The sequence below is a fragment of the Mesorhizobium sp. WSM4840 genome (assembly GCF_055811755.1).
Map to the genome: position 1 here is coordinate 1 of NZ_JBVVQD010000012.1, position 57,671 is coordinate 57,671.

A 57,671-nucleotide genomic window follows, 5' to 3' on the forward strand; every position below is an offset into this window, starting at 1 on the left:
CCCCCCCCCCCCCCCCCCCCCCCCCCCCCCCCCCCCCCCCCCCCCCCCCCCCCCCCCCCCCCCCCCCCCCCCCACACAACCCCCCCCCCCCCCCCCCCCCCCCCCCCCCCCCCCCCCCCCCGCTTCAGGTGAAGCCGATGAAATCGTCGGGCGCGGCGCGGCCCATTTCTTCTTCCCAGTGGCGGCGGCAGAGCGAGACATAGACATCCTTGCCGATCGCCACCTGTTCGCCCTGTCTCGCCACCTTGCCGTCCGCGCCGAGGCGCACGACCATCGTCGCCTTGCGGCCACAGCGGCAGATGGTGCGCACCTCGCGCAGATCGTCTGCTATCGCCAGAAGCGCGCGCGAGCCGGAAAACAGCTTGCCCTGGAAATCCGTGCGCAGGCCGTAGCACATCACCGGGATGTTCAGCCGGTCGGCAATGCGGGCGAGCTGCCACGCCTGCTCCTCCTCGAGAAACTGCGCCTCGTCGACGAAGACGCAATGCACGGTCGTGTGGTCGTGATGCTCGGCGACCCGGGCGAACAGGTCGTCGCCGTCGCGGAACATCTCAGCCTCCGTCTCCAGGCCGATGCGCGACGAGATCAGCCCGGTATCGCCCATGCGGTAGTGGCCGGCGACGAACAGCATCGTCGTCATGCCGCGCTCGCGGTAATTGTACGAGGCCTGCAGCAGCATCGTCGTCTTGCCGGCATTCATTGTCGCGTAGTGGAAGTACAGCTTGGCCATGCCGCCCTTTTAAGCCGAGTTGTCCCGGCGCGGGGAGGGGGCGTCCTCACATTCCACCAGAAAAGCGGCGAACGTGTCGCTGATCGGCCAGCCCGCGCCGTTGGTCGCGATTGTCTTATCGCTTGAAACCGCACCAGAATGGTGTTTGGCTGACGAAACAAGGCGGAGACAAAACCGCAACTTCGCTTCGCCGATAGATCACAATGGGAGAATACATGATGTCGCGTATGAAACTATTCGCCGCCGGCTTCGGTCTGGCGGCATTTCTTTCCGCGGGCGGCGCATTCGCCGCCGAGCCGGAAAGCTGCAAGCCGGTGCGTTTTGCCGATGTCGGCTGGACCGACATCACCGCCACCACCGCTACGGCCAGCGTCATCCTCGAAGCGCTCGGCTACGAACCCGACGTGCAGGTGCTGTCGGTTCCGGTCACCTACACCTCGCTGAAGAACAAGGACGTCGACGTCTTCCTCGGCAATTGGATGCCGACCATGGAAGCCGACATAAAGCCCTATCTCGAAGACAAGTCGGTCGAGACGATCGTGACCAACCTCGAAGGCGCAAAGTATACGCTCGCCGTGCCGCAGCACACCTATGACGCCGGTCTCAAGGATTTCGCTGATATCGCCAAGTTCAAGGACAAGCTCGACAACAAGATTTACGGCATCGAAGCCGGCAATGACGGCAACCGCCTGATCCTCGACATGATCGCCGCCGACAAGTTCGGCCTGAAGGATTTCGAGCTCGTCGAAAGCTCGGAGGCCGGCATGCTGTCGGCGGTGCAGAAGGCGGCGGCATCGGGCGAAGACGTGGTCTTCCTCGGCTGGGAGCCGCATCCGATGAACGCCAACATCAAGATGGCCTATCTGTCGGGCGGCGACGAGGTGTTCGGCCCGAATTTCGGCGGCGCGACCGTCGCCACCAATGTCCGGGCCGGCTACACCACTGAATGCCCGAACGTCGGCGCGCTGCTCAAGAACATGGTGTTCTCGCTCAAGATGGAAAACGAGATCATGGGTGCGATCCTCAATGACGGCGCCGACCCGAGGGCCGCGGCTACCGAATGGCTCAAGGCCAATCCGGACGCGATGACGCCATGGCTCGCCGGTGTGACGACGTTCGACGGCGGCGACGCCGCGGCCGCCGTGAAAACCGCGCTGGGTTCGTAGCAGACTTACACCCTCCCCCTTGCGGGGAGGCGCGGCACGCGCCGCGGTGGGGTGGTGCAGAACGGAGCATAACCGTGACCACCCGCTCCGCTGCGCTGCGCGGTTCGACCCACCCCGCCAGGGGGAGGGTGAAGAAGAAATGAGGGGACATTTGCCATGGATCCGGTTTCGCAACTGATTTCGAGCTTCAAGATCCCGATCGGGCGGTGGGGCAAGACCTTCTTCGACTTCCTGACCACCAATTTCGAGTGGTTTTTCGACAGTATCGCCGACGGGCTCACCGTCGTTCTCGACGGGCTGGTCGATCTTTTGCTGCTCGTCCCGCCGGTTCTCCTGGTTGCCGCCATAGCCGGGCTTGCCTGGTACCTGCAGAAATCATGGAAGCTGGCGCTTGCCGTCGCGCTCGGCCTCCTGTTCATCGTCAACCAGGATCTCTGGCAGGAAACCGTCGAGACGCTGGTGTTGGTCGTGGGCGCCGCTGCGGCCTCCATGGCCATCGGCGTGCCGATCGGCATCTGGGCGGCGCATAACGAGCGTGGCTACCGCTATCTCCAGCCAATCCTCGACCTTATGCAGACTATGCCGACCTTCGTCTACCTGATCCCGGTGCTCATTCTCTTCGGCCTCGGCATCGCTCCCGGCCTCATCGTCACCGTCATCTTCGCCGCTCCTGCGCCGATCCGCCTGACGCATCTCGGCATAACCTCGGTGCCGAAACCGATGATCGAGGCCGGCGAAGCCTTCGGCGCGACAAAACGCCAGCTCCTGTGGAAGGTAGAGCTGCCGGCGGCGCTGCCGACCATCATGGCGGGGCTGACGCAGTGCATCATGCTTTGCCTCTCCATGGTCGTGATCGCTGCGCTCATCGGCGCCAACGGCCTCGGCAAGCCGGTGGTGCGCGCGCTGAACTCGGTCAACATCCCGCTCGGGCTCGAAGCCGGCCTCGCCATCGTCGTGCTCGCCATCATCCTCGACCGCATCAGCCGCATCGGCACGGGAGCCGCCAAATGAGCGCTGCGGTCGATTTCAAGAATGTCGACATCGTCTTCGGCACGGCGCGCAAGGAAGCGCTGGCGCTCGTAGATAGGGGTGCGACGCGTCAGGAAATCCTGGAGAAGACCGGCGCCGTGCTCGGCTGCGCCGGCGCCAATTTGACCGTCAACGAGGGCGAGATTTCCGTCCTGATGGGCCTTTCCGGCTCCGGCAAATCGACGCTGCTCCGCGCCGTCAACTTGCTCAACGTGCCGGCGCGCGGCAACGTCATGGTCAAGGACGGCGACCGCATGATCGATGTCGCGGCCTGCGACGCCGCCACGCTGCGCCACATCCGACAGACGCGGGTCGCCATGGTGTTCCAGCAGTTCGGCCTTCTGCCCTGGCGCACCGTCGCGGAAAATGTCGGCTTCGGCCTAGAGCTTTCCGGCGTGCCCGAAGCCGAGCGCAAGGCGCGCGTCGAGCGCCAGTTGAAGCTCGTCGGCCTCGACCAGTGGGCGTCGAAATACGCCCACGAGCTTTCCGGCGGCATGCAGCAGCGCGTCGGGCTGGCGCGTGCGTTTGCCACCGAAGCGCCGATCCTGCTGATGGACGAGCCGTTCTCGGCGCTCGACCCGCTGATCCGGACCAAGCTGCAGGACGAATTGCTGCAGCTTCAGGCCGAGTTGAAGAAGACCATCATCTTCGTCAGCCACGATCTCGAGGAGGCGCTGAAGATCGGCAGCCACATCACAATCATGGAAGGCGGGCGCATCGTGCAGACCGGCGCGCCGGAAGACATCGTGCTGCGCCCCGCCAACGACTATGTCCGCGACTTCATCGCCAATGTGAATCCGCTCTCGGTGCTGACCGCCTGGAACGTGATGCGCGACCGCCGCGATCTCGACCACGGCGAGGACGGCTGGGTGTGGCTCGACCGCCGCAAGACGACGCGTTTCAAGATCGACGAGCACGGGCTGGTGGCGGCGGCCGAGCGCGACGGCAAGCCGGCGTTCTGGGTGTCGTGCGCCGATGTCGAGGCGCAGCCGGAGGAGACGACGCAGGTATTCTGGGCCAATCCCGGCACCTCGCTGAAGACGGTGATGCTGGCCATGCACCGCTCGCAGACCGCACCGGTGGCGCTGTTCGACGACCAGTCGCGCTTCGTCGGCGCCATCGGCGTCAGGGATGTGCTGAGTGCGGTGTTGCGGCGGTAGTTTTTTCTAAACGAAACGGCCCGTATCGTTTCTGCGCGGCTTGGCGGCGGTCCCACATAGGCACGGACTTGTGAACGGCCGCGCCCGCCGGGAAGGCGGTTTGCGGGCGGTCCAAAAATGGACGATCGCTTTTGGCTATGCCAGAATAAACGCGAAATTCTTGCGCACAATTGCCGGTTCCGATGCCTGAGATCGTCACCAAACCCCGCACCAAAACGAAGCCGCAGATCGAACGGCCGAAGCTCTACAAGGTCATCCTCCTCAATGACGATTTCACGCCGCGCGAGTTCGTGGTGACGGTGCTCAAGGGCGAATTCAAGCTGAGCGAAGACCAGGCGCGGCGGGTGATGATCACCGCGCACCAGCGCGGCGTCTGCGTCGTCGCCGTCTTCACCAGGGACGTCGCCGAGACCAAGGCGACACGGGCGACTGATGCCGGCAAGGCCAAGGGCTACCCGCTGATGTTCACGACGGAACCGGAGGAGTAGGGCAGCGCTACCGCCCCTCGCGGTACCACATCGAGCCCAATGCCAGAAGTAGCAGGCCGAGGCCGAGGAACCCGCCGAACAGCGGCACGCGCGAGACGGCCTTCAGCACGCTGTCGTCGGTGGTGCGCAGGCCGATCCAGTCGTTGCCGGCCGCCGCGCCCGAGGAGCGAACCGGGACGACCGAGGGCAGCGTCACGCCGCCGGTGAGATTGCCAAGGGTCGATGATTGCGCCAGCCGGCGCACGCTGCCGCCGGTGGCCTCGACCGGCGCTTTCAGCCGGTTCTCGGTGGAGACGACGTCGGTGAATTCCGGCGCATTGACCGGGCCGACATGGGCAAGCGCCTTCAGGTCGCCATTGCCGACCTGGTAGAGGCCGATCTCGCTGGTTTCGATGCTGCCCAGGAAGACGCCGGGTTCGGCTCTCTCTAGCTTGACGGTCATCGCCTTGCCGGACGGGGTGATGATCTGCGCCGGGCCGGGATCGTCGCTCATCGTCTGGCGGCGGATTTCCAGCATCATGCCGCGGCCGTCGGCGGTCAGCCGCTCCTCCTCGAGTTCGGGCTCCTTCATCAGCCAGTGGGCGATGCGGCGATAGAGCTGGACATGCGGGCCGCCACCCTCGAAGCCGCGCGCCCACAACCAGCCCTGGTCGGACAAGAACATGCCGACGCGGCCTTCGCCTTTGCGGTCGAGCAGGAGCAGCGGTCGGTTGTCCGCCCCCTTCATCACCGCCTCGCCCTCAGGGTTCTCGACGCCGATGGTGCGGAACCAGCGGCTCCAGTGCGGCGGCTCGGTGGCGGAGCCGTCGAGCCCGCGCGTCACCGGATGGCGCTGGCCGAGCTCGGTGAGGCGCGGATAGAAGGCCTTGTCGACGACTTCGCCGGTCGGCATCGCCGGCAGCGCCGAGATCAAAGGCGTGCGGGCGATAGAGCTTTCGCCGGCATATTCGGGCCCTGCCGCGATCAGCAGCGCGCCGCCCTTTTCGACATATTCGGCGATGTAGTCGTAGTAGAGGATCGGCAGCACGTCGCGATGCTGATAGCGGTCGAAGATGATCAGGTCGAAATCCTTGATCTTCTCGACGAACAGCTCGCGCGTCGGGAAGGCGATCAGCGACAGTTCGTTGATCGGCGTGCCGTCCTGCTTTTCCGGCGGCCGCAGAATGGTGAAGTGGACCAGATCGACCGAGGCGTCGGATTTCAGAAGGTTGCGCCAGGTGCGCTCACCGGCATGCGGCTCACCGGAAACAAGCAGCACGCGCAAATTCTCGCGGATGCCGTCGATCAGCGCGATGGCGCGGTTGTTGGTGTCGGTGAGTTCGTCGGGCTCGGGGTCGATGGCGAGTTCGACGATGTTGCGGCCGGCGCCGGGAATGGTCACCTGCAGCGGCATGGCCTGGCCGATGGTGGCGCGCTCGACCGAAACCTGCTCCCCATTGACCGACACGCGCACGTCGACCGAGCCGGCCTCGTTGTTGGTGCCGATGACGCGATAGGTCATTTCGAGCGGCTTGCCGACCAGACCGAAGCGCGGCGCATTCTCGAAGCGGATGCGGCGATCCTTTTCCTGGTCGTTGCCGGTGATCAGCGCGTGCAGCGGGGCGTTGAAGTCGGGCGTGCCGCCGGGGGCGTCATGCACCTCGCCATCGGTGATCATGATGGCGCCGCCGATGCGCGAAGGCGGCACGTCGCGGAAAGCGCTTTCAAGCGCGCCGAAAAGCCGCGTCTCGGTGCGCTCCTCGGCGGCTTCCGACTTGCCGGCCTCGACGACGCGGACGTCGAACTGCTTGAAGCGGCCAAGACGCTGCTGAAGCCCGGCCAGCGCCTCGTCTGTCTGCTTGGTGCGCTCGCCAATGTCCTGGCTCTGGCTGCGGTCGACGACGACGGCGACGACGCTTTTCAGCGCCTCACGCTCTTCGTCGAGCAACACCGGGTTGAGCAGGGCCGCACCCAGCGCCAGCAGGGCGGCAAAACGGAAGACCGCGCCGCGCTGGCGAAACCAAAAACCGACCAATGCCAGCAGCAACAGCGGCGCCAGCACCAGGCCAAGCAGCGGCCAGGAGATGAGCGGTTCGAAGGCGAGCGACAAGTTCATGGCTTACTGCCCCAGCCGTTCGAGCAGCACCGGCACATGCACCTGATCGGATTTGTAGTTGCCGGTCAGCATGTACATCATGATGTTGACGCCGGCGCGCAGCGCATAAATGCGCTGCATCGGGTCCGACGGCACGGTCGGCAAAAGCGGGTCGCCATTCTCGTCGACCGCCCAGGCGCCGGCGAAATCATTGGCGGTGATCATGATCGGCGAGACGCCGTCGCCGGTGCGTACCGGGCGGTTCTCGGTGTTGCTGGCTTCGAGCGACGCCGCGACCCAGAGCGGTCCGCCGGCGAAGCGTCCGGGAAACTCAGGCAGGATGTAGAAGGATTTGGTCAGCACATGGTCCGACGGCACCGGCTCCAGCGCCGGCACGTTGAGGTTGCCGAGGATGTCGCGCAGCCGCTCCGTCGCCGGGCTGGCCGAATCCGCGCCGATGCCGGTGGCGAACTGGTCGCGCGTGTCGAACAGCACCGTGCCGCCCTGCTGCATATAGGCGTCGACGCGGGCGATCGCGGCCTGGCTCGGCATCGGCGCGGCAGGATCGATCGGCCAGTAGATCAGCGGATAGAAGGCAAGCTGGTCCTTCGAGATATCGACGCTGGCCGGCGCCCCCGGCTCGAGCGCGGTCTTCTCGATCAGGAAGCGGGTCAGGCCCTCCAGCCCGGCTTGGCTGATCGAATCGACACTCCGTTCGCCGGTCTGCACATAGGCGATCCGGGTCTTCGAAATGTCCTCGATCGCCCGTTCGTCGCCAGGTTTGGCATCGTCGGCGCGGGCGATGTCGGTGTGGCCGACCAGGGCGCCGAGCGCAATCAGCAGGGCGGCGGTGGTCGCAGCAGCCGTGCCGGCGCGGCGTGGCCGGCGCGAGAACAGGCCGCCCATCCAGAACACGGCCAGCGTGTCGAGCACCATCAGCAAGAGAGCTGCCGCAACCAGCGGGCCCTTCAAATTGTGCGATTCGTCGAAGGCGTACTGGATGGTGGTGACCGGCACGGTGATCTGAGGACGGACCAGCGGTGCGAAGCTGCTTTCGGCATTGAGCAGATTGTGGGCGAGGACGCCGGTTTCGGAGCCGTACAGGCCGGGCGGGTTGTCGAACGTCACCGGCAGCGGGCCGGCACCCGGCACCAGCGGCCGTGCATCCGGGGTCGGCGGCACAAGCGTGCCGTCGGCTGATATCATGCGGTAGGGCGCCAGCGAGGCGGCTGCGGCTTCGGCATTGGCGACCGCCGCGCCCTGGTTGCGCGACAATTGCACGATGCGCCGCAGCATCTCGACGAAGCTGCCGGAGATCGGCAGGTTCGACCAGGTCGCCTCCGGCGTGACATGGAACAGGACGAGCGTGCCCTTGCCCTTCTTCATCCCGGTCACCAGCGGCGTGCCGTCGGCAAGCGTGGCCCAGGTGCGCTCGACGATATCGGGCGTCGGCTCGGCCAGCACCTGCCTGGTGACGGTGACCTCGGCGGGCGGAGCGAGGTCGGCGAAGGGACCGGTCTTCGTGAAATCGGTGACCGGCTGCGGCGTCGTCCACGACAGCGCGCCGCCGAGCGAGCGCTCGCCGGTGCGCAGCCTGACCGGCAGCAGGTCGTCGTCATTGCCGGCGGCGACCAGCCGCGAGCCGGCGAACCGCACCAGCGTGCCGCCATTGTCGACCCAGTCGACCAGCCTTTGCCGCACCTGCTGCGGAATGGTGCCGACATCGGCCATGACGATCATTGCCGGCTTCTGGTCGAGGAGTTGCGGGATGGCATCGGCAAGGTCGGCGCTCGACGGCTCAGTCAGATCGGCGAAGGGCTGCAGCGCGCGGCGGATATAGTACAGCGGCGACAAAAGCGGCTGCGCCTGGTCGGCCTCGGCCTGCGACAGCAGCCCGACGCGGCGGCGCTTGGAATTCTCGTCGAGCACGCGGACGGCGCCGGCCTGCCGTTGGCCGTCGAGCGCGATCGAGGCGAAGTCGTTGCGCAGTTCGAACGGCACCGCCATCGTGCCGGTGGCGGTGGATTCGCCCGGTGAGAAGGTCAGCGTGGCGTCGGCGATACGGCGGCCCTTGTCGTCGAAGGCGCCGGCGGTCACCTGAGCCGGCGCCGGATCGCCCGGCGCGCGGATGGCGGTCAGCTCGAAGCCGTCCACCTGGTTGTCGGCGCCGGTCAGGCCGATCAGGCCAGGCCGGTCGGAGGCGGCCCAGACGACACGGGCGGCGTTTTTCGACAAAAGCGTGTTGAAGGCGGCCTCGTCGCCTTCCGCCGCCAGACCGTCGGCGAGCACGGCAACGCTGGCGCCCGGCAAGGTCTCCAGGGTTGCCGCGACGCGAGCGTAGACGGCAGGGCGGTCGGTCGGGATCGGCCGCGGCTTTGCCGCGCGCAGCCGGTCGAGCGCGGTGGCGGCGTCGAAGGGACCGATCTCGGCATTCGGCTTCTCGGCGGTGAAGGCGATGATGACGGGCACGTCGTTGGAGCTGGCATCGGTGATCAGCCGTTCGGCAGTGGCGACGCGCTGGCCCCAGTCGGCGGCACTTGCCCAGTCATTGTCGATGACCAGCGCAAGAGCGGCGCCCTCGGCCGGCAGTCTTTCACGCGGGTTGAAGACAGGTTCGGCAAGCGCCGCAACGATGAGGGCCGCCATCAGCAGCCTGAGCAGCGTCAGCCACCACGGGCTCTGTTGCGGCGTCTCCTCGCGCTTCAGCACGCGGGCCAGGATCTTCAGCGGCGGGAAGACCTCGGTCTGCGGCTTGGGCGGGGTGAACCGCAACAGCCACCAGATCACCGGCAGCGCCAGAAGGCCCCACAGCACCATCGGTGCCCCGAAGGATAGCGGCAGCCAGCTCACGCGCGGATCCTCCCGGCTGAGCTGCCATCGACGGTCATCGCCATGTGGACACGCACCAGCGCATCGGAGGCAAGGCGGTCGGTGTGGTTGACGGTGAAGCTCCAGCCGAGCCGCTTGCACCAGTCGGTCAGTTCCTGACGCCGGGCGATGTAAAGCAGTCGGTATTCATCGCCCAGCGTTTCGGCACGGCCGGCAGTCAGCTTGTCGCCGGTCTCGGGATCGGTGAACTCGGTGCGGCCGGCATAGGGGAATCTCTCCTCGGCCGGGTCGGCGACCTCGATCAGATGGGCACGCACGCCGTGGCGGGCGAGCACGTCGAGCCAGGCGATGGTGTCCTCGACCGGATCGAGGAAGTCGCTGACGATGACGATGTCGCAGAAGCGGCGAATAGCGGATAGGTCGGGCTTCACCGGCAATTCGCCGGCATGGGTGAGTTGTGCCGCGATGCGCTCGGCGCCGTTGCGGGCGGTGAACGGATCGGTCAGCCCGGGCCAGGCGATGCGCTCGCCGCTGCGCGATAGAAGCTCAGCCATGGCCAGCGCCAGCACCAGCGCGCGGGATTCCTTCGAGACGGTGGCTCCGGTCGATTTGTACAGCATGGAAGGCGAGGGGTCGGCCCACAGCCACACCGTATGGGCAGCCTCCCATTCGCGGTCGCGCACATAGATGTGCTCGTCGCGGGCCGAGCGGCGCCAGTCGATACGCGAGGAGTCGCCCTCGACATAGGGCCGGAACTGCCAGAAATTCTCGCCGATGCCGCGCTTGCGGCGGCCGTGCCAGCCGGCGATCACCGTGTTGACGATGCGGCGCGCCTCGACCAGCAGGTCCGGCACCAGCGACGCCCGCAACCGGCCGCGGGCGAGCGCGTCACGCGTCGCCGCCGGTGCCTGGGCCTCGCCTATACGCGCCATCACATGCCTTTTGCCAGTTTCGCCACCACGTCGCGCACGGTCGTGCCCTCGGCACGGGCGGCAAAGGTCAGCGCCATGCGGTGCTGCAGCACCGGCTCGGCCAGCGCTCTGATATCGTCGATCGACGGCGCCAGCCGTCCATCATAGAGGGCGCGGGCGCGGGCGCACAGTGTCAGCGACTGGCTGGCGCGCGGCCCCGGGCCCCAGGCGACGTGCTTGTCAGTCTCGGCATTGCCCTGGCCGGGGCGCGCCGAGCGCACCAGCTGGAGGATCGCCTCGACGACGCTTTCCGGCACCGGCATGCGGCGAATGAGGGTCTGGATCTCCTTCAGCCGCGCCGGCTGCAGCACGTTCTGCGCCTTGGCGTCCTCGATACCGGTGGTCTCCAGAAGGATGCGGCGCTCCGCCTCGATTTCCGGATAGAGGATGTCGACCTGCATCAGGAAACGGTCGAGCTGCGCCTCGGGCAGCGGATAGGTGCCCTCCTGCTCCAGCGGGTTCTGCGTCGCCAGCACGTGGAAGGGCGCCGGCAGGTCGTGGCGGACGCCGGCAATGGTGACGTGGTATTCCTGCATCGACTGCAGCAGCGCCGACTGGGTGCGCGGCGAGGCGCGGTTGATCTCGTCGGCCATCAGCAACTGCGCGAAGATCGGCCCGGAGATGAAGCGGAAGGAGCGCTTGCCGAATTCGTCCTGCTCCATCACCTCGGAGCCGAGAATATCGGACGGCATCAGGTCGGGCGTGAACTGGATGCGGCGGGAATCGAGGCCGAGCACGATGCCCAGCGTTTCGACCAGCTTGGTCTTGGCGAGGCCGGGCACGCCGACCAGCAGCGCATGACCGCCGGCCAACAGCGCCACCAGCGTGCGTTCGACGACGCTTTCCTGGCCGAAGATGACGCGGCCGATGCCCTCGCGAACCCTGGAAATGTCGGCCAGCGCCGTCTCGGCCTGGGCGATCATGTCCTTTTCGCTGATCGGGCTTTCCTTGATCATCACGCTCATGCAGCATCGATCCTTCTCGTTGGAAATACCGGCTTGCACCCAAGACGCCACAGAGTGCCGCGATTCGGCCTCGAGTGGCGCCTGTCTTTGAACTTAAATCACTGACTTATGCTGACAAGCGGAACAACAGTGACTATTTCGTGACCATGACAGAACGCGCCGAAGATCGTGATGAAAGTTTGACGACCGCGACCGAGGCGCGCGGACTGGAGGCGCTGATCTCGCGTGCCGCCCGCGCGGGCAAGGGGCCGGCCCCAGTAGAGCGCTGGAACCCGGCTTTTTGCGGCGATCTCGACATGGAGATCAGACAGGACGGCACCTGGTTCTACCAGGGCACGCCGATCGGCCGCATGCCGCTGGTGCAACTGTTTTCCTCCGTGCTGCGCAAGGACGAAGACGGCAAGACCTATCTGGTGACGCCGGTGGAAAGGGTCGGCATCCGCGTCGTCGATGCGCCTTTCATCGCCGTCGAGATGGATGTTTGCGGCACCGGCGATGGCCAAGTCGTCACCTTTCGCACCAATGTCGGAGATGTGGTCGAGGCCGGGCCGGAGCATCCGCTGCGCTTCGTCGACGAGGACGCGACCGGCGGCCTGAAACCCTATGTGCTGGTGCGCGGACGGCTGGAGGCGCTGGTGGCGCGGCCGGTGATGTATGAACTGGTCGAGCATGGCGAGGAGATCGAGGTCGGCGGTCGAAGGATGTTTGCCGTCCGCTCGAAGGGCGCGGTTTATCCGATAATGCCGGCCGAAAAACTGCAGCGGCTGAGCGCATGAGAGGGCAGCGCCAAATGGACCGGGGCATGATGGACCAGGTGACGCTATGGACCAAGTGACGCCGGCGCCGTTTTCCGCCGCGGATTTTCGCGCCCGCGTTGCGGCGCAGCCGCTGGCGCATGCCGCCGACGATTATGGCGACCATCGCTTCAACCCCGGCCATCCGCGTTTGAAGCTCGCAAAGGCGCTGCGCGACGCCGCGGTGCTGATCCCGGTGGTCGATCACGGACGCGACGCCACGGTTCTGCTGACCAAGCGGGCGGAAAAGCTCCGCAACCATTCGGGGCAGGTGGCCTTTCCCGGCGGCACGATCGACCCGAGCGATGCGAGCCCGGAGGCGGCGGCCTTGCGCGAGACATTCGAGGAGATCGGTCTCGGCCGGGACCGGGTCGAGATCATCGGCCGCATGCCCGATTACGTCTCCGGCAGCGGCTACCGGATCGCCCCGGTGCTGGGAATAGTGCGGCCGGGTTTTTCACTGACGCTGAATTCCCAGGAGGTCGACGCCGCCTTCGAAGTGCCGCTGCGCTTCCTGATGGACCCGGCCAACCACAGCCGCGACAGCCGGATGTGGAACGACCTCGAATGGGTCTTCTACGAAATGCCCTATGGCGGCCAGCGGATCTGGGGGGTCACCGCCGGCATCATCCGCACGCTCTACGAAAGGCTCTATACGTGAGCGGCCGGATGTCGCTCGCGGGCAAGGCCGACTGGCTCGGCGAACGGCACCTGCAGCGGCTGTTGGCGGCGCTGGCGGCTGGCGGCGAGGAGGCGCGTGTCGCCGGCGGTGCGGTGCGCAATGCGCTCATCGGCCAGCCGGTCGCCGACGTCGATATCGCCACCACGACCGTGCCCGATGAGACCATCCGCCGCGCCGAGGCGGCGGGCTTCAAGGCCGTGCCGACCGGCATCGAGCACGGCACCATCACGATTGTCGCCGGCGGAAAGCCGTTCGAGGTGACAACGCTGCGCGCCGATATCGAGACCGACGGCCGGCGGGCAAAAGTGACGTTTGGGCGCGACTGGAAGGCGGACGCGGAACGGCGCGATTTCACCATCAACGCGCTTTATGCAGAGGCCGACGGCACGATCATCGACCTGGTCGGCGGCGTCGCCGATATCGAGGCGCGCCGGCTGCGCTTCATCGGCGATCCGGAGGCGCGCATCCGCGAGGATTATCTGCGCATCCTGCGCTTTTTCCGCCTCTTCGCCTGGTATGGCGACGGCCGGCCGGATGCCGAAGGGCTGAAGGCTTGCGCCCGGCTCAAGGAGGGGCTCGGCCAACTCTCGGTCGAGCGCATCTGGTCCGAGCTGAAGAAGCTGCTGTCGGCCCCCGATCCATCGCGCGCCTTGCTGTGGATGCGCCAGGCCAGCGTGCTCACCAGCGTTCTGCCGGAGAGCGAGAAATGGGGCATCGATGCGATCCATGCGCTGACCAGGGCCGAGAAGGATCTAGGCTGGACGCCGGACCCGCTGCTCAGGCTGGAAGCGATCGTGCCGCCGGACGCCGCGCGGATGAAGATGCTCTCTGAGCGGCTGAGATTCTCCGTCAGCGATGCCGGCCGTCTGAGGCAGTGGGCGCTGACAGCGCCTGTCGAGCCGAAGACGACCGAAGCCGAACTCGCAAAACGGCTGTATCGTGGCGATCACCAGGGCCTTGTCGATCGCTTACGGCTGTCGCTCGCTTCCGCTCGAGCCCGCGCCGTCGAGGACAATGACGCGCTGCTCGAAGCCGGCGGCTTCTCGCGCCTGCTGGCCTTCACCGGAAAGTGGAAAAAGCCCGATTTTCCGCTCAAGGGCGCCGATCTGACGACGCTTGGTGCGTCGCCCGGACCGAAACTCGGCGCAACCTTGAAGAACCTCGAAAACGAATGGGTCGAGTCCGGCTTTGCGCTGGATCGCGGCGCGCTCCTCGAGCGCGCCGCAGAAGCACTCGAAAGTTAGAGACCGTTTGGAAACTCTACTCGGGCGGCCATCTGATGGCGTTTTCTGCGCTTCCGGCCTTCGCCGGCCGAAGCACTTATGAGCGGTCGTGGCAGTTAAAGCTACGGCCGGCGTAGGCCGGTGCTCACGGACCAGCGCATGACCCCGGAAACCGATTTCGGTTTCCCGGAAAGGATCATGCGCAAATGCAAAGTGTTAGAGCGTCCTTTGCGCGTCCAATTGGACGCGCAGCGCTCTAATGTCCGCTGCGCTCCGGTTCTCGAAACCACCACCATATGACTCGCCAGAGCGAATTTCGAAACAGTCTCTTAGGCAATCAGGCCGCGTCGCGGGGCTTTTCGATGCGCGAACGGATGGCTTCGATCATCGTCTCGCGGATGATCGTCTCGCCATGCGTCTCGCGCATGTGCTCGACCGCACGACGCATGACCTCGGCTTCCTCTTCGGCGCGCGTATGCCAGTCACAACCCGGAACGAGCGAGCCGCAGTGGAATTCTTTCATCGGATTTCTCCCTTTTCCTCCCCGGAGCGCCGCCCATTTGCTTGAACGCGGAAGCTCCAGCACCTTTGATGGACGCATGATCCCTGTCTGAAACCGGGTGTCGGTATTCGGGTCATGCGCTGGCCGAGCAAGCATAACACGGTCGAATGGTTTTGGTTGCCGCAAAGACAGAAAAGGCGGAGCATCGCTGCTCCGCCCTCTTAACACTACCCCGGAGGCAAGACCTCGCCTTGCTCCAGCGGGCAGGCGATCACTTCATGATCCTGACTGCCTCGGCAATTTTGTGCTTGCCGCTCATGTCCCAGGAAACGCGGACCTTTTCGCCGGCCTTCAGGCCAGGATTCTTGAAGGCCTTGGGCAGCGTAAAGGTAGATCCGTTATCCAGAACAAGGCTCATGGCCGTTCCATCATAGGTCTTGACCGTGCCCGTGGTGTGCTTGACCGCTGCGAAGGCAGCGCCACCAGAGGCAAGAACGGCGGCAGCCGCAACCGACATAATAAGCTTGCGCATGGCATGCTCTCCTGGAAAATGAGGGCACCATTTTGGGAAGGTGCCCCACTCAATCATGGGCCGTCCGGTCGCGTCGCGTCGCGGTTCTAGGGAGGATGAACCGCCGGCGTTTCCCGGCCCGGAACGAAAAATAGCCCTGTTTTTTCAAGTGGATATTAGACGAAAAAGATATTCTGCGCGCCACATTCGCCGCCAAAATCAAACGATTTGGACCTCATTGCGGCTCACGTCCGACTCACCGAGATTTTACGGCCATTTCACTTCCGGCGGCAGGCTGGACAGGATCGAGGCGACGTTGCCGCCGGTCTTCAGTCCGAAGATGGTGCCGCGATCGTGAAGCAAGTTGAATTCGACATAGCGGCCGCGGCGAATGAGCTGTTCTTCACGGTCGCCGTCGGTCCAGTTGTCGTTGAAATTGGCCCGCACGATATGTCCGTAGACGACGAGAAAAGATCGCCCGACATCCTGGACGAAGTTGAAATCGGCGTTCCAGCCGCCTTTGTCCTCACCCGAATGCAGCCAATCGAAGAAGATGCCGCCGGTGCCGCGCGGTTCGTCGCGGTGCGGCAGATAGAAATACTCATCGCACCAGGCCTTGAATTTCGCGTGGTCGGCGACGCCGGCGTTCTTCTCGCAGGCGAATCGCATGGCCCGGTGGAAGGCAATCGTGTCCGGGTCATCCTGGGTGCGGCGACGATCGAGCACCGGCGTCAGGTCGGCGCCGCCGCCGAACCACTGGCGCGAGGTGACGACCATGCGCGTGTTCATGTGCACGGCCGGCACGTTGGGGTTCCACGGATGAGCAATCAGCGAAATGCCGCTCGCCCAGAAGCGCGGGTCTTCCTCGGCGCCCGGCATCTGCTTCCTGAATTCCGGCGAGAACTCGCCATAGACGGTGGAGGTGTGGACGCCGACCTTCTCGAAGACGCGGCCACGCATCATCGACATGGTGCCGCCGCCGCCCTTGCCGGCGTCGCGCTCCCACGGCGTCTTTTCGAAGCGGCCGGGCGACCATGAAGCCTGCGGCCCCTGCAGGTCCTGCTCGATCTGCTCGAAGGCGGCGCAGATGCGCTCGCGCAACGTCTCGAACCACAGCCGCGCCTTCCTCTTCTTCTGTTCGATGTCGGCCGGCAGCCCCGCCGCTATTTCGGGTCGTTGCAAATGCTGTCTCCGGTTGTGGGGCGCGTGCCCCGACAAATGACTCGTCTTTTCCGGCCGCGATCCCTAATCTCTTAGGTGCAAGGGTCAAGTGTGAATGGAGTTCTTTCGTGCGCACCCCGGCAAGACCGCCGCTGGATGGCCTGAAGAAGAGGCTCGACCGTTCGCGCGCCGAGCGCGCGCGCATGCCGCGCGACGGGTTCCTGCGCGAGACCTTCGTCCTGCCGCGCTCCGATGCGCGGCTCAAGGCGAAGGAGTGGTTCGAGCGCTTTCCCAAGCAGGCCTACTGGACCGAGATCGAAAGCTGGTTCGAGCGGCCCGGCGACGTCATCGAGTTCACGATCAGGCGATTGCCCGCGGCGGATTAGAACCTGGCGGGACGTACCTTCCCCAGGCGAATTGCCAAGGCCGGCGCTGCCCCTCATTGTCCTGCCGGACATTTCTCCCCGTATAGTGACGGGGAGAAAGGACACCGTCGTCAATGGTTTCGCCAATCAGCCACGCCGCAGAATTGAGGGGCAGCGCTGGCGTCAGCGGGATGAAGGGACCACTAGTCTTCTAGCCCCAGTCCCTTGCTTCGCCAGCCGGTCGCCCTTGTTCCGCAGCGGGCATTTGTCGATCGACATGCAGCCGCAGCCGATGCAGTCGGTCAGCCCGTCGCGCAGCTTCTTCAGCTGGGCAATCTTGCGATCGAGCTGGTCGCGCCAGGCCGTTGAAAGCAGATTCCAGTCTTCGCGCGTCGGCGTGCGGCCCTCAGGCAACGATTCAAGTGCGGCACCGATCTCGGCCAGCGAGATGCCGACCTCTTGCGCTACCCTGATGATCGCCACACGCCGCAGCACGTCGCGGCCGTAGCGCCGCTGATTGCCTGATGTGCGGTGGCTGCGGATCAGTCCGCGCGCCTCGTAGAAATGCAGCGCCGACACCGCCACGCCGCTGCGCATTGCCACTTGTCCGACTGTCAATTCCGTTGCCGCAGCCATTCGAATTTTCCGCTTGACCTCAAGTTAAGTTGAGCTTGTAACGAAGAAACCCTGGACATGCAAACCGCAGGAGAAGGGGATGTGCGCCTGGGTGAGAATGACAAGAGACGGTGCAGTCGTCGGCCAGAAAGCGGCTATAATCGCAGCGCCCACTGAGGGTCTGCAAATCCTATCCGAGTTGCCGGATCGCCTCGCCGGCCACCATGGCGACGGAAAGCGCGACGTTGATGCTGCGCGTGCCCGGCTGCATCGGGATGATCAGTCGCGCATCCGCCGCCTCGTGGACAGGATCCGGCACACCTGCGGATTCACGGCCGAACAAAAGAATGTCGGCGTCGGTGAAGGCGAAATCGGTGTAGGCGGTCGCGGCTCGGGTCGACAGCAGCACCAGCCGCCGCGCTTCGCCTCTGCGCCAGTTCTCGAAGGCGTGCCAGTCGACATGCCGGGTCAGAGCCGCCATTTCGAGATAGTCCATGCCGGCCCGTTTCAGCGCCCGGTCGGAGAGCGGGAAGCCGGCCGGTTCGATGATGTCGACGCCGAGACCGAGGCAAGCCGCGAAGCGCAGGATTGTCCCGGTATTGCCGGCGATATCCGGCTGGTAGAGCGCGATGCGGAGACGGTCGTTCATTTCCGCATCCTTCTAATAAGTGGCAGATCGGCCACAGCAGGTTCGCGGTTTTGGAAATTGCCGGACTGGTGGGTGGCCATTTTCTGCGAAGTCGGTTATACGCCGGGCATTGTCAACCCGAACCGATGGAGGGGTAATTCATGATGATCATGTACATCCAGCGCCCCTCTTGTGGGCTTACCAGCCTGCCGGCGGTTTCGGTACGACGATTCTCCTGACGCTTTAGACTTCGATCGCACCGATTCTTAGCCGAAACCTTTTTCGGCCTTCGAAGGAATCCTGCGATGTTTTTCAAGCTGTCGAAGGGGCTGAACGCCCCACCTGAACACGCCGCTGTTCAATCCCTGCCTTTCGCCGGCCATTCGCCTGCGAACAGGCCGGACTTTTTCCCGTATTTTCACATGGAGGACGGACCGATGTTCGATCCCTGCAAAATTCCCGGTTCAAGAGGCCTGCACGAGCGCAGGATGGCGACCTGGGCGCTTTTGATCGGCGAAACCTATTCGTCTGCGGCTCACGCCGAGACCCGCCGGCGCCCGCATCGCGGCATGCTGCCGGACGTCGATTTCTCGCGCGCGGTTCCCGACCGCAGCCGGCCGTCGCTGGTGCGCCGGATCATCAGGCTGATCCGGCCTGGCGCAGAGACCGTCGCGACACTCCGGGTTGTCGACACAGCGCTGTCAGGATCGTCAAACGAGCCTGTCGGCGAAAAGCCCGCGACAACCTATATTGCGCGAAGCAGGACCGGCGGCCCGGGTGATTCCGGCACGCCGGTCTTTGACGCTACGCGCTCCAAGGATGCCACGCGCTCCGCGCCGCGTGAGCGAAAACAAGCACATGAGTACCAAGACAATGTTCCGCTGGTTTGAAACAAGGCTCGATCCGTTCCCTGCCGAGGAGCCGGTCGAGCCGCCGAAGACGCTGATCGCCTTCTGCGTGCACTATACGCGCGGTGCCTGGCCCTACATCGCGATCGATGCGATGCTGGTGACGGCTATCGCCCTTGCCGAGGTGTGGATGTTCGGCTTCATGGGCCGGATCGTCGACTGGCTGTCGGCGCAGAACCGCGAGACATTCCTGCAGACCGAGGGCTGGAAGCTCGCGGGCATGGCTTTCATCGTGGTGTTCGCGCTGCCGGCGACGGTCTGGTTTCGTTTGCTCCTCAGCCAGCAGACGCTGATGGGCAATTATCCGATGCGTATCCGCTGGCAGGTGCATCGCTACCTGCTCAAGCAGTCGATGAGCTTCTATCAGGACGAGTTCGCTGGGCGCATCGCGACCAAGCTGATGCAGACCGCGCTCGCCGTGCGTGAGTGCGTCATCAAGCTCATCGACGTGCTCAATTATGTCGTCGTCTATTTCCTCGGCATGCTGTTCATCGTCGGCTCGGCCGACTGGCGGCTGGCGGCACCGCTTGCCGTCTGGCTTGCCGGCTATGTCTTGCTCTTGCGCAATTTCATCCCGCGATTGGGCAAGGTCGGCGAGGAGCAGGCCAACGCGCGCTCGACCATGACCGGCCGCGTCGTCGACAGCTACTCCAACATCCAGACGGTCAAGCTGTTCTCGCACGCGCGCCGCGAGGCGTCCTTCGCCCGGGAAGGGATGGCCGGCTTTCTCGATACGGTCTACCGGTCGATGCGGCTGGTGACGCAGCTCTACGGCCTGCTCTACATGCTGAATTCGCTGCTGTTGTTCTCGGTGACCGCGATCTCGCTGTGGCTGTGGCTCGGCCAGGCGGTGACGATCGGCGCCGTCGCCCTGGTCATCGGCCTCGTTCTTCGGCTGTGGGGCATGTCGCAATGGATCATGTGGGAGATGTCCACCCTGTTTGAGAATATCGGCACGGTGCAGGACGGCATCAGCTCGATCTCGCTGCCGCGCCTCGTCGAAGACAGGCCTGGCGCCAAGGACATTGCCGTGACCAAGGGCGAGATCCGTTTCGAGGACATCCGCTTCCACTACGGCAAGCAGAAGGGTGTGATCGAGAGCCTGTCGCTGACGGTGAAGCCGGGCGAAAAGGTCGGCATCGTCGGCCGCTCGGGGGCCGGCAAGTCGACGCTGGTCAACCTTCTGTTGCGCTTCTACGACCTTGAAAACGGCAAGATCCTGATCGATGGCCAGGAAATCGCGGCGGTGACGCAGGATTCGCTGCGCGCCCAGATCGCCATGGTCACGCAGGACACCTCGCTGCTGCATCGTTCGGTGCGCGAGAACATCCTTTATGGCCGGCCGGACGCCAGCAACGAGATGCTGGTCGAGGCAGCACGCCGCGCCGAGGCACTTGATTTCATATCAAGGCTTTCGGACGCCAGTGGCCGGACGGGTTTCGATGCGCATGTAGGCGATCGCGGCGTCAAATTGTCCGGTGGCCAGCGGCAACGCATTGCCATTGCCCGCGTTATGCTGAAGGACGCGCCGATCCTCATTCTCGACGAAGCGACGTCTGCGCTTGATTCCGAGGCCGAGGCCGCCATCCAGGAGAACCTCTACCAGATCATGCAAGGCAAGACCGTCATCGCCATCGCGCACCGGCTCTCGACCATAGCGGCGATGGACCGGCTCGTCGTCATGGACAAGGGCCGCATCATCGAGGAAGGTTCGCATGAGCAACTCGTCCCCAGCGGCGGGCTCTATGCGCAGCTTTGGCAGCGCCAATCGGGCGGCTTCCTGCTCGACGACGGTGCCGCCAACGATGCCATCGTCAAGGGTCAAGCAGCAGAATGATGGGCAGCAGAATGATGGCCGCCGAATGATGATTGCCGTCTATCGCTGGTTCGAGAACTGGGTCTATCCGTTCAGGGAGCCCGCGGGGCTTCGGCCACCGGTCAGCGTCAGGGGTTTCCTCTGGCACTATGTCGGCCAGGCGAAGGTCGCCTTCTTCGCCATGCTGGTCATCGGCGGCATTGCGCCGCTGGTCGAGGCTGGACTGTTCTACTTCGTCGGGAGGCTGGTCGACATTCTCGACCAACTCCCCGGCGAGCGCAGTTGGGACGCGCTGTGGACTGCCGCCGGTCCCGAACTTGTCTTCATGGCCGCCATGGTGCTGGTCGTCCGCACCATCGTCGTCGGCCTGGCGGCATTGGTCGACGAGCAGACGATCACGCCCGGCTTCTACAATCTGGTGCGCTGGCAGGCGCATCGCCACGTCTCGCGCCAGTCCTACGCCTTCTTCCAGAACGATTTCGCCGGCCGCATCGCGACCAAGGTCTGGCAGGCGGGGCAGGCGACCGGCGATTTGATGGAAAGCTTCATCGGGGTCGTCTGGTTCATGGTCGTCTACACGGTGACGACGCTGGTGCTGGTCGCCGGCCTCGACTTGCGGCTGGCGGTGCTGGTGGTGATCTGGATCACCGCCTTCGGCTGGCTGGCCAAGCGCTATCTGCCGGCGATCCGCAAGCATGCCGAGGCAACCGCCGAGGCTGGTTCGATGATCACCGGCCGCTTCGTCGATTCCTATTCGAACGTGCAGACGCTGAAGCTGTTCTCGGCCGATGGCGACGACCGTTACATCAGGAGCGGCTTCGATATCTATCTCGACGCGCTGCGCCCATTCACCCGCCGGCTGACCGGCGTGCGCATGGCGCTGACGACGCTTTCGGGGATCATGATCACCGCGATCGCCTGTTTTGCCGTCTATCTCTGGGTCGAAGGCTCGATCACAGTTGGCGCCGTCGCCTTCACATTGTCGCTGGTGTTGCGACTCAACATGCTGCTCGGCCGGCTGATGATGCAGCTCAATGGCATCCTGCGGAATCTCGGCGTGCTGGAAAACTCCAAGGCGCTGATCTCGCAGCCGCTCGGCCTGACCGACGCGCCCGACGCCAGGGCGCTTGTCGTGGCCGGCGGCCGGATCGACGTGAAGAAGGTCGAGTTCCACTACGGCAAGGGCTTCGGCGTACTCAACGGCATCGACCTTGTCGTGCGGCCGGGCGAGAAGGTCGGACTGGTCGGGCCGTCCGGCGCCGGCAAGACGACGCTGGCCAATCTGATCCTGCGCCTCTACGACCTCGAGGCCGGCAAGATCACCATCGACGGCCAGGATGTTTCAAAGGTGACGCAGGATTCGCTGCGCGCCAATATCGGCGTCGTCAGCCAGGATACTGCGCTTTTCCACCGCTCGCTTCGCGACAACATCAAGCTCGGCATGCCGGACGCGACCGACGCCGAGGTGGTCGCGGCCGCGAAGAAGGCCGAGGCGCACGACTTCATCCTCGACTTGCGCGACAATCGTGATCGCCAGGGCTACGAGGCCTTTGTCGGCGAGCGCGGCGTGAAATTGTCTGGCGGCCAGCGCCAGCGCGTGGCGATCGCCCGCGTCTTCCTCAAGGACGCGCCGATCCTGATACTCGACGAGGCGACGTCGGCGCTCGATTCCGACATCGAAGCGGCCATCCAGGAAAACCTGGCGAGGCTGATGGAGAACAAGACGGTCATCGCCATCGCGCACCGGCTGTCGACCATCGCGGCACTCGATCGCCTGGTGGTGCTCGACGGCGGCCGGATCGTCGAACAAGGCACGCATGACGAACTGGTGGCGCTCGACGGGCTCTATGCGCGGCTGTGGAAGCGGCAGTCCGGCGGCTTCCTATACAACGAGGAGAGCGTGCTGGAGGAAACGCGGCCGGCGGAGTAGGGCCAGATTTTCAGCAAAAACCGGAGTGAAGCATGTCGGTGAGAATGCCATCGAATTTCGGACGGTCGGGAGCGCGGGAGAGCGCGCTCGACCTGCTCGGCCATGAAATCCTCGGCGAAAAGGCCGCGGCGCTCGGCCGCGCCGGCCGGCGCGTGGATGAAACGCTGGCGAAGTTGCGTGAACATGGCGAGGATGGCGAACATCGTGCTCGGTTGCTCAGGGACGCGGCGGAGGCGGTCCACGGCTATTTCATCCAGCGCGAATTGTGCGGCTTGCGCAAGCACGACGCAGTGATCCGGGAATACAACATCCCCAAGGCCGTGCTGGCCAGGCTCGGCGCCAAATAGATACTAGTGTTGAAAATCAGACGCTTGGTACCGAAGACGAAATCCCGATTTCGACCCGTTCCAGTCGTCCAGATTCGCTCGCGCTACGGAATAAGTTGACCCGAAGCCGCCCTTCATCAGCCCATTTCGCTGCCTGATAGCTGACATTTTTGGCAACCAGCACTGATGGCTCGGAAGCCTGCTAGCGGGCTTGAAGCCATGGACCAGCCAGCGCTCGTTCTAAGACAAGCAGTATTTCGCTGATCGTATCCATGGCCCCCCTTGCACAAAGAATCCGTGACAATCCCGTTCTCTGGTTGTTGGCCTTTGTGCCTGCGGTGTTCGTCGCTCAAGCACTCGAGCCCGAAGCACACACTGCTTTTTGTGCTTTCCGTGCTGGCGATCGTGCCGCTGGCCGCGCTGCTGAGCTACGCCACCGAGTCGGTGGCGACCAAGACGGGCGATACGGGTGGGCGGCCTTCTCAATGCGACGCTGGGCAACCTCACCGAACTGATCATCCACTCACTGGGTCTGGTATTCTCGCTTAAAACGCATCGGGAGTTTTTCGGCGGCGACGATCCCCATCCGGACGCAGGCGAATCGATGTTGCCGGCGCCCGTAGCTCTGGGGACGGCGGCCTGTCTGACCGTCAAAGGTTCGGAGCGGCTTGAGACAATTTGCCGGTCTCGGGAACAAATTTGGATCGACGACGTTTCTTCCAGTTAATGACGACGTTTCGCATACGGCAAACATTGCCACCAGCGAGGACGCGATCATGAGGTTCCTGTCAGGCATAGCGACCTCCCTGGTCGCCACTTTTCCACTTACGAGCACTGTTCCAGTTGATGCCGCACCGATCTTCGTGCCCAGGGCACAAAGCGCGCAGTCCGATGTCATCCAAATTCGAGATGGCTGGTACAGGGGTTATCGCGGCTACCGCCACTATCGTCCGGGATACCATAGGCACAACGACTTTTGGTTCCCCGCCGGCGCATTTGTCGCTGGAGCGCTGCTCGGCAGCATGATCGCCAACAACAACGGCTACTACGGCGGGTATTACCGAAGCGGCTTCTACGGCGATCCGTATTACGGCGGACCCTATTACGGCAGACCTTATTATGGCAGACCTTATTATGGCGGATCCTATTATGGCGGATCCTATTATGGCGGATCCTATTATGGCGAACCGTATTACCGCGACCGGTATTACCGCAACCGGTATTATGGCGACCGGTATTATGGCAATGGGTATCACTCAAACAGGTCCTATCGCCCATGCTCGCCCCGGGAAGCCGATTCCGGTAATTGCTACTAGCGCGGCCTGTCGCGACACATTCTACCGCCTATCGCGAATTTGACCTTGATGTGCCCACATGGCATCATGGAATGGTAGCTGGACTGCGAAGACAAGACTTCTTGCCGCGGCGGCCGATCCCTTCAACGTGCGGCTGGCAGCCTGCCTCAGTCGACTACCCTGCTGATTTACGTCTTGCGGTTGGGTGGGCATGAATTGAGCCCAACGAACGAGATTGGCAAGACGTCGATCTGCCTCTGTGTTCTATTCTCGAACGGTTTCGAGTGGAGGAGAAAATGGCCAACATCAAAGACACGGCTTTAGACATACATACGCCGCCGCCGAGTGCGGATCAGCTTCGTATTGCCCTCCTGCAAGAGCAAATGGAGGAGGCAGACAAGGAAGAAAAGCTGCGAGCGCGGCAGAATGAGGAGCTCACGAAGTTCACAGAAAGCTTCCTAAAGGACCAAGTGAGTGATGATGAACTTGCAATGGTTCGCCGCCTCGTGATGAATGCCGTCAAGAATGGCAAGTACGAAGCACTAGTATACAGCTTTCCGTCGGACCTTTGCACCGACAGCGGCCGGGCTATCAACAGTGCTGATCCGCAATGGACTGAAACGCTACAGGGTAAGGCCAAGCAGTTGTACGAACGTTATGTTAAGAATGCGAAGCCGCAAGGTTACAAACTCAAGGCCATGATTATTAACTTCCCCGGCGGAATCCCTGGCGACGTCGGCTTCTTCTTAAATTGGGAGCCCGAAACCAAATAGGAACCGGTAATGGTTCTGAACTGCGTGTATAGCTGGGTCAAAGCACGTCCGGCACCACGTTGCGCGGAGTTGCATCGTCCACGAAGTTGTCGGGCCGCTTCTGGCGTTTGCTGAAGTTAGGTTTTTCGAACTCGACGCGCTCATAGGGGATGGAGCTCAGAATGTGCGAAATGCAGTTGATGCGCGCGCGCTTCTTGTCGTTTGACGGCACAATCCACCAGGGCGCATGCCTTGTGTCTGTCGCACGGATCATCTCGTCGTAAGCGCGGGTGTAATCCCACCAGCGGTTGTACGATTCGACATCCATCGGGCTCAGTTTCCACTGTCGAAGGGGGTCGTCGGCCCGCTGTCGGAAACGCCGCTCCTGTTCTTCCTCACTCACATCGAGGAAGTATTTGAGCAGCGTTATGCCGCTTTCGACCAGGGCGGTTTCAAACGTCGGTGCCTGTTCGAGAAAGCGCCGCGCCTGCTTGTCGCTACAGAAACCCATGACGCGTTCGACGCCAGGACGGTTGTACCAGGAGCGGTCGAATATCACGATCTCGCCTCCGGCGGGCAGGTGCTGGATGTAGCGCTGCATGTAGATCTGGGTCTTCTCCCGATCGGTCGGAGCCGGCAGGGCGACGACGCGGAACACTCGTGGGCTGACCCGCTCGGTCAGGCGCTTGATCACGCCGCCTTTCCCGGCGGCGTCACGGCCCTCGAAAATGATCGCGATGCGGGCACCAGACTTCTTCACCCAGGCCTGAAGGTGGGCAAGCTCAACATGCAACCGGGCGAGTTCCTTCGCATATTTTTTTCCTCCCGATTTCGCTTCCTCCGCCGGTTCGGATATCGTAGCCGCCGCCCTGTCTCTATTCTTCTTACTCATGTCTTCCTCCACTCCACTGGCACGCAGCCATTAAAATGACAGTTGGGTGACAGCAGGAGAGTCCCTGAACTGTCACGCTTGGGCCTCGAACGCATGATACGCCTCTTCGAGAATGTCGAAGACCATGTCGGAGCCAATGCGCTCGATCACGCCGGCGCGAACAAGGATATCGCGCGCTTCGGCGTGAAGCTCCGCTACGCCAAGCCTGATCCCGCGATTGCGCAATTCGTCACATAGCTCCTCCAGCATTGCCGCTGCCGAGCTGTCGATCTGGGAAATTGCACTTGCATCAATCAGCAGCCAGCGTGTGTCGGCCGGCAATTCCTCGGCAATGGACCGCAGCCGCGATGCGACGTAGTCGGTGTTGAAGAACAGCAGGCTGCCTTGAATGAGGCATACGGCGAGGCCGGGTACCTGACGGGCCTCGGGCGTTCGATGCAGTTTGTAGAAACCGTCATGGCCTGGAACACGGCCGAGCATAGCGTCGCGGGGAAACATCAGCTTGCGCAAAACATAGACCAGCGTCGCGCCGATCGCGATGACAACCCCATTAAGGACGCCCAGACCGATCGGACCCCACATCGCAATGAGGGCGAAGACGAACTCCATGCGGCTGATGCGCCAAATCTGCCTAAGGGCGGCGAGATCTATCAGGCTGATTGCAGTAGCCGCAAGAATCGCCCCGAGCGCAGGGATCGGGATAATCCTTAGGGTCGGACCGAGAAACAGCAGTGTCGCGATCAGGGTCGCGGCAGCCACGATGCTCGTCACCTGCGAGCGTCCGCCAACGGTAAGGTTGACCGCCGTGCGCGAGTCGGAGGCCGTCACCGGGAAGGCGCCGAAAAGGCCCGCCCCTATGTTCGCAGCGCCAAATCCGATGAGTTCGCGGTTTGGATCGACCGGGTAGCCGCCTATTGCCCCAAAGCTGCGGGCCGTAATGATGCCGGCGCCGTAGCTCACGAGGAAGATCGCCGCGGCGCCGAGGGCCAATGTCTGGATCGGAAGGTCAGCGATCGCTGGCAACGACAACGAGGGCAACCCTGTCGGAATATCGCCGACTACGGCGATGCCGCGTCCTTCAAAGTCGAAAACGGCCGAAAGCACTACGGAGAGGACCACGACCAGCACTGGCCCGGGAACCGGAAAACGCATGGCCCGCGCGATCTGCAACAAACCGAACATCCCCAAGGCCAGCAGAAGAGACGGCCAATGTATCGATCCGGCCTTGCGCAGAAGTTCGAGGACCGGTGCGAGCAGGCCTTCCGCCTCGATCTTGACTCCGGTGAAGCGACCGATTTGGCCGATCAGGATCGAAAGCGAGATGCCGATGAAGAACCCCGTCAGGATGGGACGCGACAGGAAGGTTGCAAGAACGCCGAGCCGAAGCACCCACGCCGCCAGGCAAAACAAACCGACGCCAAGCGCGAGGATTGCTGCGATCGCAGTTCGGTCCACTTCGAGCCCGACTGGCACGCTCGCGGTAACCGCGACCAAAACCGCCGCAAGCACCGTCATCGTAGCCGCGTCCGGACCGACTATGAGCTGACGCGAGGGGCCAAAGATCGCGTAGGCAACCAGCGGCGCGATGCTCGCGTAGATGCCGGTCTCAGGCGGCAGGCCCGCTATCGCAGGATAGGCGATAGCACTGGGAAGCCCAACCGCGGCAACTGCAAGCCCGGCAGAGACATCGCTCCGCACCCAGCCCGGTTGATAACCGGAAAGACTCGTAAGCACGGGAAGGCGCAAGCCCACCGGGTTGAATCCTTAGCTGGCATAGCTATTTTATTAGCTTCAGCTACTCTATAGCCTTGCACCGGGCCTGACAACACTCGGCCATGAGCGAGATCGAGCTAAAATTTCTCCTCGACGAACTGACCTCGAGCGAGCTTTGGGGGCGCGCGAAGGCGCTGAAGCTGGCCAGCGGCAGCCCAAAAACGAGAACGCTCAGAAGCATCTATTTGGACACTCCCGAACACGCGCTGAAGAAGGCGGGGATCGCGTTAAGGCTCCGGCGCGACGGGCGGCGATGGATACAGACTGTCAAGACCAGGGCCGAGCTGCATGGCGGCCTCTCGCAGGTTGGCGAGGTGGAGAACCCGGCTCCGGGTGGGCGGCTGTGTCTCGAAGCGATTCCGGACGCAGCAGTCCGAGAGGAGGTCGTCCATCGCGTGAGTGGCGCGCCGCTTCAGCCGGTCTGCGAGACCGTGATCAGGCGCTCCGCCAGCGAACTTTCGCTTGACGACGGCACACGCGCGGAGTTGGCAATCGACGTCGGCGAAATCCGCGCCGGCGAGCGCTCGGCCAAGTTGCATGAAGTGGAGATCGAACTCATCGAGGGCAGCCCCGGCGGATTGTTCGACATCGCACACGCGCTGTTTCCCGATGGCGGCTTGAGGTTCTCCCGGCTTTCCAAGGCGGCGCGCGGCTATCTGCTCGCCGAACAGGGACGGATCGATCTGCCGCTCGCGCCCCGCAATGCCGAGGACGTTGCACTCGATCGGGCTCAGATCGCCGAGCAGGCGGCACGCGACGTCCTTCGCGAGTGCCTCGATCAGGTCGCCACGAATGTCGTGGTGATCCGGGAGCTGGACGATCCCGAAGGGCCGCACCAGTTGCGGATCGGCCTGCGCCGATTGCGAAGCGCGTTCTCTGTCTGCGCTTCCGTTCTGAAGAGCCCGGAAATGACGCGGCTCAGCATGGAAGCCCGCTGGCTTGGCCAGGAGGTCGGGCGTCTCAGGGATATCGATGTGGTGGCGAACAATATCGTACGGCGGGAGGCCGAGGCCCACGCGGATGAACCGGGTCTGCCGCCCCTTGCCGATGCTCTCTCGAGGCAGGCGAGGGGACTGCGCGATCACCTTCGCAAGGTTCTCCCCGACGCGCGCGTGCAGGCGTTCCTGATCGATCTGGCGCGGTTCGTGGAGACCCGAGGCTGGCTCGTTCCGCAGGATTTCGACCAGACCGGACGGCTGGCGGCGCCGGTCGCGGAGTTGGCCAGCCAAGCGCTCGGCAAGCGCTGGAAGAAGGTTGGCAAGCGTGCACGCGGACTTGAGACACTGACAGTGGAGCAGCGCCACGAGTTGCGGAAGGAGCTAAAAAAATTGCGCTATGCGGTCGAGTTCTTCTCTCCCTTGTACCCGGCCAAGCGTGTCGATCCATTCCTGAAACGCTTGAAGAAACTTCAGACGGTCTTCGGCGATCTGAACGATGCGGCGACCGTCAGAACCATGCTGTCGGGAGCGGAAGCGCCCGGCGCTGGTGATCCGAACACGCAGCGTGCCGTCGGATGGGTGATCGGGGCGAGCCAGGCGCGCGCCGAATTTGGCTGGGTCGGCGCAAAGGCCTTGTGGCGAAACCTCGAAGAGACCCGCGCCTTCTGGAAGTGACGGGCTGGTTTGTTGCCTGATGCTGCTATGTGGTAACTTTCCGAACACCGGCAAGGCCACAATGAGCAGCAATCGCAGCTTGATGCCGAACTGTACCTCTGACCGCCCGGCATAACGGGCACTAGCCTAAGATAGGCACGTTCTCGGAAGAGATGAAACCGACATCGTGGTGTGGCGCGAGCAGCAGACAGGTGCCTTCGCGCTTGAGCCACTCGCCGATGGCGGCGACTTCCTCTGGCGCATCGACCACGCGGCCCTGGAGTGTATCCTTCGGTGAGAAGGCGATCGAGTGGACGAGAAAATCGAGTTCGCCCCAGGCTTTCTCAATGCGCTCGAAGACCGCCTCTATCTGACCCGGCACACCGACGTCCAACGGCATCATGATCGGCGCTTCCAACTCCCGAGCTAGCGGTTCGACGTACTTTCTCGCCTTGTCATTCAGATAAGTGACAGCGAGCTCCGCACCCAGTGCGCGGAAAGCCTTGGCGCAGCCCCACGCGATTGATTGGTCATTCGCGATGCCAACGATGAGCCCCTTCTTGCCTTCAAGCAATTGCGCTTTTGCGACGGGAATCATGCGACGGGCCTTTCCTCCGTGGGCTTGCCGGCGGGCAAGCCTTACTTTGCGATCGACAGTAGTGGTTCTAGGGCGAACGCTCCGCACTGATACGCGTGCTTTCGCCCAGACCGTCCTTTTTGTCCGCCCCGATAAGTTCCAGTGTGAGACGCGCGATCATCAGTTCTTCGTCTGTCGGGACCGCGAACAGCGCAATACGGCTTGCCTCGCTCGAGATCACTAACTCTCCGGCTGTATTGGCGGCTTGATCCAGCTCGGCGCCAAGCCAGCCAAGTTTCTCGACTATGCGCGCCCGGATCTCGGCCGAGTTCTCGCCGATCCCTGCCGTGAATACGAAGGCGTCGAGACCACCCAGCGCTGCCGCCAACGTCCCTGCGTACAGGCCGATACGGTAAACGAAATAGTCCAATGCGAAGGCGGCGTTGGCATCATCGCTCTTCAGCAGGTCGCGAACGTCATTGCTGATTCCAGACAGCCCCTTCAGCCCGCATTCACGGTACAGCAAATCCTGCACCTGCGCCGCCGTCATGCCCTTTTCAGTAATGAGGTAGAGGATCACGCCCGGATCGATCTGTCCGCAGCGCGTTCCCATCGGTAATCCGTCGAGCGCCGTAAATCCAAGCGTGCTTTCAACGCTGCGGCCTTCTGATAGCGCGCACATGGAGGCGCCGCTTCCGAGGTGCGCGATGATCACACGTCCGCTCGCGATATTGGGTGCAATCTCGCGCAGACGTCCGGAGACATACTCGTAGGACAGTCCGTGAAACCCGTACCGCCGCACCCCCTCCGCATAAAAGCGCTCAGGAATCGCATAGTGGTCGGCTAACGCGCTGTGGCCTCGATGGAATGCCGTGTCGAAGCAGGCAACTTGCGGCAGTTCCGGACGTCGCTCGAACAGGGCGCGGATAGGCGCCAGGTTATTCGGCTGGTGCAGCGGAGCAAGCGGGACGTAACGTTCAAGATTTCGTAGGACGTCCTCGTCCACCTGTATGGGCTCAGCATAGTCCGGCCCGCCATGAACGACGCGGTGGCCGACAGCGGTGAGTTTGAATCCCTGCGTCTTCCGCAGCCAGGTTCCCGCGACGTTTGTGGCGGCGGGAAGATCCGGGACATCGCCTGGGGAATAGGCTTGATCTACCAACGGCTTCTTGTCAGGCCCGATGGCAAGCAGTCGCGGTGATGTGCCGACGCCATCGATCTGACCCTTGACTTGCCTTTGCAGACCGCCCGACCCGTCAAATCCGAATACCTGGAACTTCAGACTCGAGGAGCCGGCATTGAGGACCAGGATCGCATCCATGGCTACGTTGCCGGCAAGGCTGCCGAGCGACGGCGCGCGTCGGCAAGGAGCACTGCGACTGCGCAGGAAGCCAGCCGCGTGCGAATGGAATCAGCCCGCGATGTGAGGATGATCGGGACGCGCGCGCCGAGCACGATGCCGGCGGCGTCCGCCTTGGCAAGGAAGGTTAGATTCTTGGCAAGCATGTTGCCGGCTTCGAGATCGGGGACCACCAGGATCTGCGCGCGCCCCGCCACGACGGACCGGATGCCCTTGATTCTAGCCGCCTCCGGGTCAATGGCGTTGTCGAAGGCGAGCGGACCATCCAGCACGCCGCCCGTGATCTGGCCGCGATCGGCCATCTTGCACAGCGCCGCGGCCTCGATGGTTGACGGTATTTTCGAGGTGACGGTTTCCACGGCGGAAAGTATAGCGACACGCGGCTCGCCGAGACCGACCTGAGTGAAGAGATCGATGGCGTTCTGGATGATGTCGCGCTTGGCGTCGAGATCGGGAAAGATATTGATCGCCGCATCGGTGATGAACAATGTCTCGGCATAGGCTGGCACATCCATCACAAACACATGGCTGATCCGCCGCGCCGTGCGCAACCCCGTTGCGGACGCGGTGACGGCCCGCATCAACTCATCGGTGTGGAGGCTGCCCTTCATCAGTAGCTCTCCCTTCGCCTCCTGGATCAGTTCAACACCCTTTGCGGCCGCGGCATCGCTGTGCGCCATGTCGACAAGCTCGAAACGACCGATGTCGAGACTGTGTTCCTCCGCCACCGCGCGGATTTTGCGGCATGGTCCCACCAGGATCGGTACGATCAGGCTTTCGTCGGCAGCCTCAACAGCGCCACGCAATGAAGTCTCGTCGCAAGGGTGCACGACGATGGTCTTCGTTGCCGGCACAAGCTTCGCGCGCGCAATCAAGCGCTCGTATTTTTCGTGAGCAGTTTCGGCTTTGTCTGAGTCAATCTGGACCAAAAGCGTGTCCTCCGGGACAGTCCTTTGAGGGCTTCCCCCGTCGCTAGGATACCTTGACCAGTCGGGCTGGCTTGATCGCTTTGCCCGACAGTTCGGAAACGGCCGCCTCCGCGTCGATGCCGAACAGGCCGATAATTCGCTGCCACCGCTCCGCCGCCTCCCCGGACATGTCACCGCGTGCACTGAGCACCTCGTGGAGCGCGGCGAGGCCACCGCGGCGGGTCAATGAGAACTATGCGGTGCCGGTGATGGCAGATTTGTGACGACACCCGCGGTCCCGCCAAGGTCAGAACGCCAGGCGAAATCGCGAGCATCCTTGCCCATTTTGGTCTATACTAGCGTCCAAGTCGGCCTTGGATAAGCCGTATCGGTTCATCGTGCTCATATTTATGCCAACTGCGCAGTAACTGCGGCTTGCCAAGACCGTGTCAACGCGACCGATCCCATTCTGGAAGAGGAGCGAACGATGGCATCGATTAAGACCGCAACGAAAAAGAAAGGTCGTTCTGGCGATATTTCGGCGGCGGCCGTTAGCGCCCTCTCGACTGACGAATTACAGGCGATGGACGCCTGCTGGCGGGCATCCAACTATCTGTCGGTTGGCCAGATCTATCTTCTCGACAACCCATTGTTGAAGGAGCCGCTGAAACGCGAGCACATCAAGCCTCGCCTGCTCGGCCACTGGGGCACGACGCCCGGTCTGAACATGCTCTATGTCCACCTAAACCGGGTCATCAAACGCGACGACCTCAACATGATCTACATCATCGGACCGGGACACGGCGGCCCTGCCCTGGTTGCTCACGCCTATCTGGAAGGTACCTACAGCGAGGTATACCCAAATATCAGCCAAGACGCGGAGGGTATGAAGAGACTATTCAAGCAGTTCAGCTTTCCCGGTGGCATTCCCAGTCACGTTGCCCCGGAGACGCCCGGCAGCATTCATGAGGGCGGGGAACTCGGTTACGCCTTGAGCCACGCCTTTGGTGCGGCCTTCGACAACCCGGACCTGATCGTCGCCTGTGTCGTTGGCGACGGCGAAGCCGAGACCGGGCCTCTCGCGACCGGCTGGCATGGAAACAAATTCCTGAATCCGGCCCGCGATGGCTGCGTGCTGCCCATTCTTCACCTCAACGGGTACAAGATCGCCAACCCGTGCTTCTTAGCGCGCATTCCGAAGGACGAATTGCAAAAGTTTTTCGAGGGCATGGGCTATACGCCTTACTTCGTCGAGGGACACGACCCGGAGGACGTCCACCAGCAGTTGGCTGACGCGCTGGACACCGCAGTGGCGGAAATCAAACAAATCTGGGCTGATGCCCGAAACAACGGCAACCTGAAACGCCCGGCTTGGCCGATGATCGTCTTCCGCACGCCGAAGGGTTGGACTTGCCCGCCGGAAATCGACGGCAAGAAGTGTGAAGACTATTGGCGCGCCCACCAGGTTCCCATGGGCGACATGGACAAGCCGGCGCACATCCGGATTCTTGAAAAGTGGATGAAGAGCTACCGGCCTGACGACCTGTTCGATGCAGATGGCCGGTTCAATTCCAAACTGGCATCGCTGGCTCCGATGGGGCATCGCCGAATGAGCGACAATCCGCACGCCAATGGCGGTTTGAAGTTGCGCGACCTTAAGATGCCAGACTTCCGGGACTATGCAGTGGCGGTGCCCAGCCCAGGCGCAACCACGGTCGAGTCGGCACGGCTGATGGGCAAGTTTCTCCGGGATGTGATGAAATTGAATTTGGAAAGCAACAATTTCCGCCTGTTCAGCCCGGATGAAAACAACTCCAATCGTTGGCAGGACGTGTTGGAGGTTACCAACCGATGTTACATGGCCGAAATCTACCCGGAGGACGACCATTTGGCGCCAGATGGCCGCGTGATGGAGGTGCTCAGCGAACATCAGTGCCAAGGCTGGCTGGAGGGCTATCTATTAACCGGCCGGCATGGCTTCTTCTCCTGCTATGAAGCCTTCATCCACATCATCGACTCGATGTTCAACCAGCACGCCAAGTGGCTGAAGGTCTGCCACGAGATTCCCTGGCGCCGATCAATCGCATCGCTTAACTACTTCCTCAGCTCGCACGTCTGGCGCCAGGACCACAATGGCTTCAGCCATCAGGACCCGGGATTCCTCGATCATGTCGCCAATAAGAAAGCGGAAGTGATCCGGATCTATTTGCCGCCCGATGCCAACACCCTCCTGGCGGTGACCGATCACTGCCTGCGCAGTCGCAATTATGTCAATGTCGTGGTCGCCGGCAAGCAACCCGCGCCGCAATGGCTGACGATAGACCAAGCCGTCAAGCACTGCACTCAAGGTCTTGGCATTTGGGAGTGGGCCAGCAACGACAAGGGCAGCGAGCCCGACGTGGTGATGGCGTGTTGCGGCGATGTCCCGACCCTGGAGACGCTGGCTGCAGTGGCGTTGATCCGCGAGCACTTACCGGAATTAAAGGTGCGGGTGGTCAACGTGGTGAATCTGATGAAGCTGCAGCCGCCGGAAGAACATCCGCATGGCTTGCCGGGTCGCGATTTCGATGCGCTGTTTACCAAGAATAAGCCCATCATCTTTGCCTTCCACGGCTATCCCTGGCTAATCCACCGGCTGACCTATCGCCGAACCAACCACGACAACCTGCACGTCCGCGGCTACAAGGAAGAAGGCACGACCTCTACTCCCTTCGATATGGTGGTGTTGAACGACCTCGATCGTTTCCATCTGGTGGAGGACGTAATCGATCGCCTGCCGCAACTGGGCGCCCGCGCCGCTTACTTCAAGCAGGCTATTCACGAGAAGCTGATCGAACACAGACAGTACATCGAGAAGTATGGTGATGATCTGCCGGACATCAGCGGTTGGAAATGGGGCTTGATGGACAAGGGCGGCGAGTCTCGACGGACGTCAACGGAAAGCGACAATATTTGAGTTGAGCTGCAATCCAAATCAGTCTTTGAGGCGAACATGCCCGATGCCCCGGTAAACCTCGGTTAACGGAGCACTTACGCGCTATGCCCGACACGCTGTCGACGGATGCCGAGCTTGATCGGTTGCCGACCGATCAAGACCTGGCGCGATTGCAGTTCTCGACATTGCTGTACTATCTGCATGAGACGAACCCCGACAACGGGCTGGTACGCGACAAGACGGAACCGAATGCTCCGGCAAGCATCGCCGCAATCGGCATGGCGCTCGCGACAATTCCCGTCATTGTAGAACGAGGAATTCTTATCCGCGAATTCGCCGCAAAGATCGCCCGCAAACGATTGCGATACTTGACGGATTGTCCGCAGGGACCGGAGCCAAACACATCTGGTTACAAAGGCTTCTTCTATCATTTTCTGGATATCGAGACGGGTCGCCGCGTTTGGCAGTGCGAGTTGTCCACGATCGATTCCGCGTTCCTGTTTGCAGGCGCCCTAACCGTTGCTACCTATTTCGATCGCGACACTCCGGATGAAGCGGAAATCCGCCACCTCGCTACTACGCTGTATGAGCGTGCCGACTGGAACTGGGCCTGCAATGGCGGTCTTTCGCTGACGCATGGCTGGCGCCCGGAAAGCGGATTCATCCCGCATCGGTGGCGGGGTTACGATGAGGGCTTGCTACTCTACATCCTCGGCCTTGGCTCGCCGACCCACCCGTTGCACCCGCAGAGCTATGCCGCCTACACCGCAACCTACGAATGGAAGAAAATCTACGGCCGCGAGCTGCTTTATTCAGGCCCGCTCTTTACTCATCAGCTGTCGCACATGTGGGTGGACTTTCGCGGCATCCGCGATGCGTTCATGCGTCACCACGACAGCGACTATTTCGAGAACAGCCGGCAAGCAACTTTCGTGCAGCAGGAGTATGCAATTCGAAACCCGATGGAGTTCGCCGGCTATGGCCAACATTGCTGGGGGTTCACGGCCTGCGACGGGCCGGGCTGGATCACGCGAACGGTCAATGGCCTTGAGCGGCAGTTCTTCGATTACATTGCCCGCGGCGCTCCGTTCGGGCCCGACGACGGGACGGTCGCACCTTGGGTTGTCATAGCCTCGCTGCCATTCGCGCCAGAGATCGTTATCCCCACTGCCCGCAATTTTGCCCGGATGAATCTCGGCATGACACGGCTTTACGGATTCAAACCGTCCTTCAATCCGTCATTCACGATAGAAGAAAGTCCCACGGGATGGTGGGTGTCCCCGTACCACTTTGGGATCGACCAGGGACCGGTCGTGCTTATGATCGAAAACTACCGGACTGGCTTGCTCTGGAACCTCATGCGCCGCTGTTCGCCGGTGGTAGAGGGATTGCGTCGAGCAGGTTTCGCGGGAGGATGGCTGTAGCGCTGTAGGCCATATCAGGGCATGCGAGCACACTGAGCTGTCGGGTGCAGGGAGCGAGGCACACTTCAGCAGCGACCGGACTGCCGCCAACACGGTTGAGGCAGGCAATCCTGTTTGGGAAACGCGCTGACTTGTTGCGACATTCTTTCTCGTAATCTTGATCTCATCTGATCTTGCGCCTATAATTTCCTGTTCGGATAAAGGGTGCACGAGTACTACGGAGAGCAAACGGGAGGGCCCACGATGAACCACGATCTGGGGAGCATCGCAGCGGCGCTAGTCGCCGAGGGGAAGGGTATTCTGGCGGCGGACGAGACCGTGCCCACATTGACCAAGCGGTTCGATGCGCTCGGAATCCATTCCACCGAGCAAAGCCGGCGCACCTACCGTGAAATGCTCTTCACCTCCGCGGGCGCGTCCGAGTTCATCAGCGGCGTCATCATGCACGACGAGACCATCCGCCAGAAGAGTTCCGGCGGGACGCCGTTCACTCAGGTCCTCTCCAGCCAGGGGATCCTGCCCGGGATCAAGGTTGACACAGGCGCGAAGCCGCTTGCCGGCTCTCCCGAGGAGACAGTCACCGAAGGGCTCGACGGGCTGCGGGATCGCCTCTCCGAATACCGCGGCATGGGCGCCCGCTTCGCGAAGTGGCGGGCAGTCATACGCATTGCGGAGACGCTGCCGAGCGCCGCGTGCGTGAGTGCCAACGCACACGCCTTAGGGCGGTACGCCGCGCTTTGCCAGGAGCAGCAACTCGTGCCAATCGTTGAACCGGAGGTGTTGATGGAGGGATCGCACACGATCGAGCGCTGCGAGGATGTCACTGGCGTGGTCCTTCACGCCGTGTTCCGTGCCCTGTTCGAACAGCGTGTCGTGCTGGAGTTCATGCTGCTCAAGCCCAACATCGTGATCGCGGGTGAGGACTACTCTCGTCCGGTTCCCTTGCGGGACGTCGCAGGCGCCACGCTCCGCTGCTTGCGCCGGCACGTGCCCGCGGCGGTTCCCGGCATCGTGTTCCTGTCGGGTGGTCAGAACGACCGGGCGGCCACCGCCCACCTCAACGCGATCAACCAACTGCCCGGGCCAAAGCCTTGGAAGATCAGTTTCTCCTACGGGCGCGCACTCCAGGATCCGGCGCTGGAGGCGTGGCATGGACGCGACGAGGAGCTGAAGATGGGCCAACAGGCCCTTTACCACCGGGCTCGCTGTAACGGCGCGGCTAGTCTTGGGACGTACACCGATGAGATGGAGGCGGCATAGGTGGGCTTTGGTAGTCCGCCGCATCACGACCAGCCGGGCGGTGGAGTATGGGCACAAGCCGCACTACCTCGAGGGAGCGAAGCTGAACGAGATGCCCCCATGCCTTTAGATATGTCCGTCGTGAACGACCTGACCCGCTTCCATGGGCCAGGCGACGTCATCGACCGGTTGCCGCGGCTGGCAGCTTGAGCCGCTTACTTCAAGCAGGCCATCCGTCACGATCTGATCGAGCACAGGGGGTACATCGCATTACACGGCGGCGACCTGACCGAAATCGCGGGCGGAGTGTCGGGACAAGCAACGGCCTTGGGAGCGCTGCGATCGACGGCGGCTGACAGCGTCTAAGCCAGGAGAGCTGGACGTGAACGTATTCGTGATCAGGCATGGGGAGACCGAGTGGAGCCTGAGCGGGCAACACACAGGTACAACAGATCTCCCCTTGACCGACAACGGACGACGACAGGCAGAACGGACGCGTCCGGTGTTGGCGCGGCAGACGTTCGCGCTCGTTCTCGTAAGCCCACTACAGCGCGCACGGGAGACTTGTGAGTTGGTGGGTCTCGGCGCCGGCGCCATCGTCGACCCAAGCTTGATCGAGTGGGACTACGGCGAATACGAGGGGCTGACGCCCCAGCAAATCCAGGCGAAAAGACCGGGCTGGTTGATTTTCCGGGATGGATGCCCGGGGGGCGAGACGCCGAGGCAAGTTGGCGCGCGTGTGGATCAAGTCGTGACGCGGGCGCGGGCTGCGAACGGCGACGTTGCTCTGTTCGCGCATGGGCACGTACTGCGCGTGCTTGCGGCGCGTTGGATCGGGCTTCCACCGCGAGCCGGACAACATTTTCTTCTGAATACCGGTACGTGGAGCGTTCTCACTTACTATCGGGAGATACCCGCAGTAAGGATCTGGAATGGACATGTCGCCGACTAGGCCGCGGGAAAGTTGTCGGCGGTGGTTGCAGTGACGATTGCCTTCGAAGCCGGTGTCGTCGTTTGAGTGGGAAAACGTTGATGGCAAAATCAATTCACGGCGATAGCGCGCCCGAGCCGACGAGACACAGTAGCGCTCCTGAATCGATGGATCCGGCCCCCACCGTCGCTTTGCTCTCTAACGGTCGCTACAGTGTCATGCTCACTGCTACAGGAGCCGGTTGGGGCACATGGAAGGACCTTGACGTTACCCGGTGGCGAGAGGATGTCACCCGCGATTGTTGGGGCCAGTTTTGCTACGTCCGAGACCAGACGGACAACACTCCATGGTCCATCGGCAAGCAACCTCTTTTCCGACCTCATAATATCTACACGCATACGTTTCATGGAGACAGGGCCGAGTTTCGCTGTCGAGCCGAAGACATCGAAATTTACTGGAAAGTATGCGTCGCACCAGATGTCGACGCAGAAGTGCGGGCACTTACGATTGTCAACCATGGCAGGAAGGCACGAACCCTCGAACTAACCAGCTATTCCGAGGTCTGTCTGAACAATCGCCGCGCGGACAGAGCACATCCGACGTTTGCCAAGCTCTTCGTGGAAACGCAGTACGACGAGGCGACCGGCGCCTTGTTTGCGCGTCGCAGGCCGCGCGATGCGAAAGAAAAACCGATCTGGGCGGTTCATGTTTCGTCGTCGAGTCAACAGGTCGGCCAAGTGGTCGAGTATGAGACTGATCGACGCAAATTCCTTGGACGCGGCCGCACGGCAGAAAATCCCACCATATTTGACGCGGGGGCAGCTCTATCCGGCACGACCGGCCCGGTTCTCGATCCCGTCTTCTGCCTGCGAAGGACGGTCCATCTGGAAGCGGGTGATACGGCGCGCGTAGCCTTTGTGACGGGCGCCGGCGACAACCATCAGGCGGTCCGCGCGATCGCAGAGCGATTCTCAAGTATCGATGCCGTCGATAAGACGTTCCGCGAGGCATCGGAAACTTATCAAGCTGAGCTTCACGACCTAAAGCTGACTCTCGACAAGGTCTCTTTGTTTAATCGCCTGGTTGGAAGTATCGCATTTGCAAATCCGGCTTTGCGGCAGGCGACGGCGTTCAAGAAAAATTACTTCTTCGATCGCGCAGCTCTTTGGTCGCACGGGATATCCGGTGACCTTCCGATCGTGCTGGTTCGCATCGAAGGCAACGGGGATAAGACGCTCGTTCGCGAAGTGACAAAGGGGCACGGGTTTATCCGCCGCAGAGGTTTGCAATTTGACCTTGTGTTGCTTGATACACGCGGCGCCAGTAGCGCAAAGCAATTGGTCAAGAGACTGCAAGCCGGAAAGGCAGCCGAAACGCTAGGCAAACCAGGAGGAATCTTCGTCTTGTCGGCGGGCACGGCCTCAGACGATCAAATCACAGCGATCGCCGCCGCTGCGCGCGTCATCCTTTCAAGCAACTCTGGTTCACTGGCCAATCAGCTTGATCGACCATACGCAGTTGAAGTTGAAACGCCTCCGGGTCGAATATCCGCGGCTCGAGCGGGCGAGACACTCACGCGCCCTGCTGCGATCCCGCCCAAGGATTTGTTGTATTGGAACGGTTTCGGGGGCTTCGCCCCTGACGGGCGCGAGTACGTCATTGTGGTCGACGGCGTCAATTCGCAAGCGCCGTCCCTGCCGCCGGCGCCTTGGAGCAACGTCATCGCAAACCCGAGTCTTGGCTGCCTGACGACTGAAGCCGGGCTTGGGTACACTTGGTCGGGCAACAGCCAGATGAACCGGCTGACGCCTTGGTCGAATGACCCGGTTTCAGATACACCTGGTGAGGTCGTCTACTTGCGGGACGAAGAAACCGGAGAGATCTGGACGCCAACGCCCTTGCCACTGGGACATCGAGCCGTCGTGACCGTTCACCATGGCCAAGGCTACAGCCGGTATGAAAGTATCAGCCGAGCTTTGGATCACAAGTTGACGGTGTATGTCCCGCCTAACGGTGAGATCAAGATCGTGCATCTCGAATTGACGAACGATGACTCTCGACCTCGCCAAATATCGGCAACATATTTCGCCGAGTGGGTTCTGGGGACACATCGTGAAGACGCTGCGATGCAAGTCGTCTGCGAACGCGATGTCGAATCGGGAGCCATCGTGGCGCACAACGCATGGGGCGGTGATTTTGCCGGGAAACTGGCGTTCGTGGCCGCCAGTCAGGTTGCGAGTTCAGCCACTTCCGATCGCGCGGAGTTTCTTGGCAAATACGGCTCGGTGTCTCGGCCCGCTGCATTGCAGCGGACCAGTCTGGCAGAAAGATTCGGAACCCTGGAAGATCCCTGCGCCGCGCTGATGGTGGACATTTTGTTAGAGCCTGGCGACACCAAGGACGTTATTTTTGTTCTTGGACAAGCTGCCGGCCTCGAGCAGGTCCGCCGACTTGTTCGCGAACATGCAGACGTCGACCGCGCTCGCGAAAGTTTCGCCGCTTTATCTCGTCAGTGGGACGACATCCTAAATGCAACGCAGGTCTCAACGCCGGACATTGGCTTCAATCTGATGATGAACCGGTGGCTGCTTTATCAGGTCCTGTCTTGTCGCGTTTGGGCGCGCTCTGGCTTTTACCAGTCGGGGGGCGCGTACGGCTTTCGCGACCAACTTCAGGACGTCATGGCGTTGGTCCACTGCGCGCCGAACGAAACCCGCTCACACATCCTGCGAGCGGCGGCACGGCAGTTTGAGGAAGGTGACGTTCAGCACTGGTGGCATCCTCCGTCCGGCATTGGCGTGCGCACACGCATGACCGACGATCTATATTTCCTTCCCTTTGTCGTTCACCACTATGTTTCGACAACCGGCGACATCGGTTTGCTCGATGAGCAGATTCCGTTCATTAGGTCCCCCCTCCTGAAGAAGGACCAGGACGAGGACTTCAACCGGCCGGACACCAGCGAACAAATCGCTGCAATCTATGAGCACTGCATTCGAGCCCTGGAACACGGGTTCCGTCTAGGCCGCCACGGCTTGCCGCTCATGGGAACGGGCGACTGGAACGACGGCATGAACAAGGTCGGCGCGGAGGGCAGGGGTGAAAGCGTCTGGAACGGGTGGTTCTTTCTTACAGTCCTGAAGTCGTTTGCCACGATTTCGGCCGCTCGTGGGGATGAGAGCTGCGCCGCGTGGTGCCGCGAAAGAGCCGAAACCTTGCGCGTGGCCTTGGAAGCCAACGCCTGGGACGGTACTTGGTATCGCCGAGCCTATTTCGACGATGGCACTCCGCTCGGGTCGTCGCTCAACGATGAATGTCAGATCGATGCCATTCCACAGGCTTGGGCTGTCATTTCCGGCGAGGCCGATGTGGAACGTGCTTCAACGGCAATGCACGCGGTTCACGAAAGGCTTGTGCGACAGGAGGACAAGCTGATTGCGCTATTCGAGCCCCCATTTGACAATGGCCCACTGCAACCTGGCTACATCAAGGGTTATGTTCCCGGTATCCGCGAGAATGGCGGCCAGTACACCCATGCAGCCGCGTGGGTTGTTTGGGCCACAGCCTTGCAGGGCGATGGTGATCGCGCCATGCATCTGTGGAACTTGATCAATCCGATTTGCCACGGAGCGACGAGAGATCAGGTCGAACGCTACATGGTAGAGCCATATGTGGTCAGCGCCGACGTGTATGGCGCGCCGCCGCATACGGGACGTGGTGGTTGGACATGGTACACGGGTTCAGCCAGCTGGTTATATCGAGCAGGGCTGGAGGCTATTCTTGGCCTTCGACGTGAAGGTCAGTTCCTCCTGTTCCAGCCATGTGTTCCCGCAAGCTGGTCGGACTATGAAATCACCTATCGGCACGGTCGTGCGACTTATGAGATTCGCTTTGACAATTCGTCCGGGGCTGGCCGAGGAGTACGCTCGGTGATGATGGATGGGGTCCTTTTGCCAAACGGAAATGTTCCCCTCACAGACGAAGACCTGACACACGAGGTTCGCGTGTTAATCGGTTAGTGGCCACGATTGATCGTTGAGTTGGCGGCCCAGGTCCACCGACGTTACCTTCCGCAGGGGTTTAGCGAGCCCCGAGGGCAGAGAAACGCCAGCCGATATCGTTGAGGACCGACCAGCCGGGAAAGATCGGTCCTGCCTACAACTCAGCGCCGAGCGCTTCCGGCATTAGCGTCAAATCCGATCGGCACCGATGGCAAATCAGGCCGGCCTCCAATTTCTAGAGGGGCACCGACTCGAACAGTCCCCGCAAAACCGAAGCGCTTCGGTGGAGCGCCGCGCGCTCCTGTGCATCGAGTTCAGGATAGAGATCGGCGGTCACCCCTTCGCGCCCCACGATCCGAGGAATTGACAGCGCAACATCCTGAACCCCCTCCGTGTTCTCGGTAACGATCGAAACAGAGAAGACCGCCTGCTCATCTTGCCTTATCGCGCCGATGAGCCGAGCGAGGCCGGCTGCGATGCCGTAGTAGGTGGATCCCTTTCCCCGGATAATTGTATAGGCAGCATTTCTGGTCCTGTCGTCGATCTCTGCTCGGACTGAGTCTGTGATCGGGGCTCCGACCTGTGTAGCGAAGGTCGCAATCGGAACCGCTCCTGCGCGGGCGCTGGACCAAGCCAGTACTTGGCTGTCGCCATGTTCTCCGAGCACATATGCGTGGATGGAGCGAGGCGAGACGTGGAGATGCGCTCCCAGCAAACTGCGAAACCGCGCTGTATCAAGGATAGTGCCTGATCCAATCACGCGGCCTGCCGGCAGGCCTGAAATCACCTGTGTGATCTGGGTCATTATGTCGACCGGGTTCGATGCGACCAAAAGGATCACATCGGGACAAACGCGCATGATTTCGCCGATGATATCTCGAAAGATTGCGGCGTTCCGTCCGAGAAGGTCAGTCCTTGTCTCACCGGGGCGCTGCGCGGACCCCGCTGCAATGATGACTATTCCTGCATTTCGAAGCCGGTCGTAGTCCCCGCTCGCAATCGACGTGCCGGAGGCAAACGGGAGAGCATGGGCGATATCCAGAGCGTGTGCCTCGGCCAAAGCCGAATCCAAATCAACCAGCACAACCTCGCTAGCCACCCCGCGCAGGCCAAGTGCATATGCAGCCGCACTGCCCACCATCCCAGCTCCGACAATGCCGACTTTCATCTTCGTCCCTCCTGCGCGGAACACTTCGTATTCTAGACCATCGCTCGAAGAGACCCAAATGGTCGTAGCGATAGTGACGTTGCACGGAAGGTTTCCTTGGCTTGGGAGACCAAGATAGGGCCGGTGGCACGCGGGCTCTTCGGGGCGGTCCATGCTGCGACACGATCTTCCGGGCGTATTGATGCCATTGTAGCGAATGCGCCGCCTTCGATTTCAACGGCGACGCCGTCTATGAGCGTGGCCTGTATCGGACCTAGCAGCGGCTCCACCCAGTTCGATGCTCTGAAGGCCTTCGGTGCGTTCTATTACGAAATTGGTGGTTGTGCCGAAGAGTATGGCCACGCTGTCGAAGACCAACCCCAAAGCCACGCGCGGAGTCCGGCGCGATGTTAATTCACCGGCCCTGTATTGTGTCATTGGACCTAGGCTGCAGGTTTGCCGGTAACCTTCTCTACCGTCTCCAGGCCGACGGCGGCGAGCACGGCGTTGTTGGCGTCGCCTTCGGAGAAGGCCAGGAAGTTGCGCCCCATGCGGTGGTCGTTCTTGAGATGGCCGATGACGGGTTCGACGGCGGCCCGGCGTCGCAGCGCCCGTTTGACGGCCTTGGTGAGGCCGCGCTTGTAGCCGGCGACATGGACCTTGAACGTCTTGTCCTTCGGGGCGTTGTGGCCGCGGTAGCCGGCATCGGCGACGATCTTGGTGAGGTTGGCTCCGATCGAGGTCTCGATCGCGGGAATGACGGTGGCCAGCGTGTGGCCGTCATAGGGATTGCCGGGCATCGCCTTGACGTGAGCGACGAACTGGCCGCCGCGGCTGCGCTGCAGCGTGGTGGCGACGGAGACCTTGACGCCGAACTCATAGGGCTTGTGCGCCTTGCCCTTGCCGATGCACTCGACCTCGGGAGCGTGCAGGGAATAGACCTTCCTGCCCCGTTCGCGCTGGCGCTGGTCCCTGGCACGCCGGGCCAGCGACAGCGGCAGACCGAAGAGCTGCATCAGCCCGGCCGGCCGCCGATCTTTCGGGTGATGTCGCGGATCACCGCTCCCAGCATGGTGCGCAGCCGCTTCAACTGCCGGTTGGCCCGCTTGAACTGCTTGGCGTGGGCATAGCGCTGATGCTTGATCAGCGCGAACTTGCCGACCCTCGCATAGGACTGGCGCAGGGCAATGCCATGCTTCCTGGCCAGCTTGACCAGCCGTTCGCGGGCACGATGCATCAGCTTGGCGTCGGTCGGGAAGGTGATCGCCTTCTCCTGCACGGTGGTGTCGACGATCACCGCGCGGAAGTCCGCTGGCTTGGCCGCCCCCAGCCGCGTCGCCGCCGCCAGGCTCTCCTGGAGCAGCGCCATGAGCCGCTCTTCGCCCATGCGCAGGCGCCAGCGCGTCAGCGACGTGCGGTCGAAGGGCAAGCGGTGCTGGAAGAACTCCTCGCCGCAGAACAGCTGGTAATAGGGGTTCTCCAGCCAGCGCTCACACAGGCCCTCGTCCGACAGGTTGTGCATCGACTTGAGAATGGCCAGTCCCGCCATCAACCGTGTCGGCAGTGGCGGCCGGCCGGGGTCGTCGTCGTAGACCTCGCCGAGCCGCTCTTCCAGGAAGCGCCAGTCGATCGTCTTGGCCAGCTTCACCAGCGCGTGATCCATGTTGACGATCTGATCGAGCCGCGATTGCAACAGGTCCGCCTGGCCGCTATCGCGCCGTTCCTTTGGACGCATCCTTCGCTCCTTGCGTTGCTTGTCATCGCCTCGAATCACGCAACGCAGGCACCAATCATTTTGCCGGAAATCGCAGCTCAAAGCCACGATTTCCGGCAAAATCAAACACAAAATGAAGGCGGAATATCACACTGATTCAATGTGTTCCGAGTTCTTCACGGACGACGGGATCATGCGGTCGTCCGTCGCGACGAGGTAGTAGCTAGGTGTTTGATCCCGGACTTTAATGGGCATCATTGCCATCCGAATCAAAGGATGCGCTATGGGACAGGTTCTACACCGCCGCGCCATCATGCTGAAGCGGAGCCACTCGTTCGCCTCTGCCAAAAGCACGGGAACTCGGCAAGCGGAATTAGACTCCAAACGGAAATCGCTTGCTGTAAGGTGCGATTGCTCAAGTGTTGTCATGTGCCGGTTGTCCTGCCATGAACGGTCCCGATCCCGTTAGACCCGTGCTCGACCCCATCGACCGTCTGTCGGAGGTAATTTTCGGACTATTGATGGCGCTTTCCTTCACAGGCACCATGAGCGTCGCGGTTGGCGAAGGCGACAAGGTGGGGGCCGTGCTGATGGCTGCCCTGGGCTGCAACCTCGCTTGGGGAATTGTCGACGGCGTCATGTTTGCCTTGACGACAGCTGTGGAGCGGGTGAAGCGCCTAAATTTCTTTGAGGCCATCCGCGTGATGCCCCTGGCAGAGGCGCGGCGCGTCTTCCTCTCCGAGTTGCCGAAGGACGTCCGCCTGGTCACATCCGAGGCCGACGCCGAAAGTATCGTCACGCGCATCAGATCTCTTCCAGCATCCGACAATCGGCGCATTGTGAACATTCGGGATGTCAGAGCTGCAGTTTCAATCTGCTTGCTGGTCATCCTATCGACGCTTCCACCCAGCATGCCGTTCCTGTTCATCGACGATCTGCCGACGGCGATGCGCGCGTCGAACGCGGTAGCCGTCGCCATGCTGTTTTTGATCGGCGCACGGCTCGGCAAATATATGGGCAGAAGCCCTTGGCCGATGGCTCTGGCCATGGCGGCAATCGGTAGCGTCTTGGTAGTTACGACTATAGCGCTTGGAGGGTGAACTGCCGGGCGTGCGCATTGAGTCCACCCTACTAGCCGATTTGGCTCGCGGCGCTGCCGCCTAGCTTAAAAGCAGCAACGCGTGCCGGCTTCATCGCGTTTCCCCAGGAGGTTCTCTATCATCGCCATCCGCCATCCACGCATTGAGCAGCGTGTAGGCGACCGCGAGCACCGTAGGGCCAATGAAAATGCCCAATATGCCAAACGCTACCAGGCCGCCGATGACCCCGGCCAGGATAAGCAGCATAGGCAAGTCGGCGCCTCTGCGGATGAGAACAGGGCGAATAAATTGATCCATTGTCGCGGCGACGATGGTAAAGGCCAGCAACACCGTCGCCCAAAGCGTGTCGCCCGAATAATACATCCAGATCACTGCCGGAGCCATTACCAGGACCGGACCGAGCTGGATCAGACACAAAATGAAGATCAATGCCATGAGCACGGCGGCATAGGGCACGCCGGCCACGGCCAGCCCGATACCCGCTACAGCGCTTTGCGCAACGGCGGTAACCACCACGCCTAAGGCCACACTTCGGATCGCCTGGCCGGCTAGCTTTACCGCGGTCTCTCCACGAACGCCGCCCAGCCGGCGACCGAAGAGAATTGCGGTGGCGGCGGCCCGTTCACCGCCCGAATACATGATCGCGGCAATCGCGGTCGTCAGCAGGAAATGTATGAACATGCCACCCAAATTTCCGGTGGCTGACGCGAACCAGTAGGTCAGCGTTCCGGCATAAGGGGTCAGTCTTTGGACCAGTTCCTGAGCGCCCGCCGAGTTCAGTTTCTGCCATCCTTCGGCAGCGCGTGCTCCAACCAGGGGCACTCCCTCCAGCCAGCTGGGTGGCGGTGGCAGTCGCATCGACAGGATAGTCCGGACCAGGTCGCCAACCTTGTCGATGTTCGCGATGACCGTGCTGAGCGCCAGCCAAAAGGGCACGATCACAAGCAGCAGCAAGGTCAGTGTCATGATCAGGACGGCAAGGCCGCGGCGATTGCCGGTATGGCGCTGCAACCAGAGCATGAGCGGCCAGGTGGCAAGCACCAACGTCGTGGCCCATACGATCGCCGGCAGAAACGGCTGCATCACCCAGACGCTGGCGATGAGAAGACTGCCGATGAACAGCACCGCCAGCGTCACGCGGGTGAGATCCTGACGAGGATGGACGAGAGGAGGCGAAACGTCTGAGTCCATTACCAACCTTCCAACGAGCTCCAGCCTAGCTTCCTAGATTTGCGGCGGTAGAAGGTAGATCGTCATGGCGAAGATCAGATAGACCATCAGCAGCAGCACTCCGACGAACCATGCGGAACGTCCGTTATTGGTCATCAGAAATGCCGTTATCGTCGCGATAAGCACCATGACGACCGCGCCCGGCCAGAACAGCAGGTCCATCGGAGCAGGGCCGATGACATAGCTGAGGAGCACCATCATCGGGGCAACGAAAAGCGCGATCTGTGATGCGGCCCCAAGCGCGATGCCCACGCTCAGGTCCAGCCGGTTCCTTCGCGCGCCGGCAAACGCTGCCGCCATCTCGGCGGAACCGCCCACCAACGCAACGACGATGAAACCCACGAAGGCGGGGGTCATGCCGAACGCGACCGCAGCCTCCTGCACCGACTCGACGAACACTTCGCTTACCAGAGCAACAAGCAATGTCACCGCTGCCAACGTTCCGAGAGCCAGGCCCATCGGCCACGCTTCGCCTTCTTCCGCATGGGCTGTTCCGCTGAAAAGTTCTCGATGGGTCTTCAGCGAGAAGACCAGGCCCATCGCGTAGGCGCCGATGAGCAGCACCGACAATCCAACGCTCAACTGCTGGGTAAACGCGGACGTGGCAACGGAATCGACTTGCGCCACCATGGACGGGGTCACCATCGCGATCGTAGCGAGGAACAGCAGGCTGGTTTGCAGCCTGGCGCTGACTCTGTTGTACTCCTGCACATGATACTTGATACCGCCTAGCAGGAACGAAGCGCCCAACATGAACAGAGTATTGGCGACGATTGCTCCGGCGATAGAAGCCTTCACCAACGTGTACTGGCCGGCTTGCAGCGCAGCCAGCGCAATGACCAGTTCCGTCAGGTTTCCCAACGTGGCATTCAGCAGCCCGCCGACCGTATCGCCCGTCTTGGACGCGACCGACTCGGTAGCCGCGCTCAGCAAGGTGGCCAGCGGTACAATCGCCAGCACAGAGAGCACAAAGAGCAGCGTGTGCGCTTCCGGCTCCAATTGCCGGACGACGAATACCACCGGAACAAACGCCAAAAGCCAGAGAACGACGTTGCTACGGATCTCTTTGATCAAGGGGCCCATTTCCAGCCTCATTCAGGAGATTGCGCTCAGCCGCCCTCAGCGCCTGCACGGCGACCGCCGCAACGAGGCCTGTCATCACTATGCCGGCAAAACCGATTGCTATCGCCAGTGACCGCGTCAGAAGGTGCTGCGGCGAGAAATCGCCGTAGCCGATCGTAAGACCCGTCACGAAGGTGAAGTACAGAGCTTCGTCGACGCGCCAATTTTCAATACGCCCGATGATCAGCCCGCATCCCGCCATGGCGAGAAGGATGCCGGAGAAGATCGGCCAGACCACGCGAAGCTGCTGCACGAGCGCATAAAAGAAGCTGCGTCTCAACTGCCGCGATCGGGGCTTGCCGGGTAATCCTACTGCCACCGAAGTCCCTTTCTCAGGTCGGATTTCAGTTCGCCATCACGCCCACGATCACCGTCCCCCAAGTTGTGAGCAGGATGTGGCCGATCGGAACCGCCGGCGTATAGCCAAGGACGGCAACCGGACTACCCGAGCGGTCCTGCACCGCCGCCATGCCGGCGGTCATGGTCTGCGCCCCAGCCAGTCCTCCCAGGAGCAGTATGGGGTTCATACGGAGCAGGTAGTGCCCGAGGTACAGTCCCGGCCCCACCGAAGAGAGGGAAGCGCATACGCAGATGCCCGACAACCAGTCCCGCCAGCAGCGCCCTCAGCGACGGAAAAATCGTGATCCCAAGCTGCCTAACGATGACGGCTGCAATGGGGGTCGCTGTCACCGCTCCTAAGCCGAGATCTTCATACATAAAGGGGCAGAAATAATAGCAAATGGCTAGAGACATGAAGGTCAAGATTTCAGGACAGCTGCGAAGCGTGCTCACGAACCCATTCTACCACGATACCCTCCTGTTGCAGGTTCAATACTAGAACAAGCGGCCAGAAGTTCTCCGATTGCTTTCCGCCGCTAACGTAAATTGTATGAAAATTGTCTAATGAAACCGCTGATTGTAATGCCAGTTAATTTGAAGTCGTACAATACACCCTTGCGTGCCTTATTTCAAGGTGTTATCATGGAACAACTGCATCGCTATGTTATTGAAGTCTCGATTTTTTTTGACGTAGACTACTACTATGGTTACATTTTAACAGCAGACGTGAGCGAGCGCGGAGGGACGATAATTCAAAGCTTATTTTAACTATGGTGTGTCTAAAAACTGCGCGAGAAAGTAGTTTGACAATAGAGAGTTGAGGGCCATTGAAGGGGTGTTCCTGTGGCGCATCAATTTTCCAGTGAGTTTGGCTCTGTTCCGAGCTTGAAGCGACGGCTCACCCCGTGTGACCGGTTAAACCATACCGATGCCGCGCAAACGGTTTCCAGTGCAAGCCATATTCGCGAAGGCTCCGACAGCGGTGGCGCGGCCGGAATGCCCGACCGATGCAGATCGGACGCGCAAGGACCGCCTCTGGATGTTCAGCCCAACGCGAATTCTGCGGCGTACTGCGGAACCCTCGATTTCGAGTTCTGGCTGCGCAAATACCAAGGCGAGGAAATGGTTACGTGGCTGAAGAAGAACGTTCATCCACTGGACCTGGTCTATCGCCTGGTGGAGGACCACTCGATCGTGCTGCTCAATGGCGGGGGTTTCGATGCTCCCAACTGGAGCGTGCGTGTCTCCTTCGCCAATCTCCAGGACGTTGGCTGTGACGATATAGGCCGAGCCGTCCGCGCGGTTGGGCAGCGGAGCTACGTCGACACTTTCGACGCCGTGCAAAAGAAATAGCTCGGCGATCGCTACCGTAGGAGCAGCCAGATGACCCATTGTTCCAGGTTCGGCCTCGTTTCAGTCGGCCTTGCGGCCCTCCTGATGCTTTCGCCGGCGGTGGGTGCGCCAGCCTACGCACAAACGCCCACGCCCACTTCCCGACCGGCGGTCGACAGCGAACCGGCCGCCGCCACCGAGGAGCCTGCTCCTCTCACGCTCGACGAATTGAAGGTTCTGACCGCGCCGATCGCGCTTTATCCTGACGATCTCGTCGCGCTCACCATCGCGGCGTCGCTCTATCCGTTGCAGATCGTGCAGGCGGCCCGCTTTCTCGACGAAAAGGCGAAGTCTCCCGACCTCGAGCCGAGCGACAAATGGGATGGCAGCGTGATCTCGCTGCTCAATTATCCCGAGATCGTGAAGATGATGAACGACGATCTCGAGTGGACCGAGCAGTTGGGGGCCGCGGCCGCCAACCAGCAGAAGGACCTGCTCGTCGCCATCCAGCAGTTGCGCGACGAGGCGGTCGCCAAGGACTACCTGAAGACGACGGAGCAGGTGCAGGTTGTCAACGAAGGCGACAAGGTCGTGATCAGGTCTGCCGATCCGCAGACCGTCTATATCCCGACCTACCCCCCCGAAATGCTGTATGAGCCCGATTACGTCATAGCGGGCGACCCGATCGTCTACGACTCGTACCCCTCCTACTACTATCCCACGGCGCCCTACTGGGCCGCGCTTGCTACCGGTGCGATGTGGGCCGCCGTGGTCGACTGGGACGACTGGGGAACCTGGGGCGGCGACGTGGATCTCGACGTCGATATCGGCGACAACATCGATGTCGATTTCGACAATATCGACATCGACAATATCGACATCGACAAGCTGAAGGACCTCGACCTCAAGAATATCGACCGCGACAAGATCAATCTCAAGAACGCGAACATCGACCGCGACAAGCTCAAGCAGAACCTGAAGAGCAAGGACTTCAACAACATTGCCAGCAAGGCCAAGGACCGCCGGGAGTCGGGCAAGGGCAAGCAGGCGCGGGCGCATGACCTCAAGGGCAAGGATGTCCGCAAGAACGTCGCCGAAGGTTTGAAGGACCGGCCGCAGGCCAAGCTGCCGAAGTCGGGGACGAAGCGGCCCGATGCAAAACGAGTCTCGGACCAGCACAGGAAGGCGAAACCGGCGGCCAACAAACCCGCGGCGAAGAAAGTCGCTCAGAAAAAGTCCTCCAGGAAAAAGCCGGCTGCGCGCGCCGACAATCGTCCGCGCAAGCCTTCGGCGATGGGAAATCCGCGGCCCGGCAGGGTTGCGACCAACCATTCGAACCGCGGCGCCTATAGCCGGGGTGGCGGCCAGCGCCAGATGAGCCGGGGCGGTGGCGGACGCCAGATGCATCGGGGCGGAGGCGGACGAGGCGGAGGCGGACGAGGTGGGGGCGGAAGGCGCCGATAAACGCGAACAGGCACGCCCTTTGTTGCACCTTACAGGGAACACGATCATGGTCCGCTATCTCATCACGGCAACGCTCGCACTCTCGCTGAGCCTTCCGGCGCTTTCGGCCGGCAGCACGCAGGAAGCAGAAGCCAGCACGGTGAAGGATCTCGAGTCCTTTGTCGGCGAGGCGCCCACGCCGTTCGCAACAGTCGACGAACTCGTCGAGGCGTTCCGCAAAGCGCTGGAGGAAGATGACAAGGAGGCCGTCGCCTCGCTTCTCGGACTGTCGCCCAGCGAAGTGCTGAAGTCGAAGGAAGTGGAGGCGAGCTTTCCGGAAATCCGCGAAGAGGCGGCGAAGGCCATCGCCGTCAAGGAACTGGCATCCGACCGCCGCTCGCTTCTTCTTGGTAACCAGGTATGGCCGTTTCCATTCCCTGTCGTGCAGACAGAGGGCAAATGGGCGTTCGATACCATCGCCGGGCTGGAAGAAGTCATCAACCGCAGGATCGGCGAGAACGAGCTGACCACCGTCGCCAACCTGCGCGCCTACGTCGACGCCCAGGAGGATTACAAGGAAACCGACTGGGACGAGGATGGCGTCGGCGAATATGCTCAGAAGCTGATCAGCACGCCCGGGACATATGACGGGCTCTATTGGGAACCCGGCGACGGCGTGCCGGAAAGCCCGTTCGGTTCGCTGATCAGCCAGGCCGAGTTGGCGACGGCCGCCGAGGACGGCTATTTCGGATACCGCTACCGCATATTGAACGGTCAAGGCGCTAACGTCGCCGGCGGCCAGTACGACTACGTCATCAACGGCAACATGATCGCCGGCTTTGGGCTGATCGCGATGCCTGCCGAATACGACCGCACAGGCATCATGACCTTCGTCGTAAACCAGTACGGCACAGTCTACGAAAAGGATCTCGGGCCCGATACGGCGGCGCTCGCCGAAAAGATCACGGCGTTCGATCCCGATGACGGTTGGGCCGTGGTCAACGATCCGGGCGAGTGAGCGGACCCATGCACATCCCGGATGAGTGCTTTGGGACTAGATGGCTGTCGCGTATCCTGCATTCAGAAGGAGGCACCTAGTGAAAACGATAGCCCTGCTTCCTGTTATCACCTATCCCGAACCCAACCCTGAAATGGTAGTGCCCAGGGCGGTCGCGATGGCGGCGGCCCTCGGCGCGCAACTGCATGCGTTGGCCATCAACGTAGAGATCCGAAACATCTCGAATGCGCTGTCGTGGAGGCTGGTCGACGTCCCCAAAATGACGCGGGAGGCCGAAGCGCTGTGCCGGGATCGCGGCGAAGCGTTTCTAGCAAAGGTTGTGCTGGAAGCGAAACGGGCAGGCGTGGACTCAACCACAGACGCGGTCGCGTCGAACGCTCCCTTGCTGAATGACACCGCTGCAATTCAAGCGCGTTACTATGATCTCGTTCTCTGCGCCTGGGAGGCGAACAACCCCACGAGCAGGACGACCGCGCAGGCCATTATCTTCGGGTCGGGAAGGCCGACGATCCTTCTGCCAGAGGTCGAGCCTGTCACGAAGCTGCACAGCGTTGCTATTGCCTGGGACGGCAGCCGTGTTGCGGCTCGCGCCGTGGCGGATGCACATCAGGTGTTGCGCCGCGCTTCCAAGATTACGGTGCTCACCGTGACGGGCGAGAAGTCCCTGCAGGAGACGGACGCCGCCCAACGCTTGGCTCAAGGGCTGAACCTACGCGGGCTGTCAGCCGAGGCCATGCCATTCGTATCCGAGGATTGCCCGGTCGAGGTGTCGCTTCAGGAGCGAGCGATCGAAATCGGCGCCGATCTGATGATCATGGGAGCGTTCGGTCACACCAGACTGAGGGATTTCGTGCTCGGTGGGGCTACGAAAGGCATCCTGTCGGACGTCCGGCTGCCGATAATGCTTTCGCATTGATCGTGTCGGTGACGAGTGGCGAAGCGCCATCGAGCTTATTCGGAACCGGATGGTCAAGGAACGGCAATCAATGGTGTATATTTGGCCTAGGAAGGATATTCGCATGAAGGCTCGTTGGCTATTTACAGGAACAGTTTTCGCTGTCATTGCGCAATCGTCGCTTGCCTGCATGTATAGCCCTGAAGCACATGCCCAAGAGGGATCGTTCGAGGACTTTCCTTTCTTGGTGCGTTGTGATTTAAGCGGCATCGTTCGTGCTTACTACTTGTCCAAAATTGGTCCAGACGGGGTTGCCGTTTATATAACCCCCGACAATCAGGCCGGCACAATCACCATGCGAGGCAAGGCCGAGCCAGTTGGCGGAGATTGGTCGGGAAGTTGCGCCGGAAAAACACTTGAGCAACTAAGGTCGGCAGGCCAAGCGTATGACTTGCCGCATTGATCCCTTGAGACGTCGTTGTTGCTCCGCGTTATGTCGGTTCAAATCCCGTTCCATTTAAGCACGAACGGCCATAGCGAGCTTAGATCGCACTTTGGTGCACATGACGGTATTTCCTTTGGCCGCATGTTCGACGGCGCGTCGGTTCCTCAATGCCCGCCCGAAAAGACGAGTGTTTGCACCGGAAGAAGGAGCGCCTGGAATCTCAATACGATCGCATGCACCAGCCCGACCGTATCTATGACGTGCAGGAACAGCCAGTGCGCTGTGCCCAAATCTTCCTCGGCAAGTCGGTCGTGATTGTTCGTGTAGGCGTTGGCGATGCAGCTGCTGCCTGGAGGCACGCCATCGAACCCTCCCGCGAACAGCGGCTCCAGATAGACGGTGATCGTTCCGGGCCGGACCACCTGCTGGGCGTCGATCAACTGATCCGACGCCCGAACCTGACCGGTCGCGATGAGATCCTGAACCTCGGTGACCACCATCGGAATGATCGTCAGAGGCATCGAAATACAAGTCGCTTCGGCAACCATGCCGACCTTCATCACCTGGGCTTCGAGCTGGCTGAAGCCCCCTATAAGAGCCTTCCGTCCGGCTTCCGCCGGTATGAGAACGCCGGCGGGCCGCATAAAGGGATTGACGATGTCTCCCTTGCGCAGGGTGAATTGCTCCAGCGTGCCGGAGACCCCGGCATAGACGACGGTCTTGTCCAGTTCGACCTGGGCCTGGGCTAGCGACGCCTCGGCGCTTTTTTTCTGCGCCGGCAGCACGGACGAAATCTGTGATTCGACTGACTGCTTGCTTGCCATGACGGCGGAAATGGCGGCCTGCCGCCCTTCCACGATGTTGGCGAGTTTCTCGATCTCGCGCTGCGCGACAGTGCTGGCGTTTCGCCGTTGAAGTTCGGTCTTGGTTTCAAGTTCGTCCAAGGCCTGCTTGTACGAGCTTTGCGCTTCCTGGATGCGGGCGTCGGCCCCAACCAGTTCGGTCTTGGCCAATTCGAAACCAGCGTCTATCTCCGATATGCGCCGTCGCGCGGTCTCGAGCGCCGCTTCCTGCTCCGAGCTGTCAAGCCTGAAGATGCGCTGGCCAGCCTCGACCTTGTCCCTTATGCCCACATAGACTTCCTCGACGCGGCCGGAGCCTTCGGGGAGGATGGGAATGGTGCGAAAGAACGAAATCGCACTCGACGTCGACGGATGATAGTAGAGAATGAGCGTCAGCAGAATCACTGTCAGAGCTATGCACGCCGTTATTCCGTATCGCAGCTCATACCATACAGAATAGAGCGTGATCTCGTGACCAATCCTCTTTCCCTGTACGAAGCGGCGGACGAGAAAATCGGGCAGGACGGTCAGGACCGAACAAAGCAGAACTTCGATCATCGTTCATGACCTCCCACTGACACCGGCTGGCGCTGATGGCGGTCGGACGGCTCCGGCGCATGCGTCTTGGCGATTTCGTCGCGGGGGTCGCTTCGGGCTTTCTCCAAGGGGGTCGGAGGAGGTACGGCCTCCACCTTGACCGGCGTATAGTTGGCAAGCACCTCGGGAGCCGGCTCAGACGGCGCCTCCGCGGCGGGGGATCGAAACCGCCCCGTCGCCATCCTGGCGAGCGAGTCGGCCATGCTGGCCAGGGGCGTCCAGAAGTCGGGCACGGGGACGAGCGCCAGAAACAGCGCGGCAATCCAGAACGCATGGACGTGGGTGAACAACGCCAGCAGCGACAGCACCGCCACCAGCTGGAACTGGATCTGACTGCCGCCGTGGGACATGCGCTCCGGCAAGGAATGGAGCCAGAAGTACAAACTTCCGATCCCCATAACGGCCAATACAAGGAAGATGACAGTCCCTGTGAGCAACACATCGGTCTCGCCAGGGGCCGTTATGAAGGGCGGAAGATAATGAGGCGCCGCCGGATGCATTGCCTCGGACATGCCTGCCACTCCCCAATTTCGCTCGTGCGAGACGCCCGAGCACTAGGCGCAGCAACGTCCAGCGCCCAAACTTAAGGATACTCCGTCCGCATCCGAATGCAACTGAAGAGGCCAGCAGTTGAAGAGGCCAGCAGTCGCGGAGCCGCGGCCCTACGCAGGACAGCCATCTCGTTGCTATAGCAATGCCAAGGCGACCGCCAAAAGGCTAACGACCAAGGCGGCGAGGCTTGGGACAAGCACGGCGGCTCCCGAGTAGAAAGCCAACGCCGCCACCCAGTCGTACGGCCTGTCACCAGCTTGAGACATTGTCAAACCCTTCCGTCCGTTCTGCTCCTTGAAAAAACGCCGTCGGCGGTCGGCGCCTTCCCGCCCTTGGGGCGAGCCTCATGAGCGGCCGCCTCGCTTTTCCACCCATACTGACGAAGGGGAACGTCCGCGGCGTCTGAAAGCAGCACCCTTTCGGCGGCTCCGTCGAGATCTTCATATTGGCCGCTGCGCATCGACCACAGGAACGCCGCGAGACCCGCGACGCCCATGCCCAAGGCAATTGGAACAAGCCAGACGAGATAGTTCATGCCGCCTCCGCCAAGTCGAGCCTGCGAAGAGCCGGAGATCCTGCGGGCGGAGGCTCGCCCGGAAGGCGCAATGCGTTGCCGACCACGAGAATCGATGACGTCGACATGGCGACAGCGGCCATAAGGGGCGTAACATGGCCCATCACAGCGAGGGGCACGACCAGAACGTTGTAGGCGATGGCAAGGGCGAGGTTCTGCCGCACCAGCCGGGATGCGTTCCGGGCGACTCTTATGGCATGTGGTACGGCCTCCAGGCTCGTGCCCAGGAAGACAAGGTCGGCAGCATTCCGCCCGATGTCTGCCGCCGACGAGGGCGCCATTGAGACATGCGCGGTGGCGAGCGCGGGGGCATCGTTCAGCCCGTCTCCAACCATAAGGATGCGGCGGCCGGACCGCGCCAGCTCCTCCAGACGCTCGACCTTGTCCTCGGGAAGCGCACCGTGGCGGATTTCCGGGATTCCCAACGCAGCCGCCACCCTGCAAGCCTCCTCCACTCGATCGCCGGACAGCACCTCTGTCGCCAACCCGAGGTCAGCTAGCTTTCGGATGGCACGCCTCGCGCCAGGACGGATTTCGTCGGCAATCGCAAATGAACCCGCAAGCTTTCCGTCTTTCGAAAGCCACGTGGAGGCTTCACTCGGGACGTTGGCCACGCTTGCGGAGACCCAATCCTTCCTTCCTAGCCTGTAAAACGCTTCGCCAACGCGCCCTTCGATCCCGTACCCGGCAACTTCGCGGAACCCTTCGATAGCCACTCTTGCGACTGTCATCGCGGCCACCGCGCGCCCCACCGGGTGCCTGGAAAAGG

Annotated in this window: 50 protein-coding genes and 3 pseudogenes (1 of these 53 running past the window's edge); 27 read left to right on the forward strand and 26 right to left on the reverse strand. The window is 61.9% G+C overall.

Going from position 1 to position 57,671, the window contains the following annotated elements; genetic code table 11:
- Positions 1-124: 124 nt before the first annotated feature.
- Positions 125-730, reverse strand: coding sequence for a thymidine kinase (locus tag AC0L3I_RS17170; protein WP_473527667.1), 606 nt, complete (start codon positions 728-730; stop codon positions 125-127).
- A 218-nt stretch (positions 731-948) separates the two neighbouring features.
- Here AC0L3I_RS17170 and AC0L3I_RS17175 point away from each other — a divergent pair, with 218 nt between their 5' ends.
- From AC0L3I_RS17175 to clpS, 4 genes are all read left to right on the forward strand, one after another.
- Positions 949-1,896: a choline ABC transporter substrate-binding protein gene (locus AC0L3I_RS17175; RefSeq protein ID WP_473486877.1), complete on the forward strand. Its 948-nt coding sequence runs from the start codon at positions 949-951 to the stop codon at positions 1,894-1,896.
- Between the two features lie 156 nt (positions 1,897-2,052).
- Entirely contained in the window at positions 2,053-2,907 is an 855-nt protein-coding gene (choW, locus tag AC0L3I_RS17180) for a choline ABC transporter permease subunit (protein WP_095494431.1), read from the forward strand.
- Positions 2,904-4,085 carry a choline ABC transporter ATP-binding protein gene (gene choV, locus AC0L3I_RS17185; protein ID WP_473527668.1) on the forward strand — a complete coding sequence of 394 codons (1,182 nt, stop codon included), beginning with the start codon at positions 2,904-2,906 and terminating at the stop codon, positions 4,083-4,085. The genes choW and choV overlap by 4 nt, the downstream gene beginning before the upstream one ends.
- Positions 4,086-4,267: 182 nt before the next feature.
- Positions 4,268-4,573 carry an ATP-dependent Clp protease adapter ClpS gene (clpS, locus tag AC0L3I_RS17190; RefSeq protein ID WP_029349886.1) on the forward strand — a complete coding sequence of 102 codons (306 nt, stop codon included), beginning with the start codon at positions 4,268-4,270 and terminating at the stop codon, positions 4,571-4,573.
- Positions 4,574-4,580: 7 nt separating this feature from the next.
- Here the strand turns inward: clpS and AC0L3I_RS17195 are convergent, their stop codons facing one another.
- The 4 genes from AC0L3I_RS17195 to AC0L3I_RS17210 are packed head-to-tail and all read right to left on the reverse strand — an operon-like array spanning position 4,581 to position 11,412.
- Complete coding sequence (locus AC0L3I_RS17195; RefSeq protein WP_473527669.1) at positions 4,581-6,668, reverse strand: hypothetical protein; 2,088 nt, start codon at positions 6,666-6,668, stop codon at positions 4,581-4,583.
- Between the two features lie 3 nt (positions 6,669-6,671).
- Positions 6,672-9,497: a DUF4159 domain-containing protein gene (locus AC0L3I_RS17200; protein WP_473527670.1), complete on the reverse strand. Its 2,826-nt coding sequence runs from the start codon at positions 9,495-9,497 to the stop codon at positions 6,672-6,674.
- Complete coding sequence (locus AC0L3I_RS17205) at positions 9,494-10,408, reverse strand: DUF58 domain-containing protein (RefSeq protein ID WP_473527671.1); 915 nt, start codon at positions 10,406-10,408, stop codon at positions 9,494-9,496. The genes AC0L3I_RS17200 and AC0L3I_RS17205 overlap by 4 nt, the downstream gene beginning before the upstream one ends.
- The gene (locus AC0L3I_RS17210) at positions 10,408-11,412 is read right to left on the reverse strand and encodes an AAA family ATPase (protein ID WP_473527672.1); all 1,005 of its coding nucleotides are present in this window, start codon (positions 11,410-11,412) and stop codon (positions 10,408-10,410) included. The genes AC0L3I_RS17205 and AC0L3I_RS17210 overlap by 1 nt, the downstream gene beginning before the upstream one ends.
- A gap of 146 nt (positions 11,413-11,558) precedes the next feature.
- Here AC0L3I_RS17210 and AC0L3I_RS17215 point away from each other — a divergent pair, with 146 nt between their 5' ends.
- The 3 genes from AC0L3I_RS17215 to AC0L3I_RS17225 are packed head-to-tail and all read left to right on the forward strand — an operon-like array spanning position 11,559 to position 14,132.
- Positions 11,559-12,188 (forward strand): DUF1285 domain-containing protein, encoded by a 630-nt coding sequence (locus AC0L3I_RS17215; RefSeq protein ID WP_473527761.1) that lies wholly within the window; start codon positions 11,559-11,561, stop codon positions 12,186-12,188.
- Positions 12,189-12,234: 46 nt separating this feature from the next.
- Complete coding sequence (locus AC0L3I_RS17220) at positions 12,235-12,867, forward strand: CoA pyrophosphatase (RefSeq protein ID WP_473527673.1); 633 nt, start codon at positions 12,235-12,237, stop codon at positions 12,865-12,867.
- A gap of 8 nt (positions 12,868-12,875) precedes the next feature.
- Positions 12,876-14,132, forward strand: coding sequence for a CCA tRNA nucleotidyltransferase (locus AC0L3I_RS17225; RefSeq protein WP_473527674.1), 1,257 nt, complete (start codon positions 12,876-12,878; stop codon positions 14,130-14,132).
- Positions 14,133-14,448: 316 nt separating this feature from the next.
- Here the strand turns inward: AC0L3I_RS17225 and AC0L3I_RS17230 are convergent, their stop codons facing one another.
- The 3 genes from AC0L3I_RS17230 to hemF all read right to left on the reverse strand — a co-directional run bounded on the left by AC0L3I_RS17230 (position 14,449) and on the right by hemF (position 16,306).
- Positions 14,449-14,634 (reverse strand): DUF1059 domain-containing protein, encoded by a 186-nt coding sequence (locus AC0L3I_RS17230; RefSeq protein WP_473486812.1) that lies wholly within the window; start codon positions 14,632-14,634, stop codon positions 14,449-14,451.
- A gap of 250 nt (positions 14,635-14,884) precedes the next feature.
- Positions 14,885-15,145 carry a DUF1344 domain-containing protein gene (locus AC0L3I_RS17235; RefSeq protein WP_123149376.1) on the reverse strand — a complete coding sequence of 87 codons (261 nt, stop codon included), beginning with the start codon at positions 15,143-15,145 and terminating at the stop codon, positions 14,885-14,887.
- Between the two features lie 246 nt (positions 15,146-15,391).
- On the reverse strand, positions 15,392-16,306 hold the full coding sequence (gene hemF, locus AC0L3I_RS17240; protein ID WP_473527675.1) for an oxygen-dependent coproporphyrinogen oxidase: 915 nt from the start codon (positions 16,304-16,306) through the stop codon (positions 15,392-15,394).
- Positions 16,307-16,413: 107 nt separating this feature from the next.
- On the opposite strand from hemF, the gene AC0L3I_RS17245 reads away from it, so the two are divergent.
- On the forward strand, positions 16,414-16,671 hold the full coding sequence (locus AC0L3I_RS17245; RefSeq protein WP_192356034.1) for a hypothetical protein: 258 nt from the start codon (positions 16,414-16,416) through the stop codon (positions 16,669-16,671).
- Positions 16,672-16,833: 162 nt separating this feature from the next.
- Here the strand turns inward: AC0L3I_RS17245 and soxR are convergent, their stop codons facing one another.
- Complete coding sequence (soxR, locus tag AC0L3I_RS17250; RefSeq protein WP_473527676.1) at positions 16,834-17,286, reverse strand: redox-sensitive transcriptional activator SoxR; 453 nt, start codon at positions 17,284-17,286, stop codon at positions 16,834-16,836.
- Positions 17,287-17,455: 169 nt separating this feature from the next.
- The gene (locus AC0L3I_RS17255) at positions 17,456-17,914 is read right to left on the reverse strand and encodes a tRNA (cytidine(34)-2'-O)-methyltransferase (RefSeq protein WP_473527677.1); all 459 of its coding nucleotides are present in this window, start codon (positions 17,912-17,914) and stop codon (positions 17,456-17,458) included.
- A 284-nt stretch (positions 17,915-18,198) separates the two neighbouring features.
- Between AC0L3I_RS17255 and AC0L3I_RS17260 the strand changes: the two genes are divergently transcribed.
- The 7 genes and pseudogenes from AC0L3I_RS17260 (at position 18,199) to AC0L3I_RS17290 (ending at position 24,941) form a co-directional block, all read left to right on the forward strand.
- The gene (locus AC0L3I_RS17260; protein ID WP_473527678.1) at positions 18,199-18,783 is read left to right on the forward strand and encodes a hypothetical protein; all 585 of its coding nucleotides are present in this window, start codon (positions 18,199-18,201) and stop codon (positions 18,781-18,783) included.
- Positions 18,767-20,638: an ABC transporter ATP-binding protein gene (locus AC0L3I_RS17265; protein ID WP_473527762.1), complete on the forward strand. Its 1,872-nt coding sequence runs from the start codon at positions 18,767-18,769 to the stop codon at positions 20,636-20,638. The genes AC0L3I_RS17260 and AC0L3I_RS17265 overlap by 17 nt, the downstream gene beginning before the upstream one ends.
- 25 nt (positions 20,639-20,663) lie before the next feature.
- Positions 20,664-22,547: an ABC transporter ATP-binding protein gene (locus AC0L3I_RS17270; RefSeq protein ID WP_473527679.1), complete on the forward strand. Its 1,884-nt coding sequence runs from the start codon at positions 20,664-20,666 to the stop codon at positions 22,545-22,547.
- 32 nt (positions 22,548-22,579) lie between these two features.
- Complete coding sequence (locus AC0L3I_RS17275) at positions 22,580-22,894, forward strand: DUF6665 family protein (RefSeq protein WP_473527680.1); 315 nt, start codon at positions 22,580-22,582, stop codon at positions 22,892-22,894.
- A gap of 251 nt (positions 22,895-23,145) precedes the next feature.
- Positions 23,146-23,393: pseudogene (locus AC0L3I_RS17280) on the forward strand (calcium/proton exchanger); the annotation flags it as partial.
- Between the two features lie 256 nt (positions 23,394-23,649).
- Complete coding sequence (locus tag AC0L3I_RS17285; RefSeq protein WP_473527681.1) at positions 23,650-24,189, forward strand: hypothetical protein; 540 nt, start codon at positions 23,650-23,652, stop codon at positions 24,187-24,189.
- A 275-nt stretch (positions 24,190-24,464) separates the two neighbouring features.
- Complete coding sequence (locus tag AC0L3I_RS17290; protein WP_473527682.1) at positions 24,465-24,941, forward strand: histidine kinase; 477 nt, start codon at positions 24,465-24,467, stop codon at positions 24,939-24,941.
- A 37-nt stretch (positions 24,942-24,978) separates the two neighbouring features.
- Here the strand turns inward: AC0L3I_RS17290 and ppk2 are convergent, their stop codons facing one another.
- Complete coding sequence (gene ppk2, locus AC0L3I_RS17295; protein ID WP_473527763.1) at positions 24,979-25,812, reverse strand: polyphosphate kinase 2; 834 nt, start codon at positions 25,810-25,812, stop codon at positions 24,979-24,981.
- A gap of 72 nt (positions 25,813-25,884) precedes the next feature.
- Positions 25,885-27,564, reverse strand: coding sequence for a SulP family inorganic anion transporter (locus tag AC0L3I_RS17300; RefSeq protein WP_473527683.1), 1,680 nt, complete (start codon positions 27,562-27,564; stop codon positions 25,885-25,887).
- Positions 27,565-27,647: 83 nt separating this feature from the next.
- Here AC0L3I_RS17300 and AC0L3I_RS17305 point away from each other — a divergent pair, with 83 nt between their 5' ends.
- A complete protein-coding gene (locus AC0L3I_RS17305; protein ID WP_473527684.1) occupies positions 27,648-29,198 on the forward strand; it encodes a CYTH and CHAD domain-containing protein in 1,551 nt (516 codons plus the stop codon).
- Positions 29,199-29,427: 229 nt separating this feature from the next.
- On the opposite strand, the pseudogene AC0L3I_RS17310 reads toward AC0L3I_RS17305, so the two are convergent.
- From AC0L3I_RS17310 to AC0L3I_RS17325, 4 genes and pseudogenes are all read right to left on the reverse strand, one after another.
- Positions 29,428-29,775 (reverse strand): annotated as a pseudogene (locus AC0L3I_RS17310) (SDR family oxidoreductase); the annotation flags it as partial.
- A gap of 67 nt (positions 29,776-29,842) precedes the next feature.
- Positions 29,843-31,075: an acetate/propionate family kinase gene (locus AC0L3I_RS17315; protein ID WP_473527685.1), complete on the reverse strand. Its 1,233-nt coding sequence runs from the start codon at positions 31,073-31,075 to the stop codon at positions 29,843-29,845.
- Between the two features lie 2 nt (positions 31,076-31,077).
- Positions 31,078-32,043 carry a phosphate acetyltransferase gene (locus AC0L3I_RS17320; RefSeq protein WP_473495802.1) on the reverse strand — a complete coding sequence of 322 codons (966 nt, stop codon included), beginning with the start codon at positions 32,041-32,043 and terminating at the stop codon, positions 31,078-31,080.
- A gap of 43 nt (positions 32,044-32,086) precedes the next feature.
- On the reverse strand, positions 32,087-32,269 hold the full coding sequence (locus AC0L3I_RS17325) for a hypothetical protein (protein WP_287246360.1): 183 nt from the start codon (positions 32,267-32,269) through the stop codon (positions 32,087-32,089).
- A gap of 240 nt (positions 32,270-32,509) precedes the next feature.
- Between AC0L3I_RS17325 and AC0L3I_RS17330 the strand changes: the two genes are divergently transcribed.
- The 5 genes from AC0L3I_RS17330 to AC0L3I_RS17350 all read left to right on the forward strand — a co-directional run bounded on the left by AC0L3I_RS17330 (position 32,510) and on the right by AC0L3I_RS17350 (position 42,570).
- Positions 32,510-34,978, forward strand: coding sequence for a phosphoketolase family protein (locus tag AC0L3I_RS17330; RefSeq protein WP_473527686.1), 2,469 nt, complete (start codon positions 32,510-32,512; stop codon positions 34,976-34,978).
- Between the two features lie 83 nt (positions 34,979-35,061).
- On the forward strand, positions 35,062-36,381 hold the full coding sequence (locus AC0L3I_RS17335) for a glucoamylase family protein (RefSeq protein WP_473527687.1): 1,320 nt from the start codon (positions 35,062-35,064) through the stop codon (positions 36,379-36,381).
- 243 nt (positions 36,382-36,624) lie between these two features.
- Positions 36,625-37,641: a class I fructose-bisphosphate aldolase gene (locus AC0L3I_RS17340; RefSeq protein WP_473527688.1), complete on the forward strand. Its 1,017-nt coding sequence runs from the start codon at positions 36,625-36,627 to the stop codon at positions 37,639-37,641.
- Positions 37,642-38,002: 361 nt separating this feature from the next.
- Positions 38,003-38,572 carry a histidine phosphatase family protein gene (locus AC0L3I_RS17345; RefSeq protein ID WP_473527689.1) on the forward strand — a complete coding sequence of 190 codons (570 nt, stop codon included), beginning with the start codon at positions 38,003-38,005 and terminating at the stop codon, positions 38,570-38,572.
- An 80-nt stretch (positions 38,573-38,652) separates the two neighbouring features.
- A complete protein-coding gene (locus AC0L3I_RS17350) occupies positions 38,653-42,570 on the forward strand; it encodes a GH36-type glycosyl hydrolase domain-containing protein (RefSeq protein WP_473527690.1) in 3,918 nt (1,305 codons plus the stop codon).
- A 217-nt stretch (positions 42,571-42,787) separates the two neighbouring features.
- On the opposite strand, the gene AC0L3I_RS17355 is transcribed toward AC0L3I_RS17350, so the two are convergent.
- Together AC0L3I_RS17355 and AC0L3I_RS17360 are read right to left on the reverse strand one after the other, a co-directional pair.
- Positions 42,788-43,720 (reverse strand): L-lactate dehydrogenase, encoded by a 933-nt coding sequence (locus AC0L3I_RS17355; protein WP_473527691.1) that lies wholly within the window; start codon positions 43,718-43,720, stop codon positions 42,788-42,790.
- A gap of 464 nt (positions 43,721-44,184) precedes the next feature.
- Positions 44,185-45,434: pseudogene (locus AC0L3I_RS17360) on the reverse strand (IS5 family transposase); the annotation flags it as partial.
- A gap of 425 nt (positions 45,435-45,859) precedes the next feature.
- Between AC0L3I_RS17360 and AC0L3I_RS17365 the strand changes: the two are divergent.
- Entirely contained in the window at positions 45,860-46,513 is a 654-nt protein-coding gene (locus tag AC0L3I_RS17365; protein WP_123149732.1) for a VIT1/CCC1 transporter family protein, read from the forward strand.
- A gap of 90 nt (positions 46,514-46,603) precedes the next feature.
- On the opposite strand, the gene ydiK is transcribed toward AC0L3I_RS17365, so the two are convergent.
- The 4 genes from ydiK to AC0L3I_RS17385 form a co-directional block, all read right to left on the reverse strand.
- Complete coding sequence (gene ydiK / locus AC0L3I_RS17370) at positions 46,604-47,704, reverse strand: AI-2E family transporter YdiK (protein ID WP_473527692.1); 1,101 nt, start codon at positions 47,702-47,704, stop codon at positions 46,604-46,606.
- A gap of 33 nt (positions 47,705-47,737) precedes the next feature.
- Positions 47,738-48,826 (reverse strand): calcium/proton exchanger, encoded by a 1,089-nt coding sequence (gene cax / locus AC0L3I_RS17375; protein WP_473527693.1) that lies wholly within the window; start codon positions 48,824-48,826, stop codon positions 47,738-47,740.
- The gene (locus tag AC0L3I_RS17380; protein WP_473527694.1) at positions 48,798-49,145 is read right to left on the reverse strand and encodes a potassium channel family protein; all 348 of its coding nucleotides are present in this window, start codon (positions 49,143-49,145) and stop codon (positions 48,798-48,800) included. The genes cax and AC0L3I_RS17380 overlap by 29 nt, the downstream gene beginning before the upstream one ends.
- A 64-nt stretch (positions 49,146-49,209) precedes the next feature.
- Positions 49,210-49,431 carry an aspartate-alanine antiporter-like transporter gene (locus AC0L3I_RS17385; RefSeq protein WP_287064241.1) on the reverse strand — a complete coding sequence of 74 codons (222 nt, stop codon included), beginning with the start codon at positions 49,429-49,431 and terminating at the stop codon, positions 49,210-49,212.
- A 616-nt stretch (positions 49,432-50,047) separates the two neighbouring features.
- Between AC0L3I_RS17385 and AC0L3I_RS17390 the strand changes: the two genes are divergently transcribed.
- From AC0L3I_RS17390 to AC0L3I_RS17410, 5 genes are all read left to right on the forward strand, one after another.
- Complete coding sequence (locus tag AC0L3I_RS17390; RefSeq protein ID WP_473527695.1) at positions 50,048-50,557, forward strand: hypothetical protein; 510 nt, start codon at positions 50,048-50,050, stop codon at positions 50,555-50,557.
- Positions 50,558-50,587: 30 nt separating this feature from the next.
- Positions 50,588-52,000, forward strand: a complete 1,413-nt coding sequence (locus AC0L3I_RS17395; RefSeq protein WP_473527696.1) for a DUF3300 domain-containing protein — start codon at positions 50,588-50,590, stop codon at positions 51,998-52,000.
- A gap of 46 nt (positions 52,001-52,046) precedes the next feature.
- Positions 52,047-52,997: a DUF2950 domain-containing protein gene (locus AC0L3I_RS17400; RefSeq protein ID WP_473527697.1), complete on the forward strand. Its 951-nt coding sequence runs from the start codon at positions 52,047-52,049 to the stop codon at positions 52,995-52,997.
- Positions 52,998-53,076: 79 nt separating this feature from the next.
- On the forward strand, positions 53,077-53,913 hold the full coding sequence (locus tag AC0L3I_RS17405; protein WP_473527698.1) for a universal stress protein: 837 nt from the start codon (positions 53,077-53,079) through the stop codon (positions 53,911-53,913).
- Between the two features lie 103 nt (positions 53,914-54,016).
- Positions 54,017-54,355, forward strand: a complete 339-nt coding sequence (locus AC0L3I_RS17410) for a hypothetical protein (RefSeq protein ID WP_473527699.1) — start codon at positions 54,017-54,019, stop codon at positions 54,353-54,355.
- 146 nt (positions 54,356-54,501) lie between these two features.
- On the opposite strand, the gene AC0L3I_RS17415 is transcribed toward AC0L3I_RS17410, so the two are convergent.
- The 4 genes from AC0L3I_RS17415 to AC0L3I_RS17430 form a co-directional block, all read right to left on the reverse strand.
- Positions 54,502-55,737 carry an HlyD family secretion protein gene (locus AC0L3I_RS17415; RefSeq protein WP_473527700.1) on the reverse strand — a complete coding sequence of 412 codons (1,236 nt, stop codon included), beginning with the start codon at positions 55,735-55,737 and terminating at the stop codon, positions 54,502-54,504.
- Positions 55,734-56,288, reverse strand: a complete 555-nt coding sequence (locus tag AC0L3I_RS17420; protein ID WP_473527701.1) for a hypothetical protein — start codon at positions 56,286-56,288, stop codon at positions 55,734-55,736. The genes AC0L3I_RS17415 and AC0L3I_RS17420 overlap by 4 nt, the downstream gene beginning before the upstream one ends.
- Positions 56,289-56,596: 308 nt before the next feature.
- Positions 56,597-56,863: a cbb3-type cytochrome oxidase assembly protein CcoS gene (gene ccoS / locus AC0L3I_RS17425; RefSeq protein ID WP_258117722.1), complete on the reverse strand. Its 267-nt coding sequence runs from the start codon at positions 56,861-56,863 to the stop codon at positions 56,597-56,599.
- Positions 56,860-57,671, reverse strand: partial view of a heavy metal translocating P-type ATPase gene (locus AC0L3I_RS17430; RefSeq protein ID WP_473527702.1) — the final stretch only. The gene runs 1,435 nt beyond the window's last position; the window shows 812 of its 2,247 coding nt (coding positions 1,436-2,247); its start codon lies off the right edge, out of view; it ends in the stop codon at positions 56,860-56,862. Before AC0L3I_RS17430 ends, ccoS begins: the two co-directional genes overlap by 4 nt.

Bases quoted from the DNA above. Each gene is read 5' to 3' on its own strand.
- AC0L3I_RS17275 (WP_473527680.1), top strand. From the start codon at position 22,580: ATGTCGGTGAGAATGCCATCGAATTTCGGACGGTCGGGAGCGCGGGAG.
- AC0L3I_RS17400 (WP_473527697.1), top strand. From the start codon at position 52,047: ATGGTCCGCTATCTCATCACGGCAACGCTCGCACTCTCGCTGAGCCTT.
- AC0L3I_RS17255 (WP_473527677.1), bottom strand. From the start codon at position 17,914: ATGAACGACCGTCTCCGCATCGCGCTCTACCAGCCGGATATCGCCGGC.
- AC0L3I_RS17415 (WP_473527700.1), bottom strand. From the start codon at position 55,737: ATGATCGAAGTTCTGCTTTGTTCGGTCCTGACCGTCCTGCCCGATTTT.
- ydiK (WP_473527692.1), bottom strand. From the start codon at position 47,704: ATGGACTCAGACGTTTCGCCTCCTCTCGTCCATCCTCGTCAGGATCTC.
- choW (WP_095494431.1), top strand. From the start codon at position 2,053: ATGGATCCGGTTTCGCAACTGATTTCGAGCTTCAAGATCCCGATCGGG.
- choV (WP_473527668.1), top strand. From the start codon at position 2,904: ATGAGCGCTGCGGTCGATTTCAAGAATGTCGACATCGTCTTCGGCACG.
- soxR (WP_473527676.1), bottom strand. From the start codon at position 17,286: ATGGCTGCGGCAACGGAATTGACAGTCGGACAAGTGGCAATGCGCAGC.
- cax (WP_473527693.1), bottom strand. From the start codon at position 48,826: ATGGGCCCCTTGATCAAAGAGATCCGTAGCAACGTCGTTCTCTGGCTT.
- AC0L3I_RS17285 (WP_473527681.1), top strand. From the start codon at position 23,650: ATGAGGTTCCTGTCAGGCATAGCGACCTCCCTGGTCGCCACTTTTCCA.
- AC0L3I_RS17395 (WP_473527696.1), top strand. From the start codon at position 50,588: ATGACCCATTGTTCCAGGTTCGGCCTCGTTTCAGTCGGCCTTGCGGCC.
- AC0L3I_RS17335 (WP_473527687.1), top strand. From the start codon at position 35,062: ATGCCCGACACGCTGTCGACGGATGCCGAGCTTGATCGGTTGCCGACC.
- AC0L3I_RS17365 (WP_123149732.1), top strand. From the start codon at position 45,860: ATGAACGGTCCCGATCCCGTTAGACCCGTGCTCGACCCCATCGACCGT.
- AC0L3I_RS17225 (WP_473527674.1), top strand. From the start codon at position 12,876: ATGTCGCTCGCGGGCAAGGCCGACTGGCTCGGCGAACGGCACCTGCAG.
- AC0L3I_RS17170 (WP_473527667.1), bottom strand. From the start codon at position 730: ATGGCCAAGCTGTACTTCCACTACGCGACAATGAATGCCGGCAAGACG.
- AC0L3I_RS17210 (WP_473527672.1), bottom strand. From the start codon at position 11,412: ATGAGCGTGATGATCAAGGAAAGCCCGATCAGCGAAAAGGACATGATC.
- AC0L3I_RS17350 (WP_473527690.1), top strand. From the start codon at position 38,653: ATGGCAAAATCAATTCACGGCGATAGCGCGCCCGAGCCGACGAGACAC.
- AC0L3I_RS17205 (WP_473527671.1), bottom strand. From the start codon at position 10,408: ATGGCGCGTATAGGCGAGGCCCAGGCACCGGCGGCGACGCGTGACGCG.
- ccoS (WP_258117722.1), bottom strand. From the start codon at position 56,863: ATGAACTATCTCGTCTGGCTTGTTCCAATTGCCTTGGGCATGGGCGTC.
- AC0L3I_RS17195 (WP_473527669.1), bottom strand. From the start codon at position 6,668: ATGAACTTGTCGCTCGCCTTCGAACCGCTCATCTCCTGGCCGCTGCTT.
- AC0L3I_RS17265 (WP_473527762.1), top strand. From the start codon at position 18,767: ATGTTCCGCTGGTTTGAAACAAGGCTCGATCCGTTCCCTGCCGAGGAG.
- AC0L3I_RS17260 (WP_473527678.1), top strand. From the start codon at position 18,199: ATGTTTTTCAAGCTGTCGAAGGGGCTGAACGCCCCACCTGAACACGCC.
- AC0L3I_RS17355 (WP_473527691.1), bottom strand. From the start codon at position 43,720: ATGAAAGTCGGCATTGTCGGAGCTGGGATGGTGGGCAGTGCGGCTGCA.
- AC0L3I_RS17340 (WP_473527688.1), top strand. From the start codon at position 36,625: ATGAACCACGATCTGGGGAGCATCGCAGCGGCGCTAGTCGCCGAGGGG.
- clpS (WP_029349886.1), top strand. From the start codon at position 4,268: ATGCCTGAGATCGTCACCAAACCCCGCACCAAAACGAAGCCGCAGATC.
- AC0L3I_RS17175 (WP_473486877.1), top strand. From the start codon at position 949: ATGTCGCGTATGAAACTATTCGCCGCCGGCTTCGGTCTGGCGGCATTT.
- AC0L3I_RS17420 (WP_473527701.1), bottom strand. From the start codon at position 56,288: ATGTCCGAGGCAATGCATCCGGCGGCGCCTCATTATCTTCCGCCCTTC.
- AC0L3I_RS17215 (WP_473527761.1), top strand. From the start codon at position 11,559: ATGACAGAACGCGCCGAAGATCGTGATGAAAGTTTGACGACCGCGACC.
- AC0L3I_RS17305 (WP_473527684.1), top strand. From the start codon at position 27,648: ATGAGCGAGATCGAGCTAAAATTTCTCCTCGACGAACTGACCTCGAGC.
- AC0L3I_RS17220 (WP_473527673.1), top strand. From the start codon at position 12,235: ATGGACCAAGTGACGCCGGCGCCGTTTTCCGCCGCGGATTTTCGCGCC.
- AC0L3I_RS17315 (WP_473527685.1), bottom strand. From the start codon at position 31,075: ATGGATGCGATCCTGGTCCTCAATGCCGGCTCCTCGAGTCTGAAGTTC.
- ppk2 (WP_473527763.1), bottom strand. From the start codon at position 25,812: ATGAGTAAGAAGAATAGAGACAGGGCGGCGGCTACGATATCCGAACCG.
- AC0L3I_RS17290 (WP_473527682.1), top strand. From the start codon at position 24,465: ATGGCCAACATCAAAGACACGGCTTTAGACATACATACGCCGCCGCCG.
- AC0L3I_RS17410 (WP_473527699.1), top strand. From the start codon at position 54,017: ATGAAGGCTCGTTGGCTATTTACAGGAACAGTTTTCGCTGTCATTGCG.
- AC0L3I_RS17330 (WP_473527686.1), top strand. From the start codon at position 32,510: ATGGCATCGATTAAGACCGCAACGAAAAAGAAAGGTCGTTCTGGCGAT.
- AC0L3I_RS17270 (WP_473527679.1), top strand. From the start codon at position 20,664: ATGATGATTGCCGTCTATCGCTGGTTCGAGAACTGGGTCTATCCGTTC.
- AC0L3I_RS17235 (WP_123149376.1), bottom strand. From the start codon at position 15,145: ATGCGCAAGCTTATTATGTCGGTTGCGGCTGCCGCCGTTCTTGCCTCT.
- AC0L3I_RS17230 (WP_473486812.1), bottom strand. From the start codon at position 14,634: ATGAAAGAATTCCACTGCGGCTCGCTCGTTCCGGGTTGTGACTGGCAT.